Origin of the sequence: Streptomyces sp. NPDC004667, assembly GCF_040609475.1 — a bacterium.
In the GTDB taxonomy this organism is placed as follows: domain Bacteria; phylum Actinomycetota; class Actinomycetes; order Streptomycetales; family Streptomycetaceae; genus Streptomyces.
This window is the reverse complement of sequence record NZ_JBEXKC010000024.1, coordinates 1-56488: the sequence shown is the minus strand read 5'-3', so window position 1 is coordinate 56488 and position 56488 is coordinate 1. Positions and strand designations below refer to the sequence as shown.

Here is a 56488-nt window from a genome sequence, read left to right as displayed (position 1 = left end):
AACGGTCCGATCCACCTGCCGTGGATGGCGCGGGACACACACGAAGGGGCGCCCGGCAGCAGCCGGGCGCCCCTTCGTGCGGGTCACCGTTACGGCAGCGCCAGCATCCGCTCCAGCGCGAGCTTCGCGAAGCTCTCCGTCTCCTTGTCGACCTGGATCTGGTTGACCAGGTTGCCCTCGGCCAGGGACTCCAGGGTCCACACCAGGTGCGGGAGGTCGATGCGGTTCATCGTCGAGCAGAAGCAGACCGTCTTGTCCAGGAAGACGACCTCCTTGTCCTCCGCCGCGAAACGATTCGCCAGACGGCGGACCAGGTTCAGCTCGGTGCCGATGGCCCACTTGGAGCCGGCCGGGGCCGCCTCCAGCGCCTTGATGATGTACTCCGTCGAGCCGACGTAGTCCGCGGCCGCCACGACCTCGTGCTTGCACTCCGGGTGGACCAGCACGTTCACGCCGGGGATGCGGGCGCGCACGTCGTTGACGGAGTCGACCGAGAACCGGCCGTGCACCGAGCAGTGGCCGCGCCACAGGATCATCTTCGCGTTCCGCAGCTGCTCGGCCGTCAGGCCGCCGTTCGGCTTGTGCGGGTTGTAGAGCACGCAGTCGTCCAGGGACATGCCCATGTCGCGGACGGCGGTGTTGCGGCCCAGGTGCTGGTCGGGGAGGAACAGCACCTTCTCGCCCTGCTCGAAGGCCCACTCCAGGGCCTTCTTCGCGTTGGACGACGTACAGATCGTGCCGCCGTGCTTGCCGGTGAAGGCCTTGATGTCGGCGGAGGAGTTCATGTACGAGACGGGGACGGTCGAGGCGGCGACACCGGCCTCGGTCAGCACGTCCCAGCACTCGGCGACCTGCTCGGCGGTGGCCATGTCGGCCATCGAGCAGCCGGCCGCGAGGTCGGGCAGCACGACCTTCTGGTCGTCCGAGGTCAGGATGTCCGCGGACTCGGCCATGAAGTGCACGCCGCAGAAGACGATGTACTCGGCCTCCGGCTTGGCCGCCGCGTCCTTGGCCAGCTTGAAGGAGTCGCCGGTGACGTCGGCGAACTCGATGACCTCGTCGCGCTGGTAGTGGTGGCCGAGGATGAAGACCTTGTCCCCGAGCTTCTCCTTGGCCGCGCGGGCGCGGGCCACCAGGTCCGGGTCGGACGGCGAGGGGAGGTCGCCGGGGCATTCCACCCCGCGCTCGCTCTTGGGGTCGGCCTCGCGGCCGAGCAGCAGCAGGGCAAGGGGCGTCGGCTGGACGTCCAAAGGCTGGGCGGTGGTCACGACACGCACCCTTTCTGTTCTGCGACAAGGGACTTCTGGGGAACTGCGGGAGAGGCGTCTTGGCGACTTCTCGTCTATTTGACGCTATCTATCATAACCGCTTCACGTCACTTTGACGATGCCGATAGTGTCGATGTGACGCATTCGCCCGGCCGGGTGCGGCCCGCTTCACCGGTCCTCTTCACGGGGTCCACCGCTCCGCCCGGGTGTGCGAGCATGAATATCTGAAACAAGGCGCCGGCCCCGGAATGAATCCGCGGTCCCGCTGGTTGCCACCCACGGCAAGAGTCCGACGTTTCCCCAGCCGCCCCGGCGGGGAGCCGCCCACTTCGGGAGTGAATGCAGATGTCCGTACAGGACGACAAGACCACCGTGAGCGACGGCATCCTCCTGTCCGACGCCGCCGCCGAGAAGGTCAGGACCCTGCTGGAGCAGGAAGGCCGCGATGACCTGGCGCTCCGCGTCGCCGTCCAGCCCGGTGGCTGCTCCGGCCTGCGCTACCAGCTCTTCTTCGACGAGCGGTCCCTCGACGGCGACGTCGTCAAGGACTTCGACGGAGTCAAGGTCGTCACCGACCGGATGAGCTCCCCGTACCTGCACGGCGCCTCGATCGACTTCGTCGACACCATCGAGAAGCAGGGCTTCACGATCGACAACCCGAACGCCACCGGCTCCTGCGCCTGCGGCGACTCGTTCAGCTAAACCCGGCTGACCCCGTACGACGAGCACGACGCGTACGAAGAGGGCCTGGGCACCGGTCACAGCGACCGGTGCCCGGGCCCTCGGGCGTTCTGGCTACCGCCTCACTGGCGGGGGAGCGTCTTGCCCGTCGTCGCGTCGACCACCTTCCGGTCGCCGAGCGGCTCGCGGAGCGTGGCCGACACGGTCATCTCCTGCGCCAGCGTGATGCAGGCCTGCCCCGGCTGGTTCGGCTTCTCCGTGACCTTCACCAGCACCGACCCGGCCTCCTCCCGCGCCTCCAGGGCGTACGTGCTGCACACCCCGCCCCAGAAGTTCACCGTCAGCTTCCGGTCGGCCTGCGCGTACGAGAACGCGGGCGCGGTCCTGTCCTGCGGGGGCACCGGGGCGCCGCCGTCCTTGCCCGCCGGGGAGGCCACCGTGCGGCCCGGCGCGCCGTCCTTGCCGGCCACCTCGAACAGCCACGCCGGCACCAGGCCCCGTCCGCCGTCGACCGTCCCCGGGGTCAGCCCGAGCACGGCCCCCCGTACGGTCTCCGTCCGCGGGGGCTTCATCGGACGCGGCTCCGGGTTGCAGGGCAGGGTGTCCGTCGCGCCCGTCGGCGTGTCCGGGGTCAGCGGCACGGAGGTCGCGCAGCCGCTCGGGCCCGGACCCGTACCGTCGCCGCCCTTGCCGGCCGCGTTGAGCCGGGCCAGCGCCTCGTCGGCGCCGACCACCGGCTGCTCACCCGCGCGGACGGGGGCCTTGAGCTCGCCGCTGCCCGCCACCACCTCGGCGCCGGGGCCCACGCTCACGCGCGTGGACCAGCCGGTGGTGGGCAGCCCGCCCACCACCGGGTCGGCGCTCACCACCCGTACGGAACCCTGGAGCAGGCGGGCGTCCTGCCTGGCGTCGCCCTGACCCGCGGCCGCCAGCACCGGGGCCGCGGCCGCCCTGGCCGCCTCCTCGGACACCGGCCCCGCGCCCGCGTCCGCGTCCGACCCGGCGGCCGCGGCCCCCTCGGCGGGACCCTGGGGGAGGGTGGCCGGGCCGCAGGTGTCCTTGCCGCGCACGCAGTCGTCCCCGGCGCCGCCGCCCTTCGGGGCGCCGCCCTGGAAGCGGGAGAAGCTCCAGGTCCCGGGAGCCTTGCGGGTGACCGTGAGCCGGGGCCCCGAACCGTCGGCGGTCTCCCCGGCCTGCCACTGCTCGCCGTTCAGGCGCGGCGCGCCGGAGATCCCCAGGGCCCGGGCGAGCCGGGCCACCTCGTCGGAGGAGACCTCGCCGGACGCCGCGAAGGACGGTGCCCCGCCCGCCGGGGCCGGCGGCAGCTGCCCCTCGGCGCGGTAGGTGACCCCGCCGCCGGACGGATCCGGCTCCCCGGGCGCGATGCCGGGCCCGGACGGGGACCCAGCGGGGCGGGGCGCGGCGGCCGCGCTGTCACTCGTACGGGTTCCGCTGCCCGAGGCGTCTCCGTAGGCCGTGGACGCCCAGTACGCCGTACCACCGCCGGCCAGCAGGACGGCGGCCGCGATCGAGCCGACGGCCCAGGCCGGCCGCCGTCGTGTGGCGCGTGATGTGTCGGGTTGTTCGCTGGTCACCGCATCGCTCCTTCGCGTGTCCCGCCGTACGTGATGCGGGTGTGACGCGGCGGTCGCGAAACCGGTTCCCTCCCGGTGGCCGTCAGTCCCCGTAGGCGGCGGTGGAGGCGATCAGCCGGGCCGAGGCGGGCGGGACGCTGATGCCGTGGATCTGCGAGGGCGTGACGCGGACCGGGCGGGGCTCGTACGGGACGGGCCAGTGCGGCGCCATCCGGGCGCAGTCGCCCAGCAGCCGGGCGAAGCCGGGGCGGGCGCCGGCGGTGGGCTCTGCGTACCCGAAACCATCGGTATAGGTCATGGGGGCACGGTAGGCACGCCAATACGGGCGAAGGAAGTCCTACTACGGGGTAGTTTCGACGGGTCGGCGCACCGGCGTGGACCGGGTAGTTTTGAATGTCCCCTTGCCGTCCTCCGCAGGAGCGTCCACGCCGTGCGCATCGCAGTCACCGGCTCCATCGCCACCGACCACCTCATGACCTTCCCGGGCCGCTTCGCCGACCAGTTCGTCGCGGACCAGCTCCACACGGTCTCCCTCTCCTTCCTCGTCGACAACCTCGACGTACGGCGGGGCGGCGTCGGCCCGAACATCTGCTTCGGCATGGGGCAGCTGGGAAGCCGCCCGATCCTGGTCGGCGCGGCCGGCTCGGACTTCGACGAGTACCGCGCCTGGCTGGACCGCCACGGGGTCGACACCGAGTCGGTGCGGATCTCCGAGGTGCTGCACACCGCGCGCTTCGTCTGCACCACGGACTCCGACCACAACCAGATCGGCTCCTTCTACACGGGCGCGATGAGCGAGGCCCGCCAGATCGAGCTGAAGGCCGTCGCCGACCGGGTGGGCGGGCTGGACCTCGTCCTCATCGGCGCAGACGACCCCGAGGCGATGCTCCGCCACACGGAGGAGTGCCGGACGCGCGGGATCCCCTTCGCCGCCGACTTCTCGCAGCAGATCGCGCGGATGGACGGCGAGAACATCCGCACCCTGATGCAGGGTGCGACGTACCTCTTCTCGAACGAGTACGAGAAGGGGCTCATCGAGTCGAAGTCCGGCTGGACCGACGAGGAGATCCTCGCCGAGGTCGGCACCCGCGTGACCACGCTGGGCGCGCAGGGCGTGCGCATCGAGCGGGCCGGGCAGGAGCCGGTCGTCGTCGGCTGCCCGGAGGAGACCGCGAAGGTCGACCCCACCGGTGTCGGCGACGCGTTCCGCGCGGGGTTCCTGACGGGGCTCGGCTGGGGCGTCGGGCTGGAGCGGGCGGCGCAGCTGGGCTGCATGCTCGCGACGCTGGTCATCGAGACCCTGGGCACCCAGGAGTACACGCTGGCCCGGGCGCACTTCATGGAGCGCTTCACGAAGGCCTACGGCGAGGCGGCGGCCTCCGAGGTCCGCGCCCACCTTCCCGGCTGACCCGGATCCCGCGCGGGGCGGCGGCGGGGACCTCCCCGTCTCCGCCCGGCTGGGCCGGACGGGCGTCAGGCGGTGCGGCGGACCGTGTACGCCGTTCCCGCGGGGCGCGGCGACTCGCCCACGTAGACGTGGCCCCGCATCGCGCACCACGCCGGGATGTCCAGCCGGGCCACCTCGTCGTCCGACAGGACGGTGACGGTGCCGCCCACCGGAACCCGTCCGATGGCGCGGGCGAGCTCGATCACCGGCTGCGGGCAGCGCAGGCCGAGGGCGTCGAGCTCCAGGGAGTCCGCCACGGGGGCGACGGACGCCGGTTCGCCCGCGCCGAGCTTCTCGCGGATCCCGGCCACCGCCCCCGGCAGCACCTCCAGGAATCCGTTGACCTCGTCCGCCGAGGTCCCCGTCGGCAGGGACACCCGTACGTTCCCCTCCGACAGCACTCCCATCGCCCGCAGCACGTGACTGGGGGTCAGGGTGGAGCTGGTGCAGGAGGACCCGGAGGAGACCGAGTACCCGGCGCGGTCCAGCTCGTGGAGCAGGGTCTCGCCGTCCACGTACAGGCAGGAGAAGGTCACCAGGTGCGGGAGCCGGCGCTCGGCGTCGCCCACCACCTCCACGTCCGGCACCAGCCGGGCCACCCGGCGCCGGATCCGGTCGACCAGCACCCGCAGCCGTGCCGCCTCGGCCTCGGCCTCGGCCCGTACCGCCCGCAGGGAGGCGGCCGCCGCGACGATCGCGGGGAGGTTGGCGAAGCCGGGGGAGCGGCCCGACTCCCTTTCGTCGGCGGGGCCTTGAGGTGCGAAGCGGACCCCCTTGCGGACGGCGAGCAGCCCGACCCCGGGCGGCCCGCCCCACTTGTGGGCGCTCGCCGCGAGGAGCGACCAGGCGCCGTCCACCCGGCCCCACCCCAGGGACTGCGCCGCGTCCACGAGCAGCGGCACCCCGGCGGCCGCGCAGACCTCGGCGACCTCCGCCACCGGCTGGACCGTGCCCACCTCGTGGTTGGCCGACTGGAGGCAGGCCAGAGCGGTGCCGGAGCCGAGGGCGGCCGCGTACCCCTCGGGCGAGACGGCGCCGAGGCGGTCGACCGGAACCTCCGTCACCGTGCCCCCGGCCGCCGCGTGCGCGTCCGCCGCGTGCAGTACAGAACTGTGTTCGACCGCCGATACGACCAGCTGACCGCCGACGCGCCGGCGCCCCGCCAGGGCCCCCGCCACCCCCGTGTGAACCGCGTGCGTCCCCGATGGGGTGAACACGAGCTCGTCGGCCCGGCATCCCACGGCATCGGCCGCCGCCTCCCGCGCCGCGTCCAGCAGCAGCCGGGCGCGCCGCCCCTCCCGGTACAGTCGGGCCGGGTCCGCCCAGCCCTCGTCGAGGGCGGCCTGCAGCGCCTGTCGGGCCACGGGGTGCAGCGGGGCGGCGGAGGCGGTGTCGAAGTAGGGCATCCGGCCACGCTAACCGGAGGCCGCGGACGGCCGGGGTCAGGGGCCGTCAGATGTCGTCCGGAGCCCGCCATTCAGGGCCGGATGGCCCGTCCCCCGTACGGCGGATCCATCCCTTCGGGGGCAGTAGCGGCGCGTTGGGCACCCTCCCCGCGCGACCCCAAATAGCGTCCAGTAGGGTTTGGTCCGCATAAACATCCAAACCCCTGCCTGCGTCAGGGCCGGCGACCGACCCGAACACGGCCGCGGCCGGCCGCGCGGGCCGAGACTCTCGGGAAGGCGCTACGTGAGTCCCTACGGCTCCGACCGCTCGCCGCGGCGCCCGATGCGGCGGAAGCTGCTGCAGGCGCTGACTGCGGGCGTGGTCCTGGCGACCGCCACTGGTTGCTCGTACAACTGGCAAGACTTCCCCCGCCTCGGAATGCCCTATCCGGTCACGGAGGAGGCGCCTCGCATCCTGTCCCTGTGGCAGGGGTCGTGGGCTGCCGCTCTCATCACGGGCATCCTGGTGTGGGGCCTGATCATCTGGAGCATCATCTTCCACCGGCGCAGCCGGACGAAGATCGAGGTCCCTGCGCAGACCCGGTACAACATGCCCATCGAGGCGCTGTACACCGTGGTCCCGCTCATCATCGTCTCGGTGCTCTTCTACTTCACCGCGCGTGACGAGTCGAAGCTGCTCGCCCTCACCAAGCCGGCCCACACGATCAACGTGGTCGGCTTCCAGTGGAGCTGGGGCTTCAACTACGTCGAGAACGTCGACGGCGATGCGGCCACCCCGAAGGCGGGCGAGGTCCCCAAGGAGATCGCCTCCATTCCGGACCGCTTCACCAAGGACTTCCCCGCGGGCGCCGAAGGCGTCTACGAGAAGGGCGTCCCCGGCGACCGGAACCCGGAGACCAACAACCCGGGTCCGACCCTCTACCTCCCCAAGGGCGAGAAGGTCCGCTTCATCCTGTCGTCGAACGACGTCATCCACTCCTTCTGGGTGGTGCCCTTCCTGTTCAAGCAGGACGTCATCCCCGGCCACACCAACGTCTTCGAGGTGACTCCTTCGCAGGAGGGCATCTTCATGGGCAAGTGCGCCGAGCTCTGCGGTGTCGACCACTCCCGGATGCTCTTCAACGTGAAGGTCGTCTCGCCGGAGGAGTACCGGGCGCACCTGAAGCTGCTGGCGGAGAAGGGGCAGACCGGCTTCCTCCCGGCCGGCATCAAGCAGACTGACCCGGCCCGGAATGCGGAAGTGAACAAACTGTGAGCATCCTCAACGAATCCCAGGGTGCCGCCGCCGACTCGTATGAGAACGAGCTGCCGGTGCGGCGCAAGCAGCCGGGCAACGTGGTCGTGAAGTGGCTGACCACGACCGACCACAAGACCATCGGCACGATGTACCTGGTCACGTCGTTCGTGTTCTTCATCATCGGCGGGATCATGGCGCTCTTCATGCGCGCCGAGCTGGCCCGTCCGGGCACGCAGATCATGTCGAACGAACAGTTCAACCAGGCCTTCACCATGCATGGCACGATCATGCTGCTGATGTTCGCCACCCCGCTGTTCGCCGGCTTCGCGAACTGGATCATGCCGCTGCAGATCGGCGCGCCCGACGTGGCGTTCCCGCGGCTGAACATGTTCGCGTACTGGCTGTACCTCTTCGGCTCCTCCATCGCGGTGGCCGGCTTCGTCACCCCCTCGGGTGCGGCCGACTTCGGCTGGTTCGCCTACTCCCCGCTGTCGGACGCCGTCCGCTCGCCGGGCATCGGCTCCGACATGTGGATCATGGGTCTGGCCTTCTCGGGCTTCGGCACGATCCTCGGCTCGGTCAACTTCATCACCACGATCATCTGCATGCGCGCTCCCGGCATGACGATGTTCCGCATGCCGATCTTCACCTGGAACGTGCTGCTGACCGGTGTCCTGGTCCTGCTCGCCTTCCCGGTGCTGGCCGCCGCGCTGTTCGCGCTGGAGGCCGACCGCAAGTTCGGTGCGCACGTCTTCGACGCGGCCAACGGCGGCGCCTTGCTGTGGCAACACCTCTTCTGGTTCTTCGGACACCCAGAGGTGTACATCATCGCGCTACCGTTCTTCGGAATCATTTCCGAGGTCATCCCGGTCTTCTCCCGCAAGCCGATGTTCGGTTACATCGGTCTGATCGCGGCGACGATCTCGATCGCCGGCCTCTCGGTGACCGTGTGGGCCCACCACATGTACGTGACCGGCGGCGTGCTCCTGCCGTTCTTCTCGTTCATGACCTTCCTGATCGCGGTACCGACCGGTGTGAAGTTCTTCAACTGGATCGGCACCATGTGGAAGGGCTCGCTGTCCTTCGAGACCCCGATGCTCTGGGCCATCGGCTTCCTGATCACCTTCACCTTCGGTGGTCTGACCGGTGTCATCCTGGCCTCGCCCCCGATGGACTTCCACGTCTCCGACTCGTACTTCGTCGTCGCGCACTTCCACTACGTCATCTTCGGCACCGTGGTCTTCGCGATGTTCTCCGGCTTCCACTTCTGGTGGCCGAAGTTCACGGGCAAGATGCTGGACGAGCGCCTCGGCAAGATCACCTTCTGGACGCTGTTCGTCGGCTTCCACGGCACCTTCCTGGTGCAGCACTGGCTGGGTGTCGAGGGCATGCCGCGTCGTTACGCGGACTACCTCGCCGCCGACGGCTTCACGACGCTGAACACGATCTCCACGATCAGCTCGTTCCTGCTCGGCCTGTCGATGCTGCCCTTCATGTACAACGTCTGGAAGACGGCGAAGTACGGGAAGAAGATCGAGGTCGACGACCCGTGGGGCTACGGCCGTTCGCTGGAGTGGGCGACCTCCTGCCCGCCGCCGCGGCACAACTTCCTCACCCTGCCGCGGATCCGTTCCGAATCCCCGGCGTTCGACCTGCACCACCCGGAGATCGCGGCCCTCGACCACCTCGAGGACCACAGCGCCGGCACCAAGGCCGTCACCGGTGGCAAGGAGGCCGGCAAGTGAAGATCCAGGGCAAGATGTTCCTCTGGCTCGCCGCCTTCATCCTGATCATGACCGTCGTGTACGGCGTCTGGTCGAAGGAGCCGGTCGGCACCACCGCTCTCGCGCTGGCCTTCGGCCTGAGCGCCATGATCGGCTACTACCTGGCCTTCACGGCCAAGCGCGTGGACGAGATGGCCCAGGACAACCTGGAGGCCGAGGTCGCCGACGAGGCGGGCGAGCTGGGGTTCTTCTCCCCGCACAGCTGGCAGCCGCTCTCGCTGGCCGTCGGTGGCGCCTTCGCCTTCATGGGCGTCATCTTCGGCTGGTGGCTGATGTACTTCTCGGCGCCGCTGATCCTGATCGGTCTGTGGGGCTGGGTGTACGAGTACTACCGCGGTGAGAACGCGAACCAGTAGGTCGCGGCCGTACAGCAGGACCTGAGGGGCCCGGACACCTTTTCGGAGGAGTCCGGGCCCTTCGTTTGCCTCGTTTGCAGTCACCCCGCGCGCCGTATTTGTCATATCTTCATAGCGTTGGCCCCATGAACCACTCACCGCGTCTTTGGACGGTACTCAGCTGCTCGGTGCTGGTCGCGTCCCTCGGGGCCGGCGCCACCGCATGCGGGTCCGGCGAGAAGAACCCGCTGTCTGTCCGCCCGTACGACGCGGGCGAGCACGTCGCCTTCAACCAGGCCACCGGCGGACGCCCCGCCGACCCCGACAAGCCGCTGGAAGTCACCGTCAAGGGCACGACGGCGCGCATCACCGACGTGATGGCCGTGGACACCCACGGACGGCGTCTGGCGGGCGAACTCTCCGCCAAGGGCGACCGCTGGCACAGCACCGTCCCCATGGCCGCGGGCGTGCGCTACACGGTCACCGTGAGCACGGAGGACGAACGCGGCGCTCCAGGGCAGCGCACGCTGGCTTTCGACACCACCCCGGCCAAGAAGGTCCTCAAGGTCGAATTCGGCCCGGACGAGGGCAAGTACGGCGTCGGACAGCCCATCACGGCCGAACTCAACGAGCCGGTCAAGGACAAGGCCGCCCGCGCCATCATCGAACGGGCCCTGGTCGTCGACACGCCGGACAAGGTCGAGGGCGCCTGGTACTGGGTGGACGACAAGAACCTGCACTACCGCCCGAAGGAGTACTGGCCCGCCAACTCCACCGTCTCCGTGCAGAGCAACCTGGAGGGCGTCAAGATCTCCGACGAGCTCCACGGAGCCGCCTCCAAGCCGCTGAAGCTGGAGATCGGGGACCGGGTCGAGGTCACCACGGACGCCTCCTCGCACTACCTCACGTTCAAGCGCAACGGAGAAGTGATCAACACCATTCCGGTGACCACCGGAAAGCCCGGCTTCTCCACCCGCAACGGGGTCAAGGTGGTCCTGGGCAAGCAGTACTTCGTCCAGATGCGCGGCGACACCGTCGGCATCGGCGGCAGCGAGTACTACAACCTGCCCGTCTACTACGCCACCCGCGTGACGTGGAGCGGCGAGTACGTCCACGCCGCGCCGTGGTCGGTCGGCTCCCAGGGCTACGAGAACGTCAGCCACGGGTGCACCGGCATGAGCACCGGCAACGCCGCCTGGTTCTACGAGAACATCACCGAGGGCGACATCGTCCGTGTGATCAACAGCATCGGCGACGACATGGACACCTTCGGGAACGGCTACGGCGACTGGAACATGGACTGGAAGGACTGGCGCGAGGGCAGCGCCCTCCTGAAGGGCACCCAGGAAGGCCGCAACCCCATGGACCAGGCCCGCCTGCGGCCCCAGGTCTAGCGAGCCCGGCAACGCCCCCTCCGCAGCCCCCAGGGTCGGCTGAGCCGAAGGGGCCGCGTCGGCGAAGGCGGGCGAGCGCCCGGAGGGATTCGCGAGGAACGAGCGAATCCTGAGGACGCACGCCCGCCTGGAGCCGACATCGGCGGCCCCGGAGGCGAAGCCGACCCGAAAGAGGATCGCTCAGGCGGCGCTGGAGGCCAGGCGGGCCCGCAGGACGCGCGCGAGGGCCTCCGGGAACTCGACCGGGTCCACCGGAAGGGTGACGGCGGCGTCCGCGCGGCTCCAGGTGGCCAGCCAGGCGTCCTGGGGGCGCCCCATCAGCAGCAGCACCGGGGGACACCGGAAGATCTCGTCCTTGATCTGCCGGCACACGCCCATGCCCCCGGCGGGAACGGCCTCCCCGTCCAGCACGCAGGCGTCGATGCCGCCCGCGTCCAGCTCCTTGAGGACCGCCGGAAGCGTCGCGCACTCCAGGAACTCCACCGGCGGCAGGTCGGCCGCCGGCCTGCGCCCGGCCGCCAGCCGCACCTGCTCCCGGGTGCCCGCGTCGTCGCTGTAGACCAGAACCCGTGCAGTCGCCCGCATTTCGTTCCTCCACGTGTCACGTGAATCACGTTGATGTTGCGCGGGATGCTACTCCGTCCGACCGGTCGTCAACATCGGTTCCGGCAGCCTCGCGCAAGACGCCGGGAGGGGGATCTGATGGGCCGTTCGGGCCTTGCACACGCCCCTGACACTCCGAACGGCACCCCCCGGGGTGAGGGCGGGATAAGCGACCGACATAATGTCGGTCGTGGCGACAGCAACGACAGTAGATACCGGGCACGCGCACCCGACGGTCAACCGGCCGAACCTCGTCAGCGTCGGAACCATCATCTGGTTGAGTTCCGAGCTGATGTTCTTCGCGGCCCTCTTCGCGATGTACTTCACCCTGCGATCCGTGACAGGCGCCGAGTACTGGACAGAACAGGCTTCGGCCTTGAATCTGCCCTTCTCGGCGACGAACACAACGATCCTGGTGCTCTCCTCGCTCACCTGCCAGCTCGGCGTATTCGCCGCCGAGCGCGGTGACGTGAAGAAGCTCCGGACGTGGTTCATCATCACGTTCGTCATGGGTGCGATCTTCATTGGCGGCCAGGTGTTCGAGTACACCGAGCTGGTCAAGCACGAGGGCTTGTCTCTCTCGTCAGGCCCGTACGGCTCGGTCTTCTACCTGACCACCGGCTTCCACGGTCTGCACGTGACGGGCGGTCTCATCGCCTTCCTGCTGGTCCTCGGCCGGACGTACGCGGCCAAGAGGTTCACCCACGAACAGGCCACGTCGGCCATCGTCGTGTCCTACTACTGGCACTTCGTCGATGTCGTCTGGATCGGCCTCTTCGCCACGATCTACCTGATCAAGTAGCGAACACGTCGCCGGGCACCGCCCCGGCACTCCATCCAGAAACACCGACGCAGAAGATCCTGACACCGGGGTAATCCGTGAAAAAGCTCTCCGCACGACGACGCCATCCGCTGGCGGCGGTCGTCGTTCTACTCTTCGCGCTGGCGGTCACTGGGGGGCTGTACGCCGCCTTCGCGCCCGCTGGCAAGGCGCAGGCCGATGAAACCGCCCAGTCCCTCGCCATCGAGGAGGGCAAGAAGCTCTACGCCGTGGGTTGCGCAAGCTGCCACGGAACCGGCGGTCAGGGTTCCACTGACGGCCCCAGCCTGGTCGGCGTCGGCTCCGCGGCCGTCGACTTCCAGGTGAGCACGGGCCGCATGCCCGCCCAGCAGCCCGGCGCCCAGGTGCCGAGGAAGCCGGTCATCTACTCCCAGGCCCAGATCGACCAGCTCGCCGCGTACGTCGCGTCGCTCGGTGCCGGCCCGATCACGCCCACCGAGAAGCAGTACGACCCGGCCGGTGCCGACATCGCCAACGGTGGTGTGCTCTTCCGCAACAACTGCGCGCAGTGCCACAACTTCACCGGCGAGGGCGGCGCCCTGACGCTCGGCAAGTACGCCCCGAACCTGGACGGCGTCGAGCCGAAGCACATCTACGAGGCCATGCTCACCGGCCCGCAGAACATGCCCTCCTTCCCCGACAGCACCATGCCGGAGAAGCAGAAGAAGGACATCATCGCGTACCTCCAGAACGTCAACGGCGAGAAGTCGACCAGCCCCGGTGGCCTCAAGCTCGGCGGCCTCGGCCCCGTCTCCGAGGGTCTGTTCGGCTGGATCTTCGGTCTGGGTGCGCTGATCGCTGTCGCCGTCTGGGTCGCGGCCCACACCGCTAAGGCCAAGAAGTCATGAGTAGCCAAGACATTCCCGAAGAGAAGCACCTGCCGAGTGAGCAGGGCGACGCGCACCACGGTGGCGTAGCGGTCGCGGACGACCCGTTCGCAGACCCGGGCCTTCCGGTCCACAAGCCGCGCATCCAGGACATCGACGAGCGGGCCGCCAAGCGGTCCGAGCGTACGGTCGCGATGCTGTTCACGCTGTCGATGCTGGCCACGATCGGCTTCATCGTCTCGTACGTGACCCTCCCGGTCGACAAGATCGTCTTCATCTTCCCGATCGGGAAGGTGAGCGCGCTGAACTTCGCGCTCGGTCTGACCCTGGGCACGGCCCTCTTCTGCATCGGCGCGGGCGCGGTCCACTGGGCCCGCACCCTGATGTCCGACGTCGAGGTCGCCGACGACCGCCACGAGATCGCGGCGCCGGCGGAGGTCAAGGCGAAGGTCCTCCAGGACTTCGCCGACGGTGCGAACGAGTCGGGCATCGCCCGCCGCCCGCTGATCCGCAACACGATGCTCGGCGCGATGGCCATGGTGCCGCTCGCCGGCGTCATGCTGCTGCGCGACCTGGGCCCGCTGCCCGAGGTCAAGCTGCGCAAGACCGTGTGGGCCAAGGGCAAGCTGCTGATCAACGACAACACGAACGAGCCGCTGCGTCCCGAGGACGTGCTCGTCGGGTCGCTGACCTTCGCCCGGCCGGAAGGCCTGGAGGAGGAGCAGCACGACTTCCAGACGCAGATCGCCAAGGCCGCCCTGATGATCGTCCGCATCAAGCCGGAGGACATCAAGGACAAGCAGGAGCTGGAGTGGTCCCACGAGGGCATCGTGGCCTACTCCAAGATCTGCACCCACGTCGGCTGCCCGATCAGCCTGTACGAGCAGCAGACGCACCACGTGCTCTGCCCGTGCCACCAGTCCACCTTCGACCTTTCCGACGGCGCCCGAGTCATCTTCGGCCCGGCCGGTCACGCGCTTCCGCAGCTGCGGATCGGCGTGAATGACGAAGGCTTCCTCGAAGCGCACGGCGACTTCGAAGAGCCCGTCGGTCCTGCTTTCTGGGAGCGCGGATGAGCACTGCCACCGAATCCACCACGGCGCGCAAAGCGCCGGCCGGCGAGCGCGTAGCCGACTGGGCGGACGGCCGCCTGGGCATCTACAGCCTGGCCAAGTCCAACATGCGCAAGATCTTCCCGGACCACTGGTCCTTCATGCTGGGTGAGATCTGCCTCTACAGCTTCATCATCATCATCCTCACGGGTGTGTACCTGACGCTGTTCTTCCACCCGAGCATGAACGAGGTCGTGTACCACGGCTCGTACGTGCCGATGCAGGGTGTCCAGATGTCCGAGGCCTTCGCCTCGACCCTGGACATCAGCTTCGACGTCCGCGGCGGTCTGCTCATCCGGCAGATCCACCACTGGGCGGCGCTGATCTTCGTCGCGGCCATGCTCGTGCACATGATGCGCGTGTTCTTCACGGGTGCCTTCCGCAAGCCGCGCGAGGTCAACTGGGTCTTCGGCTTCCTGCTGCTGGTCCTCGGCATGTTCACCGGTTTCACCGGTTACTCCCTGCCGGACGACCTGCTCTCGGGTACCGGTGTCCGCTTCATGGAGGGCGCGATCCTGTCCGTGCCGGTCGTCGGCACGTACCTGTCGTTCTTCCTCTTCGGCGGCGAGTTCCCCGGCGGCGACTTCGTCGCCCGGTTCTACTCGATCCACATCCTGCTGCTGCCCGGCATCATGATGGGCCTGCTGGTGGCCCACCTGATCCTGGTCTTCTACCACAAGCACACCCAGTTCGCGGGTCCCGGCAAGACGAACAACAACGTCGTCGGCATGCCGCTGCTGCCGGTCTACATGGCCAAGGCCGGAGGCTTCTTCTTCCTGGTCTTCGGTGTGATCGCGGCCATCGCGGCGCTCGCGTCGATCAACCCGATCTGGGCGCTCGGCCCGTACCGCCCGGACCACGTGTCCACCGGTGCGCAGCCCGACTGGTACATGGGCTTCTCCGAGGGCCTCATCCGTGCCATGCCGGGCTGGGAGATCAACCTCTGGGGCCACACGCTGGTCCTGGGCGTGTTCGTCCCGCTGGTGATCTTCCCGCTGGTCCTCGCCACGATCGCGGTGTACCCGTTCATCGAGGCCTGGGTCACCAAGGACAACAACGAGCACCACATCCTGGACCGCCCGCGCAACGTCCCGACCCGTACGGCCTTCGGCGTCGCCTGGCTCACCTGGTACGTGATCCTGCTGATCGCCGGTGGCAACGACATGTTCGCGCAGTACTTCCACCTGTCGATCAACTCGATCACGTGGTTCGCGCGGATCGGCTTCTTCGTGGGCCCGGTCATCGCCTTCGTGATCACCAAGCGGATCTGCCTCGGCCTCCAGCGCCGGGACCACGACAAGGTGCTGCACGGTCGCGAGACCGGCATCATCAAGCGCCTGCCGCACGGTGAGTTCGTCGAGATCCACGAGCCGCTCCCGCAGGGCAAGCTGCACACCCTCACCTCGCACACGCAGTACGAGCCGATCGAGATCGGCCCGACGGTCGACGAGAACGGCGTCGAGCGCAAGGTGAAGGCCGGCGAGAAGCTCCGCGCGAAGCTCAGCAAGGGCTTCTACGGGGAGAACACCCAGATTCCGAAGCCCACGGCGGAGGAGTACAAGGAGATCCAGAGCGGCCACGGCCACCACTGATCTCCGGTATGACAGCTTGAGGGATCGGTTTCGGCCAATCCTGGTGTCGCCACGGTGAGAGCCCCGTCCAGTGTCTGGACGGGGCTCTTCGCCGTCTCCGGGGCTGGATAGGCTGAGATCCTTCCCCATTCGACGTGGAACTTTTCCGAGCAGCAGGAGCGGACCATGAACGTTGTGACCCCGGCAGGCGGCGACAGCGTGGCGGCCCGTGGCTGGCCGGGCCTCCTCGACGCCCTCCTGACCGGCCAGGACCTCGGTGCGGACGACACCGCCTGGGCGATGGACCGGATCATGCGGGGCGAGGCCACGGACGCGCAGATCGCCGGTTTCATGGTGGCCCTGCGGGCCAAGGGGGAGACCGTCGCGGAGATCAACGGCATGGTGCGTGCCATGTACGATCACGCCAATCTGATCGAGGTCCCGGGCCGGACGGTGGACATCGTCGGCACGGGCGGGGACGGCGCCAAGACCGTCAACATCTCCACGATGTCGGCCCTCGTGGTGGCCGGAACCGGCGCGAAGGTGGTCAAGCACGGCAACCGGGCGGCGTCCTCCGCGAGCGGCTCCTCGGACGTGCTGGAGAAGCTCGGCGTCAACCTGAACCTCGCCCCGGCCCGGGTGGTGGAGGTCGCCGAGGAGGCGGGCATCACCTTCTGCTTCGCGGTGAAGTTCCACCCCGCGCTGCGGCACGTGGCGGCGGCCCGCAAGGAGCTGGGCATCCGCACCACCTTCAACTTCCTCGGCCCGCTGACCAACCCGGCGAAGGTCCGCGCACAGGCCACGGGCGTGGCCGACGCCCGGGTCGCCCCCATCGTGGCCGGGGTGCTCGCGGAGCGAGGCTCCTCGGCACTGGTCTTCCGGGGCGACGACGGCATGGACGAACTCACCACGACGGCCACCTCCCGGGTGTGGTGGGTCCGCGACGGCGCGGTCACCGAGCATGCGTTCGACCCGCGTGACATCGGGATCCCCATCGTGGACGTCTCCGCCCTCCGCGGCGAGGACCCCTCCTACAACGCGGACGTCGCCCGCCGGCTGCTGGCCGGCGAGACGGGCCCCGTGCGCGAGGCCGTCCTGCTGAACTCGGCGGCGGCCCTGGTGGCGCTGGACCCGGGCAGCGGGTCCCTGGAGGAGCAGCTGTCGGCCGGCATCGCGCGGGCGGCCGAGTCCATCGACTCGGGCGCGGCCCGCGCGGCCCTGGAGCGCTGGGCGGCCGCCAGCAACGCGTAGCCGCCCCCTGCACGGCACCCCCGGCGGCCGGAGGCCGGCGCAGCCGGGCGAAGCCCGGGAGGCCGCCAGCGGCCGAGCGGTGCGAGCGCGGCGTTCGGAAGGAGACCCCGGTCCACGATGTGGACCGGGGTCTTGCGCATGGAGGATCTTGTGGCAGGATGCTGACCAGGTCACGAGTGACAGCGTTTAGGCCCCGGCTTGCTGTCCGGCAACCCTCCTTCCGTGGCGGGGTGCCCCGGGTGATGACCAGGTCGTAGGCAGTGAGGTCTACGGCAAGCGCGGATCCCTCGATACCAGGGGTCCTGGGTCTTCGAGGAGCTTTTTCCGTGAGCAAGCGAATGCGATAGGGCGACTCCGCCCCTTCTTCACCCCCTCGGATCAGGGTCGCTCGGGCGTACCCCCACGTCCTTCCGAGGTCCTTCCCGTACCCCTGTGTCCGGCCGGCGCCGTCGCGCCCCGCCGTACCCGCGTACGGGCACACCGAAGCCATTCAGCCCTGCCTGCCGGGAGACACCGCCATGTCCGCATTCCTGAACTCCGCCGCCACCGCCACCGATGTCGCCGTCGACCCCGCCTGTGCCCAGCCGCTGCCGGTGCTCGGCCGCGACGTCACCGTCCCGCTCGTCACCGGTGGCGAGGTCACCTACGCCGCCCTCGACTACGCGGCCAGCGCCCCCGCGCTCCAGCGGGTCTGGGACGACGTGGCCGCGTACGCCCCGTACTACGGCAGCGTCCACCGCGGGGCCGGGTACCTCTCGCAGCTCTCCACCGACCTGTTCGAGCAGAGCCGCGTCACCGTCGCGGAGTTCCTGGACTGCCGCCCCGGCGACCAGGTGGTCTTCACCCGGTCGACCACCGACTCCCTGAACCTGCTCGCCGCCGCCCTCCCGGCCGACTGCCAGGTCTTCGTCTTCGAGACCGAGCACCACGCCTCGCTGCTGCCGTGGACGAACGCCCGGGTCACCTACCTCAACGCCCCGCGCACCCCGGCCCAGGCCGTCGCCACCCTGGAGCGGGCACTGGCCGACCGCGAGCCCTACGGCCCGGCCCTGGTCTGCGTCACCGGCGCCTCCAACGTCACCGGTGAGCTGTGGCCCGTCAAGGAACTGGCCGCCGCCGCGCACGTCCACGGAGCGCGGATCGTCCTGGACGCCGCCCAGCTGGCACCGCACCACCCCGTGTCCGTCCGGGAGCTGGACGTGGACTGGGTCGCCTTCTCCGGCCACAAGCTCTACGCCCCCTTCGGCTCGGGCGTCCTCGCCGGCCGCGCCGACTGGCTCCAGGAGGCCGAGCCGTACCTGGCCGGCGGCGGCGCCTCCCGCAAGGTGGCCCGCCGCGAGGACGGCGGCGTCGACGTCGAATGGCACACCACCGCCGCCCGCCACGAGGCAGGCTCCCCGAACGTCATCGGCGTCTACTCCATCGCCTCGGCCTGCCGCGCCCTGAAGGAGGCCGGGTTCGAGAACCTGGTCGCCCGCGAGAACCACCTCATCGCCAAGGTCCGCGAGGGACTGGCGGACGTCCCCGCCGTGCGCGTGCTCTCCCTCTTCGGGGACGACGCCCCGCGCGTCGGCGTCATCTCCTTCGTGGTGGACGGCTGGAACAGCTCCCACTTCGCCGCCGCGCTGTCGGCGGAGTACGGGATCGGCGTGCGCGACGGCCTCTTCTGCGCCCACCCGCTGGTCCGCACCCTCCTCGGCAGCGAGCCGCAGGAGCCGGGCGAGTGCGGGGCCCCGGAGGCCGCACCGGGCGAGCGCTCGCTCAACGCGATCCGGGTCTCCTTCGGCGCGGGCACCCCCGACGAGCACGTCGAGCGGTTCGTCCGGGCCGTCGGCGAACTGGTCGCGGACGGCGCCAAGTGGCAGTACCGCACGGAAGAGGGCCGCTGCGTTCCGGCCGTCTGAGCCGGCACCGTCTGACAGGCTGTCGGGCATGACGTACTGGGACCCCGTACCAGCCCTGCGCGCCGCAGTCGGCGAGCCCTTGCCCCTGTGGGCCGGCGACCTCGTCCACCGGGACTGGTCCCTGCCGGCCCCCGACGGATGGGAGCAGCGGGATTGGCGTAGCGTCCCCGGACCGCTGTACGCGGCCAACACGGACACCTGCCTCACGGGGAGGCAGTGCGCGCCCGATCTCGTGATGTACGAGGACCGGTACGGCTCCGAGTTCCTTTACCGCCAGCCCCGTGACACGGCGGAGGCACACGCCTTCATCTGCGCCGCCGACTGCGAGCCGTTCCAGGGGTACGGGGGCGACGGCGACCTGCGCTGGACCCCGGAGCTGGTCCGGGACTGGTGGCGCGAGCGGGGCCGGGTCCGGGAGTGGGCCGCGGCCCAGGGGTGGGGGGCCGGCGCGGAGTCGGCGCGGGCACTCGGGGGCAACGACGCCGGGGCCCGCGCGTACGTGGCGCACATCGACGGGGACCTGGAGGGGTACCTGCGCGGCTACCTCTTCCGGCTCCAGGAGGGCCGGGCCGCCCGGCCGGGGGAGACCCTGCCGGGGCTCGGCGGAGCCTGAGGGGTCCGGTACCGGGGGCGGAACCCGGGCCCCGTGACCCCGCCGGCCGGCTGCTACGCGTCGAGGCCGATGGCGAAGGCCGCTTCCAGGTCGTGCTGGGAGTACGTGCGGAACGCCACGTGCGTGTCGGTGGCCTCGACGCCCGGGATCTTGCTGATGCGGCCGGGGATGATGTCGGCCAGGTTCTCGTGGCGGGCGACGCGGACCAGCGCGATCAGGTCGTACGTGCCGGTGACGGAGTAGACCTCGCTGACGCTGTCCAGCGCGGCGATGGACTCGGCGATCTCGGGGATGCGGTCCACGCTGGTCTTGATGAGCACGATCGCGGTGATCACGGTTGGCTTTCTCCCTCGCCGGCAGTCACTGGTCGCCTCACTCTAGTCGTACGGCGATAACGCGCCCATGCGTAGAGGAAGCCCACGGAGAAGCCCACCACGTGCGCCAGGTAGGCCACTCCCGGCCCGCTCTCCGCGCGTTGCGCGGCCAGCCACTGGAGGGCGAACCAGAACATCAGCACGATCCAGGCCGGGAAGCGCAGGGGCAGGAAGAGCAGGAACGGGAACAGGCTCGTCACCCGGGCCCTCGGGAAGAGGCAGAGGAAGGCCCCGAGGACCGCCGAGATCGCGCCGGACGCGCCGACCAGGGTCTGGTCCGAGGAGGCGTTGGCCGCCGCGTACGCCGCCAGCGCCAGGTACCCGGTGCAGACGTAGAAGACGAGGAAGGGTGCCCGGCCCATCCGTTCCTGCGTCATCGCGCCGAAGACGTGCAGGAAGAGCATGTTGCCGAGCAGGTGGAGCCAGCTGCCGTGGACGAACAGCGCGGTCAGCGGGGTGAGGAGGGGGCGCGCGGCCCCCGAGAAGAGTTCGTCGGGAACCACCCCCCAGTGCCGGAAGTACGCCGTCCCCGTGGTGAGCAGGTGGTCGCCGGTGCCGTAGGAGGGATTCAGGCCGGAGGCGGGGCCGAGCAGGAAGGCCAGGCAGCAGCCGGCGATCAGTGCGTACGTGACCACCGGGCCCCGGGCGGCCTCGCGTAACGTCAGCCACTTTACGATCATGCGACAGAGCATGACGCAGACGGACCCGCCCGGGGGCGGTGCCAGGCCGTAGGGTTACGTGCGCGGTCCGTGCACTGCCGCGGAAGGCTTTGATTGAATGAGTTACGAAGGAGAGAGCGACCTGATGACGGTTCCCCTGCCGACCGACACCACCCGGTGGCGCTGCACGCTGTGCGGCAACCTCACGCGGTTCGACGTCACCCGTTCGTCGAAGGTCGTGGAGTACGTCCACCTGGACCTCGCCGGGGAGCCCAAGGTCGAGGAGCGCGAGGTGGTCAGTGAGACCATCGACTCGGTCCGCTGTCGCTGGTGCAACGCGGTGGACCAGATCGAGCTCGTGGACAGGCCGGGCGCGGACTCCTGAGGGAGCCGGGCCCACAGTAGATCACGGTAGGGGTGACGGATTGTGGAGCCAGCAAGCGGCGCTGAGCCGGCCGAGGTGGCCGGCGACGCCGCCGAGGTGCTCGACCGCCCGCTGCCGGAGGGCGTGCGGCGCCGGGTCGTCGCGCTCGTCTCGGACGCCTTCGGCGGGCTGACGGTCGCGGACCTCCCGGCGCAGCTGCGGCAGTACGCCCGGTTCACCCCGACCCGCCGCGCCAAGTTCGCGGGCAACGCCATGGCGGCCGCCGTGGAGACGGACGGGGTCTTCCGCGGCCGGGTCGCGGAGAAGCTGCGCGAGGCGCAGCCGGAGCTGGCCGGGGCGCTGGACGGCGGGGCCCCGCCCGCCGCCGCGGATCCGCTGGACGTGGCGGCAGCCGCGTACGTGCTGCGTCCGGCCGGCTGGGTCAAGCTGGTGGCCGCCGCGGGCGAGGAGGCCCAGCGCGCCGACGCCGAGCGGGTCGACGACGAGACCCGCCGGGAGCTGGAGCGGCTGCGCGCGGAGCTGGCCCAGGCGAGGGAGCACCAGCGCGCCGGGGGCGACCAGGTGAGGGTCGAACTGGACTCCGCGCGCAAGGAAGCGGAATCGCTTCAGCGCAAGCTGCGCAGTGCCCTGAGCGATGTGAAGAGGGGCGAGGCGGCCCTGCGCAAGGTCACCGCCGAGGTCGACGGGATCCGCGGCGAGGCGGCCGCGCAGGTGGCCGCCGCCGAGAGCGAGTCCCGGCGTCTGAGGTCCCGGCTCGCGGAGGTGGAGTCCTCGCTGGAGACCTCGCGGCGGGCCACCCGCGAGGGGCGCAGCATCGAGGACATGCGGCTGCGGCTGCTGCTGGACACCGTGCTGGACGCGGCGGCGGGCCTGCGCCGCGAGCTGGCGCTGCCGCCGGTGAACACCCGCCCGGCCGACACCGTGGACGCGGTGGAGCCGGGCCGGATGACCCCGAAGGACATCGCGGCGCGGGCCCTGTCGGAGACCGATCCGGCGCTGCTGGACCAGCTGTTGGCGCTGCCCCAGGCGCATCTGGTGGTCGACGGCTACAACGTGACCAAGACCGGCTACCCGACGATGCCGCTGGAGAAGCAGCGGCTGCGGCTGCTGGGCGGGCTGTCGATGCTGGCCGCGCAGACGGGCGCCGAGATGACCTGCGTCTTCGACGGTGCGGAGCTGGCGGCCCCGGTGCTGCTCGCGCCGCCGCGCGGGGTGCGGGTGCTGTTCTCCAAGGCCGGGGTGACGGCCGACGAGCTGATCCGCCAGCTGGTGCGGGCCGAGCCGCCCGGCCGGCCGGTGGTCGTGGTCTCCACGGACCGCGAGGTGGCCGACGGCGTCGCGAAGGCGGGGGCCCGGCCGGTGACCTCGGCGCTGCTGCTGAAGCGGCTGTCGAGGGTTTCGTAGCCGATGTCCCTTTGGCTCCTTTCGTAACTGCTGGGTGCAATGCCGGGATTGGCGGTGCGTACGGGGGACGCACCGTCAAGTCGTCGGTACGCAGCGTGCGCCGACGGTAAAGAAGCCGGTCGGGAAGCGGAATTTTTCGTACGGGGATTTGAACTCATCACGGGCGGGTCACTAGGGTCAGTTCAAACCTTCGTGCGGTCGTTCACTCATTCGGAGTGCGGGCGGAGGTGCGCTGCCGAGTGCGACCCTCTTCGGCGGCTCCAGGCTGAAGGAGCTCGCGTTCGTGGCGTCCCACCGTCGACCCAAGCCGCCGACCCGCACCCGCGTGAGCGTCCTCACGGCACTGGCCACCGCGGCCGTCGCCCTCTCGTCCCAGTCGGCCATGGCCGCCCCGGACAAGCCGAACAAGGACGAGGTCAAGACCAAGGTCGACGCCCTCTACGAGGAGTCCGAGCAGGCGGGTGAGAACGCCAACGCCGCCAAGGACCGCCAGGACAAGCTGGAGAAGGAGATCGCCCAGCTCCAGGACCAGGTCGCACGCGGCCAGGACGAGCTCAACGGCCTGCGCAACGTCCTCGGTTCGATGGCGACCGCCCAGTACCGCGGCGGCGGCCTCGACCAGTCGGTGGAGCTGCTGCTGTCCGGCGACCCCGAGACCTACCTCGACAAGGCCTCCACGCTCCAGCAGTTGAGCGGCAAGCAGGTCGAGGCGATAACGAAGATCCAGGCCAAGCAGCGCATCCTCGCGCAGCAGCGCCAGGAGGCCGCGGGCAAGCTGGCCGACCTCGACGCCGTCCGCAAGGAGCTGGCCGAGAAGAAGAAGACCGCCCAGGAGAAGCTCGCCGCCGCCCAGGCCCAGCTCAACTCGCTCACCGCCGAGGAGCGCGGTCAGCTGAAGGACGAGGAGGCCAAGGCGGGCCAGGACGCCGCCAAGGCCGCCGGCGGGGGCGCCAAGCCCGGTGCGGTGAAGGGCTCCGGGCGCGCCGCGGCCGCCCTGGCCGCCGCGGTGACCCAGGAGGGCAAGGGGTACAACCTGGGCTCCACCGGCATGGCGTACTGGGACTGCTCCAGCCTGGCGCAGTGGGCCTACGGGCAGGCCGGCGTCCAGATCAGCCGCACCACCTTCACCCAGATCAACGACGGCACGCGCATCGGCATGAGCGAGCTCCAGCCCGGTGACCTGGTCTTCTTCTACGACGACCTGCACCACGTCGGCCTCTACGCGGGCAACGGCCAGGTCTTCCACGCCGCCAACCCCAGGAGCGGCGTCCGGTACGAGGCCATGAAGAACATGCCCTTCCAGTTCGGCGTCCGCGTCGGCTGATCCCGTCCCCCCCGGCTCCGGGGGGACGCGCCGCACACCGCCCATCCGGGCGAATTGCGCGGACCCGCCCTGACCTCACGCCCCATCGGTGACCTGCGTCTCCGGTGGGGCGTCGCCGTGCGTGCCCGCCGGAGGTCGTTGGTCGGGGTGTGGTGGCGCCGCTACTGTCTGCCAGCGCGGAATCCGGCACTCGGCCGTCCACGGAGGGCGGACCCGGCCCCGCGCAGCGCAAGGGAGCGGTTCCACGTGGCGTCCCATCGCCGGACCGGGCTCAGCGGCCTCGACCGGAGCACCAAGGTCACCGTCCTCACCGCGGCGGCGGCCACCGCCGTGGTGGCCCTGGCGGGCGCGACCGCGCAGGCGGCCCCCGGGCTCCCGCACGACCCCGCCACCGGTTCCCGCGCCCAGGTCGACCGGCTCTTCGAGGAGGCCGAGCAGGCCACCGAGAGGTTCAACTCGGCCGGTGAGAAGGCCGACGCCCTGCGCGCCGAGATCGGCCGGGCCCAGGACGCGGTGGCCCGCGGCCAGGAACGCATCAACACCATGCGCGGGGTCCTCGGCGCCTTCGCCGGAGCCCAGTACCGTTCCGGCGGCCTCGACCCCACCGTCGAGCTGATGCTGTCCGGTGACCCCGGGGACTACCTCGACAAGTCCGCCGTCCTCAACCGGCTGAGCGACCGCCAGGCCCGCCGGCTCGGCGAACTGCGCGAGGAACAGCGCCGGATCGGCCAGCAGCGCCAGGAGGCCTCCCGCAAGCTCGCCGAACTGGAGGTCCTGCGCACCGAGGTGGCCACCCAGAAGAAGGCCGTCACGGCCAAGCTCGCGGCCGCCCGGCAGCTGCTCAACGCGATGCCCTCGGGGGAGCGGGCCGACTACGAGCGGGCCTCGCGCTCGGGCGGCCGCGCCGACGCGCTGCCGGACATGTCCTTCGACGACGACGGCGGCGGCGGGCAGCCCTCGGGCCGGGCGATGACCGCCGTGATGGCGGCCCGCGCGGCGGTCGGCAAGCCCTACGTGTGGGGCTCCACCGGCCCCTCCGGCTTCGACTGCTCCGGGCTGATGGTGTGGTCGTACCGCCAGGCGGGCGTCGCGCTGCCCCGGACCTCGCAGGCGCAGCGGTACGCGGGCCGGCGGGTGCCGCTCTCGCAGGCCCGGCCCGGGGACCTGGTGACCTACCGCTCCGACGCCAGCCACGTCGCCATGTACGTAGGCAACGGCCAGGTGGTGCACGCCCCCTATCCGGGTGCGCGGGTGCGCTACGACCCCGTCGGGATGATGCCGGTGTCCTCGGTGACCCGGCCCTGAGGCGGACCGTGCGTACGATCGGCTGATGATTCCGGTCCGCCGATCCCCGCGCGTGCTGCCGCGCGTGCTGCCGCTCCTGCTGTGCCCGCTGCTGCTCTGCCTGCCGGTGGCCGGGTGCGCGCGGCCGGCCGCCCGCACCCCCGCGGCGGCCGGGACCACCGCCGAGGCCGGGATCCGGGAGGCCGTCGCCGCCTGGTCGAGCCGCCCGCCCGAGCGGCTCGCCGGGATTCCGCTGGAGGGCTGGTCCTACGAGGTCACCTCGGTCCGGCCGGACGGCCCGCGGGCCCTGGTGCGGGCCGAGCTGCGCTACCGGCTCGCCGGCTACGACGCCGCCCCCGACGGGTCGGCCCGCGAGGTGGAGCTGACGCGGGAGGGCGCCGCCTGGCGGGTCACCGCCGACCGGCCCGCCCCCGGAGCCCCTCCCCAGCTGTGGGACCAGGGCCCGGTGACGGTCGTCCGGGGCGAGCACTGCCTGGTGCTCGGGGTGGGCCAGGACCCCGGCACGCTGAACGGGATCGCCGGGGAGGCCGACCGGGCGGTGCCCGCCGTGAGCGCCGCCTGGCCGCGCGACTGGGCCCGGCGGGCCGTGGTGCTCGTCCCCGCCTCCCTGGACGCGATGGCCGCGCTGCTGGGCCGGCCCGCCGACGCGTACCGGGGCATGGGCGCCGTCACCACCGGCCGGGTGGGCGCCGCACCGGCCCCCGCCGACCGGGTCGTGATCAACCCCGCCGGGTACGCGGAGCTCAGCGCGGCCGGCCGGAGCGTGGTCCTGACCCACGAGGTCACCCACGTCGCGACCCGTGCCGCCACCTCCGCCTCGACCCCGCAGTGGCTCTCCGAGGGCTTCGCCGACTGGGTCGCCTACCGGGGCACCCCCGCAACCCCGGCCGAGGCCGCCCCCGCGCTGGGCCGGGCCGTACGGGCCGGTGAGCTGCCGCCCGCGCTCCCCTCCGACGCCGCGTTCGCCTTCGGCGGGGACGCGCAGGCCATGGCGCGGGCCTACGAGGGCGCCTGGCTGGCCTGCCGGCTCGTCGCCGACCGGTGGGGCGAGGCGGCGCTCGTACGGCTCTACGGGGACGCGGGCCGCGAACCCCTGCCCACCGCCCTGGACGGGGCACTGGGAACGGACCTGCCCGCACTGACGCGGGCCTGGCAGGAGGCCCTGCGCCACGAGCTCGGCTGACGTCGTCCGGTACGTTGGCCACGATGCACAAGACGCTGATCGTGACCAACGACTTCCCGCCGCGCCCGGGCGGCATCCAGGCCTTCCTGCACAACATGGCGCTGCGCCTCGACCCCGAGCGGGTCGTCGTCTACGCCTCCACCTGGAAGCACGGGGCCGAGGGCCGCGAGGCCACCGCCGCCTTCGACGCCGAGCAGCCCTTCACCGTGGTCCGCGACCGCACCACCATGCTGCTGCCGACCCCCCGGGTGACCCGCCGGGCGGTCTCCCTGCTGCGCGAACACGGCTGCGAGTCGGTGTGGTTCGGGGCGGCGGCCCCGCTGGGCCTGATGGGCCCGGCGCTGCGCCGGGCGGGCGCCCGGCGGCTGGTGGCCACCACCCACGGGCACGAGGCGGGCTGGGCGCAGCTCCCGGCCGCGCGGCAGCTGCTGCGGCGGATCGGCGAGGGCACGGACACCCTGACCTACCTGGGGGAGTACACGCGCTCGCGGATCGCCTCGGCGCTCACGCAGCGGGCCGCCGACCGGATGGTCCAGCTGCCGCCGGGCGTGGACGAGAAGACCTTCCATCCCGGGTCGGGCGGCGACGCGGTCCGGGCCCGCCTCGGCCTGAGCGACCGGCCGGTGGTCGTGTGCGTCTCGCGGCTGGTCCCGCGCAAGGGGCAGGACACGCTGATCGAGTCGATGCCGCGGATCCTGGCGGCCGTCCCGGACGTGGTGCTGCTGGTCGTGGGCGGGGGCCCGTACGAGGCGGACCTGCGCGCGCTGGCCGCGCGGACCGGGGTCGCGGACTCCGTGGTCTTCACCGGGGCCGTGCCCTGGGCGGAGCTGCCGGCCCACTACGGCGCCGGGGACGTCTTCGCGATGCCCTGCCGGACCCGGCGGGGCGGGCTGGACGTGGAGGGGCTCGGGATCGTGTACCTGGAGGCCTCGGCGACGGGCCTGCCGGTGGTCGCGGGCGACTCGGGCGGGGCGCCGGACGCGGTGCTCGACGGGGAGACCGGCTGGGTGGTGCGGGGCGGTGACCCCGAGGAGGCGGCCGAGCGGATCGTCGCCCTCCTCCAGGACGCGGAGCTGCGGCGCCGGATGGGCGAGCGCGGGCGGGCCTGGGTCGAGGAGAAGTGGCGCTGGGACCTGCTCGCCGACCGCCTGCGCGAGCTGCTGTAGCCGCCGCGCGGGCCGACGGGGGTGCCCGTCGCGGTCACGCCATGTCCGACTGTCACTCACATGCGTGGCAGCACGGGTTATGGCCGGTTCGGCCGGTTCCGCTCATCATGCGCCCATGACACCCAAGCTGACGCGCCGTCAATTCGGCCTCGCGGCACTCCAGACGGCCGCCGCCCTCGGATTCACCCGCATCGGGCTCTCCTCCGCGGCCGCCGTCGAACCCGCCGCCGCACAGTACGCCCCCGCCATCGTCGTCGGCTCCGGCTACGGATCCGCCGTCGCCGCGCTGCGCCTCGGGCAGGCCGGGGTGCGCACCGTCGTCCTCGAAATGGGGCGGCTGTGGGACACCCCCGGACCCGACGGCAAGGTCTTCCCCTCCACCTCCGCGCCCGACCAGCGCTCCATGTGGTTCCGCACCCGCACCGAGGCCCCGCTCGCGCAGTTCCTCTGGCTCGACGTCGTCAACCGGGACATCAGCCCGTACCCCGGCGTCCTGGACCGCGTGAACTACGGCGACATGTCGGTCTACGTCGGCCGCGGCGTCGGCGGCGGCTCCCTGGTCAACGGCGGGATGTCGCCCACCCCGAAGCGCTCGTACTTCACCGAGGTGCTGCCCGGCGTCGACGCCGACGAGATGTACGGGACCTACTACCCCCGCGCCCGGGCCATGCTCGGCGTCAACGACATCGACCCCGCCTGGTTCGAGTCCACGGAGTGGTACCGCTTCGCCCGCGTCTCCCGCAAGCACGCCCAGAACACCGGCCTGAAGACCACCTTCGTGCCCAACGTCTACGACTTCGAGTACATGAAGCGCGAGGCCGCCGGCACCGCCACGAGGTCGGCCCTCGCAGGCGAGGTCATCTACGGCAACAACCACGGCAAGAAGAGCGTCGACAAGACCTACCTGGCCGCCGCCCTCGGCACCGGCAACGTCACCATCGAGACGATGCAGCGGGTGGTCGGCGTACGGACCGACCCGGCCGGCGGCTACGTCCTCACCGTGCTGACCAGCGACGTCACCGGAAAGATCACCCAGCTCCGGGAACTGGGCTGCAAGCAGCTCTTCCTCGGCGCCGGAAGCCTCGGCACCACCGAGATCCTGCTGCGCGCCCGCGAGAAGGGCACCCTGCCCGGCCTCAGCGAGAAGGTCGGCCTCGGCTGGGGCCACAACGGCAACGTCATGACCGCCCGGGCCAACCACCTCTGGGACACGGTCGGCGCGAACCAGGCCACCATGCCCGCGATGGGCATCGACGACTGGGACAACGCGGCCAACCCCGTCTTCGCGGAGATCGCCCCGCTCCCGATGGGCATCGAGCACTGGATCTCGATGTACCTGGCCATCACCAAGAACCCGGAGCGCGGCCACTTCACCTACGACGCCGCGACCGACTCGGCGCGGCTCCAGTGGACCCGGGACCAGAACACCCCGTCCGTCGCCGCCGCCCGCAACCTCTTCGACCGCATCAACCGCAGGAACTTCACGATCTACCGCTACGACCTCTTCGGCGGCAACCGGCCCTTCGCCGACGACTTCACCTACCACCCGCTGGGCGGCTGCGTCCTCGGCGAGGCCACGGACGCCTACGGCCGGGCCAAGGGCTACCGGGGCCTGTACGTGGTCGACGGCTCGCTGGTGCCCGGCTCGCTGGGCGTGAACCCGTTCGTGACGATCACCGCGCTCGCCGAACGGAACGTGGAGCGGATCCTCGCCGAGGACCCGCGCTGACCGCGCTCCGGCCGGCAGCGGCTGCGAAGGGAGGGCCCAGCCCTTGGCCTAGCCCCGGTACAGGGCCTCGATCTCGTCCGCGAAGTCCTTCGCCACCACGTTCCGCTTGAGCTTCAGCGAGGGCGTGATGTGGCCCGACTCCTCCGTGAACTGGGAGGGCAGAATGCGGAATTTCCGCACCGATTCCGCCTTGGAGACCGCCGCGTTGCCGTCGTCGACGGCCTTCTGGACGGCGGCGATCAGCTCCGCGTCCTCGCGCAGCTCCGCCGCCGTCACCCCGGCCGGCTTGCCGTTCTCCGCGGCCCAGCGGCCCAGGAACTCCTCGTCGATGGTGACCAGCGCGGCCACGAACGGCCGCCCGTCGCCGACCACCATGCACTCCGCTACCAGCGCGTGCGCGCGGATCCGGTCCTCGATCACCGCGGGCGCGACGTTCTTGCCGCCGGCGGTGACGATGAGCTCCTTCTTGCGGCCGGTGATCGCGAGGTAACCGTCCTCGTCGAGGGTGCCGACGTCGCCGGTGTGGAACCAGCCGTCGGTCAGCGCCTCGGCGGTGGCCGTCTCGTTCTTCCAGTACTCCTTGAAGACGTGCTCGCCGTGCAGCAGCACCTCGCCGTCGTCCGCGATGCGCACCACGGAGCCGGGCAGCGGCTGGCCGACCGTACCGATCTTCGTCTTGTCCCACGGGTTGAAGGCCGTGGCCGCGCAGGACTCGGTCAGGCCGTAGCCCTCCAGCACCGTGAAGCCGATGCCGCGGAAGAAGTGACCGAGGCGCTCGCCGAGCGGGGCGCCGCCGGAGATCGCGTACTCGCCCCGTCCGCCGAGGACGGTGTGGAGCTTGCTGTAGACCAGCTTCGAGAAGATCTTGTGCTTGAGCCTGAGCCCGAAGGACGGGCCGCCGGGCGCGTCCAGCGCGCGGCTGTACGCGATCGCCGTCTCGGCGGCCGCGTCGAAGATCTTGCCCTTGCCGTCGGCCTGGGCCTTGGCGCGCGCCGAGTTGTAGACCTTCTCGAAGACGCGCGGCACACCGAGGATCAGGGTGGGCCGGAAGGACTGGAGCTCGTCGGTGAGGTTCTTGATGTCCGGTACGCAGCCCAGCCGGATCGGCGCCAGCACGGCCGCCACCTCCACCAGGCGCCCGAAGACGTGCGCGGCCGGCAGGAAGAGCAGCACGGAGCACTCGCCGGTGCGGAAGAGCGGGCTCAGGCGCTCCACCACGTTGCCGCACTCGGCGAAGAAGTTGCGGTGGGTCAGCACGCAGCCCTTGGGGCGGCCGGTGGTGCCCGAGGTGTAGACGATCGTGGCCGGGTCGTCGGCGTTCGCGAGGGCGCTGCGCGCGTCCACCTCGGCGTCGGTGACCCCGGCGCCGGCGGTCTTCAGCGTGGTCAGGGCGTCCTGGTCGATCTCCCAGACCTCGCGCAGCTCCGGCAGCCGGTCGCGCAGGGCGGCCACGTTCGCGCTGTGCGCCGGGCTCTCCGTGATGACGGCGACGGCACCGGAGTCGCCGAGGATCCACTGGATCTGCTCGGCGGAGCTGGTCTCGTACACCGGGACGGTGACGGCGCCCGCGCTCCAGATCGCGAAGTCGAACAGCACCCACTCGTAACGGGTGCGGGAGATGAGGGCGACCCGGTCGCCGGGCTCGACGCCCGCGGCGATCAGGCCCTTGGCGGTGGCCCGCACCTCGGCCAGGAACTCCGTCGCGGTGACGTCCTGCCACCGGCCGTCGACCTTGCGGCTCATGACGGCGGTGTCGGGATGCTGGGCGGCGTTGCGGCGGATGAGATCCGTCAGGTTCCCGTCCGAAGGGACCTCGTACAGGGCCGGAAGGCTGAACTCGCGCAAGACTGCTGCTCCTCTGGGCGCCATCGCCACCGTGTGGACCGACCGGACGTTACCCACCGGTAGTGGGTTCCGGATAGAGGGAACCGGCCAGATGTTCCGTGCGTCACATTCTGTACATCGCCATACATTGCCCAGACGACGCCGGGCCCGGAACCGCCCTGCCGACAGTAGTCGACGCGGTTCCAGACTCGGAAGTAACCGCAGGTCCGGCCACCTGCGAGGCCCCCTCTACCGGGCCGCGCCCGCCGCCCCTAGGGTGGCGTCATGGGTGGCACGAAGAGTCGTACGCGGGTCCACGTCGTCAGCGACGTCCACGGCAACACCGAGGCCCTGGCCCGGGCCGGCGAGGGCGCCGACGCGCTCATCTGCCTCGGTGACCTGGTGCTGTTCCTCGACTACGCCGACCACTCGCGCGGCATCTTCCCCGACCTGTTCGGCGTCGAGAACGCCCACCGGATCGTCGCCCTGCGCACCGCCAGGCGGTTCGCGGAGGCGAGGGAATTCGGCCGGAGCCTGTGGGACGGGCTGGACAGGGAGCGGCTGATCGAGGAAGCGGTGCGCCGCCAGTACGCGCGGATGTTCGCCGCCTTCCCCAGTCCCACGTACGCCACCTACGGCAATGTCGACATGCCGGGTCTGTGGCCCGAGTACGCCGGACCCGGTACCACCGTGCTCGACGGGCAGCGCGTGGAGATCGGCGGCCGCGTCTTCGGCTTCGTCGGCGGCGGCCTGCCCACGCCGATGCGCACGCCCTACGAGATCGACGAGGACGAGTACGCCGCCAAGGTGGAGGCCCTCGGCGAGGTGGACGTGCTGTGCTCGCACATCCCGCCGGAGGTTCCCGAGCTCTGCTACGACACCGTCGCGCGCCGCTTCGAGCGGGGCAGCGAGGCCCTGTTGGCGGCCATCCGGCGGACCCGGCCGCGGTACGCGCTGTTCGGGCACGTCCACCAGCCACTGGCCCGACGGGCCCGGATCGGCGGCACCGAGTGCGTCAATGTCGGCCACTTCGCGGCCACCGGGCGGCCGTGGGCCCTGGAGTGGTGAGAGGTGCTGGAGTGGCGGGACCCGCACGCGCGGTAGCCTTCACGCGGCGGCCGGGGGCCGCCCGCACACTTGTCGAACACTCCCCGGAGGAGCGACCGCGATGGCGGAACACACCAGCTCTAGCATCACGATCGAGGCCGCACCGGCCGACGTCATGGCCGTGATCGCCGACTTCGCCCGCTACCCCGAGTGGACCGGCGAGGTGAAGGAGGCCGAGGTGCTGGCCACCGACGCCGAGGGCCGCGCCGCGAAGGTCCGGCTGCTGCTGGACGCGGGCGCGATCAAGGACGACCACACCCTCGCCTACAGCTGGAAGGGCCAGGACGAGGTCAGCTGGACCCTGGACAAGTCCCAGATGCTGCGGCAGCTGGACGGCTCCTACCGGCTGGCGCCGCTGGAGGGCGGGCGCACCGAGGTCACCTACCAGCTGACCGTCGACGTCAAGATCCCGATGCTCGGCATGATCAAGCGCAAGGCCGAGAAGGTCATCATCGACCGGGCGCTGGCCGGCCTGAAGAAGCGCGTCGAGGCCACCTCCTCCTGACGGACCCCGCCCCGGACGCGTCGCGCACGGCGCGTCCGGACCCGGACGCGTCAAGAACGAGGAAGGCCCCGCACCACATGCCCCAGACCCTGTTGATCACCGGGCCCGGTGGCGCCGGGCGGACCACCGTCGCCGCCGCCACCGCGCTCGCCGCGGTGCGCGGCGGGCGGCGGGTGTCGCTGCTGTCCGCCGAGGACCCCCTGCGCGGGGCCCCCGCCCCCGAGGGGCTCCACCTCGCCCGGATCGACTCCGGCGAGGAGTTCCGCACCGAGCTGGCCGCCCTCCAGGACCGCGGCGCCGCCTTCATCGGCATGCTCGGCGGCCGCCCGCTCGGCGCCGAGGAGATCACCGAACTGCCCGGCGCCGAGCAGTTCTCCCTGCTCCGCGCCCTGCGCCGGGCGGCCTCCGCCCCCGGCGCCGACCTCGTCGTAGTGGACATGCCCCCGCTGCACCAGGCGCTGACCACCCTCGCCCTCCCCGCCCAGCTGCGCCGCTACCTCGCCCGGCTGCTCCCCGCCGAACGGCAGGCGGCCCGCGCGCTGCGCCCCGTACTGGCCCAGCTCGCCGGGGTGCCGCAGCCCGCGCAGTGGCTCTACGAGGCCGCCGCCCGCTGGGACGAGGAGCTGGCCGCCGTCCAGGCCGTCGTGGAGGCCCCCACCACCGCCGTCCGGCTCGTCGCCGAACCCGGACCCGCCGCCGACGCCGCCCTGCGCACCGGGGTGCTCGGCCTCGCCCTGCACGAGCTGCGCGTCCAGGACCTCGTCGCCAACCGGCTCGTGCCGCGGGACTCCGCCGATCCCTGGGTGGCCGGGATCGCGGCGGCGCAGCGGTCCTTCCTGGACGGCTGGGAGCCGGTGGTGCCCGTCGTCGCGGCGGCGCACCTGGGCCGGGACCCGTGGGGCCCCGACGACCTGGCCCCCCTCGCCTCCGCCGACGGCATGGCCCCGGCCCCCGGGGCCGGCGACGGGACGGGCTGGAGCGTCGAGGACCGGCTCGCCGAGGACGGGATCCTCGTCTGGGCGGTTCCGCTGCCCCGCGCCCGCAAGGGCGAGCTGGACCTGGTCCGGCGCGGGGACGAGCTGCTGCTCGCGGTGGGCCCGTACCGCAGGATCGTTCCGCTGCCCTCGGCCCTGCGCCGCTGCACCGTCTCCGGCGCCGCCCTCGACGACGGCGTCCTGCGCGTCCGCTTCACCCCCGACCCGCGGTTGTGGCCCCGCGCGCGCTGAGGCCCGTACCACCGTTCGGGTACCGTCGGAAGTAGCCAGTACCGCACGTTCCGCCGCCGCAGGAGAGTCCGCCATGAGCGAGGCCACCGACCGCCCCACCGACGACGCCTGGGCGCAGGCCTGTGCCGAGGACCTCGCCGCCGAGCAGGAGCGCCGTCGCGCGGAGCGCGAGGGCGCGGGAGCCGGGCGGGGCGGCACCGGGACGGCCGCCGAGGAGCTGTTCAAGCTGTTCGAGGCCGTCGCCGACAAGGTCTCCTCCCTGGACAACCCCCTCCTCGGCACCGCCGCCCAGGGCGCCGTGCGCCAGTTCGTCAACCAGGCGAAGACCGCCGCCAAGCCCGTCGTCGAGCGCAACCCCGAGGTCTTCGGGCACCTCGCCGCGGCCGGATCCGAGCTGCTCGCCGCCTATCGCTCGGCGGTCGAGGGCCACGAGCGCCGCTGGACCCACGACCGGCCGCCCGCCCCGCGAGGGCCCGCCGGAGGCGACGGCGGGGGCCACGGCGGAGGCGGCGGCCGGGGCGACGACGAGGGCCCCGATTCGGGCCCGGCCGAGCGGATCGATCTCGACTGATCCTCCGCCGGCCCCGTGTACGGTTGGCCGTGGCGGGGTTTGACCGGAAACCGAGGGACTAATGGGACTCACCATCGGCGTCGACATCGGCGGCACGAAGATCGCGGCCGGCGTGGTCGACGAAGAGGGCACCATCCTTGAGACGTACAAGGTGCCCACCCCGCCGACCGCGGACGGAGTGACGGAGGCGATCTGCGCCGCCGTGTCCGAGGTCAGCAGCAACCACACGATCGACGCCGTCGGCATCGGCGCCGCCGGATACGTGGACGACAAGCGCGCCACCGTGCTCTTCGCTCCGAACATCAACTGGCGCCACGAGCCGCTGAAGGACAAGGTCGAGCAGCGCATCGGCCTGCCGGTCGTCGTCGAGAACGACGCGAACTGCGCGGCCTGGGGCGAGTACCGCTTCGGCGCCGGCCAGGGCCACGAGGACGTCATCTGCATCACGCTCGGCACCGGTCTGGGCGGCGGCATCATCATCGGCAACAAGCTGCGCCGCGGACGCTTCGGCGTCGCCGCCGAGTTCGGGCACATCCGGGTCGTCCCCGACGGCCTGCTGTGCGGCTGCGGCAGCCAGGGCTGCTGGGAGCAGTACGCCTCCGGACGCGCCCTCGTCCGCTACGCCAGGCAGCGCGCCAACGCCACCCCCGAGAACGCGGCGATCCTGCTCGCCCTGGGCGACGGCACCGCCGAGGGCATCGAGGGCAAGCACATCAGCCAGGCGGCCCGGCAGGGCGACCTGGTGGCCGTCGACGCCTTCCGCGAGCTCGCCCGCTGGGCCGGCGCGGGCCTCGCCGACCTGGCCTCCCTCTTCGACCCGTCGGCGTTCATCGTCGGCGGCGGGGTCTCCGACGAGGGCGACCTCGTCCTCGACCCGATCCGCAAGTCCTTCAAGCGCTGGCTGGTCGGCGGCGCCTGGCGCCCGCACGCGCAGGTACTGGCCGCGCAGCTCGGCGGCGAGGCCGGGCTCGTCGGCGCCGCGGACCTGGCCCGCCAGGGCTGATCCTTTCGCATGACCGCCCGTCGCGCCCTTGGGGGAGCGGCGGGCGACTGCGTAAGTTGCCGGGCATGTTGCCGAAGTCTGTTACGGAGCCCGACGGTTCTGCCGTGATCCGGGCACTCAGCTACAACATCCGCTCCCTGCGCGACGACGAGGAGGCGCTGGCCCGGGTCATCCGGGCCTGCGCGCCCGACCTGGTCTTCGTCCAGGAAGCCCCGCGGTTCTTCCGGTGGCGCAAGCACGCCGCCCGGCTGGCCGCCAAGACCGACCTCGTGGTGCTGAGCGGCGGAGCGACGGCCGCCGGTCCGCTGCTGATGTGCTCGCTACGGGCCTTCGTGGAGCGGACCGAGGACGTCCTGCTGCCGCTGACCCCCGGACTGCACCGGCGGGGCTTCGCGACGGCCGTGGTCCGCTTCGGGGCGGCGCGGGTCGGGGTCGTCAGCGCGCACCTGTCCCTGGACCGCGTCGAACGGTCCGCGCAGGCGGGGATGCTGGCCGAGCGGGCCGCCGCACTGGGGGCACCGCACGCGATCGTGGCCGCCGACGTGAACGAGGCCCCCGGGGGACCGGCCTTCGGGCGCCTCACGCAGACCCTGCGCGACTGCTGGACGGTGGCCCCGTGGGGCGGCGGCGACACCTTCCCGGCGGCGGCACCGGACCGGCGCATCGACGCCGTCTTCGCCTCGGCGGGGGTGGAGGTACTGGCGTGCGGTGTCCCGGCGGGGCTGGCCGGGGTCACCTCCCGCGACCTCCACACGGCCACGGACCACCTCCCGGTCCTGGCCACCCTCCGCCTCCCGGCGACCCGGTAACCCACACTCCCGGGGCTCCGCCCCAGACCCCGCGCCTCAAACGCCGGCGAGGCTGGAATTCCGCCGGCGTTCGAGGCGGGAACGGTGGAAGGGTGGGTAGGGGCAGGCCCCGCGCAGCGGCAACCGGCCCCGCCGTGGGCGGAAGGTCACACCACCGCGCCGCGCCCCGGATCGTCGTCCTCGTCGTCGTCCTGGGACATCCGGGCCACCAGGGTGGCGAAGCCGCCCAGGAAGCCGCCGATGCCCAGGGTGGTCAGCCACCAGGTCATGTCCCACTGCAACAGCACCGCGAGCAGCAGCAGCACCGGCCCGCCCACCACCGCGAGCCACGCGAACTTCGCCGTCGTGTCCGCGGGCGGCAGCTCCGGCTCCGGGGGGACGAAGTGTCCCTCGTCGTCCTTCGGCTCCGCCGGCGTGTGGTCCCGGGGCCCCGGTGCGGCGACGGCGCCGCCGAGGGCGCCCGTCCCCACGCCCGGAGCGAAGCTCACCGAGCTGCCGAGCGCCGGAGGCTCCGGCTCCGGCTCGGGGTCCGCCTTCGGATCCGGCTTCGCCTTCGGATCCGGCTTCGCCACCGGAGGCACCGCCTTGACGTCCTCCTCCGGCAGCATCAGGTTCTCGATCGGCCGGAACGGCCTCGACCCCGGCGGGTCCGGCGGCTCCTGCCCGTACCCGGCGACGATCGCGGCCCACGCCGCTTCCTCGTCCAGCGGGGGGACACCCCCGGAGGACTCCTCGTGCTCAGCCACCGCTGGCCGCCCCCTCCCTGCCGACGCTCTCCGCGAGCCGCCCGACGAACGCATAGCTGTCCGCGAAGATCTGCTCCGCGTCGAAGTCCAACGTCGCGACGTGGTAGCTCTGTTCCAGCAGGGTCTCGGTGACGTCCGTCGAGGAGATCCGCGACAGGATCCGCGCCGAGTCCACCGGCGGCACGACGTGGTCCTGCGGGCTGTGCAGCAGCAGCACCGGCTGCGTCACCTGCGGCAGGTCGGCGTCCACCAGCCGGAAGAGCTTGCGCAGCGAGTCGGCGGCCCGGGTCGGGACCCGGTCGTAGCCGACCTCCTCCGAGCCCGGCTTCGCGATGTCGCTCGCGATGCCCGGCGTCGACCGGATGACGTGCTTGACCACCGGAAGGGCGACGGCGAGCGGGTCGTGGACCTTGTTCGCCGGGTTGACGAGGACGATCCCGCTGATCGCGTCCCCGTGCTTGGCGGCCAGCCGCAGGGTCAGCGCGCCGCCCATGGACAGCCCGAAGACGAAGACCTGCTCGCACCGGTCCAGCAGCTCCCGCAGCGCGCGGTCGACCTCGGCGTACCAGTCCTGCCAGCCGGTGAGCTGCATGTCCTGCCAGCGCGTGCCGTGTCCCGGCAGCAGCGGCAGGGAGACCGTCAGCCCGCGCGCGGCCAGGTGTTCGGCCCAGGGGCGCAGGGACTGGGGGGAGCCGGTGAAACCGTGGCAGAGGAGGACGCCGACCTCTCCGCCCTCGTGGCGGAACGGCTCGGCTCCAGGGAGGACGGGCACCAGGGTCTCCTTGGTCATGAGGGGTTGGCGGGTGCGTTGCTCTGTGTGACTTCACCGTACGCGACCGGGGTGGTACCGACCAGGGTCGTCGGGCCGCTCCCGGCGGAGCCAGGGGTTAAGGTCTGTTCGACAGACACAGGAAGGCTTTCGAGTTGATCTACGGCGCAATGAAGTTCTCCATCGGCGGGTCCCTGAAGCTCGCGTTCAGGCCGTGGGTGGAGGGCCTCGAGAACATTCCCGCGGAGGGGCCGGCGATCCTCGCGAGCAACCACCTGTCCTTCTCCGACTCCTTCTTCCTGCCCGCGGTGCTGGACCGGAAGGTGACCTTCATCGCGAAGGCGGAGTACTTCACCTCCCCGGGGGTCAAGGGCAAGCTGACGGCGGCCTTCTTCAAGGGCGTCGGCCAGCTCCCGGTGGACCGCTCCGGCGCGCGCGGTGCGGGCGAGGCCGCCATCAAGAGCGGCATCGAGGTCATCGAACGCGGGGAGCTGTTCGGTATCTACCCCGAGGGGACCCGTTCACCCGACGGCCGCCTCTACCGGGGCAAGCCCGGCGGCCTGGCCCGGGTGGCGCTCGCCACCGGCGCCCCCGTGATCCCGGTCGCGATGATCGACACAGAGAAGATCCAGCCGCCCGGCAAGGTCGTCCCGAAGCTGATGCGTCCGGGCATCCGGATCGGCAAGCCGCTGGACTTCAGCCGCTACCAGGGGATGGACGGGGACCGCTTCATCCTGCGCTCGGTGACCGACGAGGTCATGTACGAGATCATGAAGCTCTCCGGCCAGGAGTACGTGGACATCTACGCCACCGCCGCGAAGCGCCAGATCGCCGACGCCGAGAAGGCCGCCAAGGCCGAGAAGGCGGACAAGGGCGATAGGGCCGACAAGGCTGACAAGGGCGACAAGGCCGGGCAGTAGGACGTGCGGGCGGCGGTGCCGCCCGCACGGGGGTGGGGGAGATGGCGAAGCGCGAGCGCGTCGTGCGCATGTCGGTCGAGCAGCCGCTGTGGCAGGCCCTGACGGCCTACCGGCTGCTCACCATGGTCTACGCGGTGCTGCTGTTCGCCTCCGCCTACCGGAAGTTCGACCGGCCCTGGACGGCGGCCGGCTACCTCGCCGTCCTCGCCGTCTGGACCGTGGCCACCCGGCGCAAGGCGTCCGGAGCCGCGTCCTGCACCCGCCGGTTCCTCGTCGCCGACCTCACCGTCGCCCTGGTGGGCGTCCTGCTGACGCCGCTCGTCGACGCCCACGACCGGATCGCCGCGGGCGGCCCGACCCTCCCCAGCATCTGGACGGCCGGTTCGGTCCTCGCCTTCGCCCTCAAGGGCGGCTGGCGCTGGGCCGGGGTCGCCTCGACCTTCGTGGCCGTCGCCAACATCGTCATCCACGGCGGCGACCCCACCCGGGACACCCTGCACAACGTCCTGCTGGTCTGGGTGGCCTCCATAGCCCTCGGCTACGTCATCGAGGTCGCCCGCGCCAGCGAGGCGACCCTCGCCCGGGCCCTGGAGATCGAGGCCGCCACCCGCGAGCGCGAGCGCCTCGCCCGCGACATCCACGACGGGGTCCTCCAGGTCCTCGCCATGGTCCAGCGGCGCGGCACCGAGCTGGGCGGCGAGGCCGCCGACCTCGGCCGGATGGCGGGCGAGCAGGAGGTGGCGCTGCGCACCCTGGTCTCCAGCGGGCTGGTGCACCCCTCGCGGGTCTCGCGCGACGGGTCGCTGGGCGCGCTGGTGGACACGTACGAGGTGGAGGAGCCCGGCTCCGGGGCGGGCGAGCTGGACCTGCGCACCCTGCTCGCCCCGCACGCCGGCTCCCGGGTCAGCTTCGCCGAGCCGGGCGCCCCGGTGCCGCTGCCGGTGCCCGCCGCGCGGGAGCTGGCCGCGGCGGTCGGGGCGGCCCTGGACAACGTCCGCAAGCACGCCGGGGAGGGCGCCCGCGCCTGGATCCTGGTCGAGGACTGGGGGGACGAGGTGATCGTGACCGTACGGGACGACGGTCCGGGCATCCCGGCCGGCCGGCTCGACCAGGCGGCCGGGGAGGGACGGATGGGCGTGGCCCTGTCCATCCGCGGACGGCTGCGCGACCTCGGCGGCAGCGCCGAGCTGGTGTCCGTCCCCGGACAGGGCACCGAAGTGGAACTGAAAGTACCGAGGGGGACAACCCAGTGACCGAGCCGAACGACCTCCACGAGATCAAGGTGATGGTCGTCGACGACCATCCGATGTGGCGGGACGCCGTCGCCCGCGACCTGGCCGCCGCCGGGTTCGACGTCGTGGCCACCGCCGGGGACGGACCGGAGGCCGTGCGCCGCGCCCGTGCCGCCGGCCCGGGCGTGCTGGTCCTCGACCTCAACCTGCCGGGCATGCCGGGCGTACAGGTCTGCAAGGAGCTCGTAGGCGCCGATCCCGCGCTGCGCGTGCTCGTCCTGTCGGCCAGCGGGGAGCACGCGGACGTGCTGGAGGCGGTCAAGTCCGGGGCCACCGGCTACCTGCTGAAGTCCGCCGGGGCGCAGGAGCTGATCGACGCGGTGCGGCGCACCGCGGCCGGCGACCCGGTGTTCACCCCCGGCCTGGCCGGACTGGTCCTCGGCGAGTACCGGCGCCTGGCCACCGTCCCGGCGCCCGCCGCCGCCGACGAGCCCAAGGCCCCGCAGCTGACCGACCGGGAGACCGAAGTGCTGCGACTGGTGGCCAAGGGGCTCTCGTACAAGCAGATCGCGGAGCGGCTGGTGATCTCCCACCGCACGGTGCAGAACCACGTGCAGAACACCCTGGGCAAGCTCCAGCTGCACAACCGGGTGGAGCTCGTCCGGTACGCGATCGAGCGCGGGCTCGACGACGCCGACGCATAACGGGTGACACCGGTCGTACTTACTTCCCCGTACGAGTGAACGCGCGTACGCAACGCCTCGTATGTTCACCGGAATTGGCTCCTCCAGGGCCCTTGCTGTGACCTGCGTCACCACTAGCGTGACCGTCATGGCGAAGGGAGATTCCATGAAGGTCGGAGTGCTCACGGGCGGCGGCGACTGCCCCGGGCTCAACGCGGTGATCAGGGCGGTCGTCCGCAAGGGCACGCAGGAGTACGGATACGGGTTCGTCGGCTTCAAGGACGGCTGGCGGGGACCGGTCGAGGGGGACACCGTCCCGCTCGGCATCCCCGCCGTCCGCGGGATCCTGCCCCGCGGCGGCACCATCCTCGGCTCCTCGCGCACCAACCCGTTCAAGACGGAGAACGGCGTACGGGCCATCAAGGAGAACCTCGCCAAGTTCGAGGTCGACGCACTCGTCGCGATCGGCGGCGAGGACACCCTGGGCGTGGCCGCCCGGCTGCACGCGGAGCACGGCATCCCCTGCGTGGGCGTGCCCAAGACCATCGACAACGACCTCTCGGCCACCGACTACACCTTCGGCTTCGACACGGCCGTCGGCATCGCGACCGAGGCCATCGACCGGCTGCACACCACCGCCGAGTCCCACATGCGGGTGCTCGTCGTCGAGGTGATGGGCCGGCACGCCGGCTGGATCGCCCTGCACTCGGGCCTGGCGGGCGGCGCCAACGTCATCCTCATCCCCGAGCAGCGCTTCGACGTGGACCAGGTCTGCGCCTGGGTGACCTCCCGCTTCAAGGCGAGCTACGCGCCGATCGTGGTGGTCGCGGAGGGCGCGATGCCCACCGACGGGGAGATGGTCCTCAAGGACGCCACCACGGACTCCTTCGGGCACGTCCGGCTCTCGGGCGTCGGCGAATGGCTGGCCAAGGAGATCGAGGCGCGGACCGGCAAGGAGGCCCGTACGACGGTCCTCGGACACATCCAGCGCGGCGGCACCCCGAGCGCCTTCGACCGCTGGCTGGCCACCCGCTTCGGGCTGCACGCGATCGACGCGGTGCGCGACGGGGACTTCGGCACGATGGTCGCGCTGAAGGGGACGGACATCGTCCGCGTGCCGATCGCGGAGGCCACCGCGAAGCTCAAGACGGTCGACCCCGCGCTGTACGAGGAGGTCGGGGTCTTCTTCGGCTGAGGGCTGCCGAGCCTTCGGGCGCCGTCGGACCACGGGTCGTATCGTGACGAACGGCCCATGGTCCGACTGGTTCGACGTACGGGAGCACGCGTGGAGATCCTGGCCTTCGGAGTGACCGCCGACGAGAAGCCGCTCCTGGAACGGGCCTTCGCCGGGCAGCACGAGGTCCGCTGTCTCGACGTCCTGCTGAGCGAGGACACCGTGCCCATCGCCGTCGGCTACGAGATCGTCTCCTCCAGCGTGAACGCGGACCTCGGCCACCGGGTCCTGAACGCGCTGTCCGCCGGCGGGACGAAGATGATCGCCCAGCGGTCGACCGGCTTCAACAACATCGACCTGGACGTGGCCCGCCGGCTCGGCATGACCGTCGGCCGCGTCTCGTACTACTCCCCCCACTCCGTGGCCGAGTTCGCCTGGACCCTGGCGATGGCCGTCAACCGCAAGGTCGTGCGGGCGGCCATCCGCACCCGCGACTTCGACTTCCGGCTGAACGGGCTGATGGGCCGCGACTTCCACGGCCGCACGGCGGGGATCCTCGGCACCGGCAAGATCGGCGAGGCCTTCGCCCGGATCGCCCACGGCTTCGGGATGACACTCCTCGGCTGGGACGTCGCCCGCAACCCGGCCTGCCTGGAGCTGGGCATGACGTACGTGGACAAGGAGGAGCTCCTCGCCCGGTCCGACCTGATCAGCCTGCACGTGCCCCTGCTGGAGTCCACGCACCACCTGATCGACGCGGCCGCCCTGAAGGCCATGCGGGACGACGCGATCCTCGTGAACTCCAGCCGGGGAGGCCTGATCGACGCCGCCGCCCTGGTCGACGAGCTCAGGGCGGGCCGCTTCGCCGGGGTCGGCCTCGACGTGTACGAGGCGGAGGCCGGGGTGTTCTTCCTCGACAAGTCCCTCGAAGCCGTCGAGGACGACACCCTGGCCCGGCTGGTCACCTTCCCGCACGTCGTGGTGACCGGCCACCAGGCCTACTACACGGCCGACGCGGTCGGGCAGATCATCGACACCACCGTCCGCAACGTCGCCGACTACCTGGCCGGCCGCCGCTCCGAGAACACGCTGGTGCCGTCCCCCTGACCGGGCCGGCGGGGCCGGTCAGGCCGGGGTCATGACCCCCGTCAGCAGTTCGCGGACCAGGTCCGCGCCCCGCAGGGTGAGCACCGACTCCGGGTGGAACTGCACGCCCGCGACCCCGCTCGCGGCCGACCGCAGGGCGTGCACCTCGCCGGTCTGCGGATCCCGGGCGACCTCGACCCCCTCCCCGGCCAGGCGCACGGCCAGCTCGTCGGAGCAGTGCGCCGTGTAGGTGTTGTAGAAGCCCACCACCTCCTCGGCCCCGAAGAGGCCGATCCGCGTCTGCGCCCCCTGCGCGGGCTCCGCCTTGCGGACCAGCGGCAGCCCGAGTTCGGCGGCCAGCAGCTCGTGGCCCAGGCAGACGCCCAGGATCCCGCCCCGGTGCGAGGCCAGCAGCTCCCCGGCCAGGGCGCGCAGCATCCGCATCTTCGGGTCGCCGGACTCCGCCGGGTTGCCCGGACCCGGGCCGAGGACGATCGGCCCCTCCCAGGCCAGGGCCGCGGTCCGCAGGCCGGGGTCGTCGTAGCGGCGTACGGTCACCTCCAGCCCGGTGACCCGCAGCACGTGGGCCAGCATCGCGGTGAAGGTGTCCTCCCCGTCGACCACCAGCGCGTGGCCGGTCAGCGACGCGGGCTGCTCCTGCATCCGCAGCCAGAACGGCGCGAGATCGGCCCGCCGGGCCGCCAGCGCGGCCTGCACCCGGGGGTCGTCGGCCAGCCGGACCCCCTCGAAGGCAGGGCGGGGCGCCGCCTCCCGCACACCGAGGGCCGCCAGCACCCCGGCGGCCTTGGCATGGGTCTCCGCCACCTCGCCGCGCGGGTCGGAGTGGCGCACCAGGGTCGCGCCGACCGGCACCCGCAGGGTCCCGTCCGCGGCGATGTCGGCGGTGCGGATCAGGATGGGGGAGTCCAGGGTCTGGCCGCCGGAGGCGTCCAGGCCGAGGAGGGCCAGCGCGCCCGCGTAGTAGCCGCGGCCGCCGCTCTCGTAGCGCTCGATCACGCGGCAGGCGTTCTGCACGGGCGAGCCCGTCACGGTCGCCGCGAACATGGTCTCCCGCAGCACCTCCCGGACGTCCAGCGAGGAGCGTCCGCGCAGCTCGTACTCGGTGTGCGCGAGGTGGGACATCTCCTTCAGCCGCGGCCCGACGACGGCCCCGCCCATGTCGCCGACCGTGCACATCATCTTGAGCTCCTCGTCGACCACCATCGACAGCTCCTCGGTCTCCTTGCGGTCCCCGAGGAAGGCCAGGAGCGACTCGGCGGTCGGCCCCCCGGCGGGATAGCGGTAGGTGCCGCTGATCGGGTTCATCACCACCGTGCGGCCGGACATCCGCACGTGGACCTCCGGGCTCGCCCCGACGAGGGTCCGCTCCCCGGTGTGCACGACGTACGTCCAGTACGCGCCCCGCTCGCCCTCCAGCAGCCGCCGGAACAGGGCGAGCGCGTCGGCCCGGCCGAAACCGTCGATCCGGCCCCCGTAGGTCCGCCGGATCACGAAGTTCGCGCCCTCGCCGCGCCCGATCTCGTCGCGGATCACGCGCTCGACGGTGGCCGCGTAGTCCTCGTCGGTGACGTCGAAGCCCCCGTCCTCGACCCGTACGTCATGGCCGGGCAGCGCCGCCAGCGCCGCCGCGAGGGGGATCTCGTGGACCTCCTCGGCGGTCAGCACGCTCAGCGGGGTGCCGTCGTCGCGCACGTCGAAACCGCGCTCGCGGATCTGCCGGAAGGGCACGAGGGCGAGGGTGGGCAGCTCCCGTACCGGCAGGTCGGCCAGCCGGGCGGCCTCGTGCACCGGCCCGATCAGCACCTCGACGGTGTCGTGGTCACGGCCCGGGGTGCGCCGGCGGAGCAGCGCGAACGGCGGGCAGGACTCGTCGAGGAGCCGACTCGGGTCGAAGGGGCCATCCTGGGAGCGGGGGACCCGGAGCGGTGAGTCCTGGGACTGGGACTGGGACTGGGACATGGTGTGGGCGTCCTTCCGGTGGATCCGCGCACCTGCGGATCCGGCTGGCTTGTCGGCGGGAGGGACGACCCGGTCGCGGAAACGCGAAAGGCCGCCCCTCGGGGCGGCCTTCGCGTCGCTCGTGTCAGTGGGTACGCACGAGGGGTGGGCCGCCGGGAGCGGGCCACCACCAGTTCTGGTCGGAGTGTGCGTACATGCGAGGCACCCTAGCCCAAGCGGACGGGATCCCGCTGCATCCGTTCTATACCGACATGTGAAGCACGGATTCCGTTCAATTTCGCCGTCCGCGCCTTCGAACGACACCGTCTCACCAGGTGGGCGCCGGGCCGGACGGGACGTGTGACGCCGTAATGTGTACGAGGTGACCGTGAACGCTGAAACCCAAGCCCCCGCCCATCAGGCGACCTGGCGAGACCTTCCCGCGGCGCAGCAGCCTTCGTACCCCGATGCCGAGGCACTGCGCGCTGTCGTCGCGGACCTCGAGTCGTATCCTCCCCTCGTGTTCGCGGGTGAGTGCGATCAGCTGCGCGCCCGTCTGGGAGCCGTCGCCAAGGGCGAGGCGTTCCTGCTCCAGGGCGGCGACTGCGCCGAGGCCTTCGACGCCGTGTCCGCCGACCACATCCGCGCCAAGCTGAAGACGCTGCTCCAGATGAGCGCCGTCCTGACGTACGCGGCCTCCGTGCCCGTCGTCAAGGTCGGCCGCATCGCCGGCCAGTACTCCAAGCCGCGCTCCAAGGACACCGAGACCCGCGACGGCGTCACCCTGCCGACCTACCGCGGCGACTCCGTCAACGGCTTCGCCTTCACCGAAGAGGCCCGGATCCCGGACCCCGAGCGGCTGAAGCGCATGTACCACGCCTCGGCCTCGACGCTGAACCTGGTGCGCGCCTTCACCACCGGTGGTTACGCCGACCTGCGCCAGGTGCACGCCTGGAACCAGGACTTCGTGAAGTCCTCCCCGTCCGGGCAGCGCTACGAGCAGCTCGCGCGGGAGATCGACAACGCGCTGAACTTCATGAAGGCCTGCGGCACCGACCCGGCCGAGTTCAAGGCGGTGGAGTTCTACGCCTCCCACGAGGCGCTGCTCCTCGACTACGAGGGCGCGCTGACCCGTACGGACTCGCGCACCGGCAAGCTGTACGACACCTCGGGCCACATGGTCTGGGTCGGCGAGCGCACCCGCCAGCTGGACCACGCGCACATCGAGTTCTGCTCGCAGATCGCCAACCCGCTCGGCATCAAGCTCGGCCCCACCACCACGGTGGACGAGGCGCTCACCTACATCGACCGCCTGGACCCCGAGCGCGAGCCCGGCCGGCTGACCTTCGTCGTCCGCATGGGCGCCGACAAGGTCCGCGAGAAGCTTCCGGAGCTGGTCGAGAAGGTCACCGCGTCCGGTGCGACCGTCGCCTGGGTCACCGACCCGATGCACGGCAACACCTTCGAGGCGGCCTCCGGCCACAAGACCCGCCGCTTCGACGACGTGCTCGACGAGGTCAAGGGCTTCTTCGAGGTCCACAAGGCCCTGGGCACCCACCCGGGCGGCATCCACGTCGAGCTCACCGGTGACGACGTCACCGAGTGCGTGGGCGGCGGCGACGAGATCTTCGTCGACGACCTGCACCAGCGCTACGAGACGGCCTGCGACCCGCGCCTCAACCGCAGCCAGTCCCTGGACCTGGCGTTCCTGGTCGCCGAGATGTACCGCGATCAGTAAGTAGCTTCCTACGACGATGGGGCACGGATCGATGTGATCCGTGCCCCATCGTCGTATCCGGGTCTTTTGGGGGACCCTCGGTTTGGGTACGGTTAGGTAAGCCTCACCGAATGGGGATGGCCCGCAGAACCGTTCCGCACCAGGGAGGTGAACCGCGTGTACGTCTGCTCTTGCTTCGGGATCACCGACAAGCAGGTCAAGGAACACGCGGCTGCCGGGGCCTGCACCCCCCGCCAGATCGCCTCGGCCACCAAGGCCGGCACCGACTGCGGCTCCTGCGTGCGCACCATCCAGGGCCTCCTCGGCCGCGGGGCCTGCCCGCGTCGGGAGCTGGTGGAGAAGGGTGACGGGGCGGCGGTCCTGGCGGCCGACTCCCGGCTCGTTCCCGCGATCACGGCCGCTGCCGCCGCCGGGACCGCGCCCGAGCCCGCACTCGTACCCTCGCCCGCTCTCGCCGAAGCGGCCTAGCTCTCCGGCTGCTCGATCAGCTGGGCGATGTAGAGCGGCTCGCCGATGCTCTCGATGAGCTCCAGCTGGGTGTCGAGGTAGTCGATGTGGTGCTCCTCGTCCTCCAGGATCTCCTCGAAGAGCCGGGCGGACGTGACGTCGCCCTTCCCGCGCATGACCTCGATGCCCCGCTTGAGGCGGTCGATGGCCTCGACCTCGACCTGCCGGTCGGCCTGGAACATCTCCGTGAGCGTCTGGCCGACGCGCACGTGGAAGAGGCGCTGGTAGTTCGGCAGACCGTCGAGCATCAGGATGCGCTCGGTGATCTTGTCCGCGTGCTTCATCTCGTCGATGGACTCGGCGCGCGTGTAGTGGGCGAGCTTCGTCCAGCCCTTGTTGTCCTGGATGCGGTAGTGCAGCCAGTACTGGTTGATGGCCGTGAGCTCGCCGGTCAGCTGCTCGTTGAGAAACTCAAGGACCTCGGGGTCGCCCTGCATCGCAGAGGCTCCTTCCAAGCAATGTCAGCTAGGTGACTGGGCAGGTGCGCGCATCTTTGCACCGCCACCCGGGAGCGTCCAGTAAGTGCCTCCTTAGTGGGAGTTGCTGCGACTTGCCCGTATAGGGCAGGACCTGGTCGTGACCACCCCGCCGCGTCTGTCACCATGGAGACATGGGTCAGCCGGAAAGCCGGGAATCTCCGGGAGCAGAGCAGTTCGAGCTCCCCCCGGGGCAGCGGTTGCAGAGGGGCTGGCCGGTCACCCACTACGGTCCCGTGCCCAAGTTCAAGCCGGAGCGCTGGGAGTTCCGCGTCTTCGGCGCCACGGCCGACGGTGAGAAGCACTGCTGGAACCACGAGGAGTTCGCGGCCCTGCCGTTCGATTCGGTGGTCGCCGACCTGCACTGCGTCACCAAGTTCAGCATGCCGGGCGCCGAATGGGGCGGTGTCATGGCGCGCACCGTGCTGGCGCTGGCCCCGCCGGCGCCGCAGGTCACGCACGTGATGGTGTGGGCCGAGTACGGCTTCAGCTCCAACCTGAGACTGGCCGATTTCGCCTCCGACCGGACCGTCTTCGCCACCCATATGGGCGGCGAACTGCTGACGGCCGAGCACGGTTTCCCGCTGCGGCTCGTGGTCCCGCACCTCTATGCCTGGAAGGGCCCCAAGTGGGTCCGCGGCGTCGAGTACATGACCGCGGACCGCCGGGGCTTCTGGGAGGAGCGGGGCTACCACAACATCGGCGACCCCTGGCGCGAGCAGCGCTTCTCGTACCAGGAGGAACCGGGCGACGGCCCCGAGCTCTAGTGGTACTGGTGGACGACCGCGTGGCCCTTGCCGCGGCCGATCATCCACTTGTTGACCGGGGTGGTCACGACGAAGGCCAGCGCGAGGGAGAGCGCGAGCGCGGCCCAGAACAGGGCGTCCGAGAGCTGCGCGTCCATGGCGCCGGGCCACAGGGCGATGACCCCGTTGTCGATCAGCTCCATGACGGCGATCGAAAGGGTGTCCGCGGCCAGAGCCACCCGGACGGCCGAACGGAAGTCCACTCCGGCGGCGAGGACGCCGCGCAGGGTGAGCGCGTAGCCGAAGAAGAACGCGAGGACGATCGCGAGGATCATCGTCGGGACGTTCCCCCAGCCCAGGGCGGTTCCGATGATCATGCCGAGCACCTCGCCGATGGCGCACCCGGTGAGGCAGTGCAGGGTGGCGCGGGCGGCCATGGGCCACCCGACGGCCCCGTGGCCGTGGTGGTCGTGCCCCTGGTGCTTCTGATGCCCCTGGTGCCCCTGGTGCCCGTGTTCGCCTTCGTGGTGGGCGTGTGCCTGATCCATGACGACCCCCTGGTGGAAACAGCCCGGTGGCGGTTCTGCCGATGGACAGAACCGTATACCCCCCTGGGGTATTCCCTCAAGGGATCTTCCACTCAGTGGACGCCGCGCAGCTCCTTCAGCAGGGCCACGTCGGCGGCGTGCCCCTCCTTGCCGCCGGGCGTCTCGATGATCAGCGGCACCCCCTCCGTCTCGGGGTGCGAACACAGCTCCGCGAAGGCCTCCCGGCCGATGTGGCCCTGGCCGATGTTGGCGTGCCGGTCCTTGTGGGCGCCGACGCCCTCCTTGGAGTCGTTGGCGTGGATCAGTTTCAGCCGGCCCGGCCCCACCGTGTCCACCAGCAGGTCCAGCGTCTGCTTGGTGCCGCCCGGCTCGGCCAGGTCGTGGCCCGCCGCGAAGATGTGGCAGGTGTCCAGGCAGATGCCGAGCCGGGGGTGGTGGTCGAGCGCCTCGAAGTAGGGCCCGAAGTCCCAGGTCCGGGAGCACAGCGAGGAACCCTGACCGGCGGTGGACTCCAGCAGCAGGAACGGGTCGTCCTCGTGCGTCAGCTCGTCCAGCAGCGGCAGCATGTACTCCCTGACCTGCGCGTACGCGGCCTCGCGCGGGCGGCCCCCGGTCGCCGACCCGGTGTGCACGACCACTCCGAGCGCGCCGATCTCCCGGCCCCGGCGCAGCGAGTGGCGCAGCGACTCCACCGACTTCTCCACCGTGGCCCCGTTGTGCGAGCCGAAGTTGATCAGGTACGGGGCGTGGACGTACACCGGGAGGGACTCCTCGGCGCACTGCGTCCGGAACAGCTCGTCCTGCGCCGGGTTGCCGGTCGGCGTGGCCCAGCCGCGCGGATTGGCGACGAAGACCTGGAGGGCCTCGGCGCCCATCTCACGGGCGTAGGTGAGGCCGACCGAGGCGAGGCCGCCGGCGACGGGGACGTGCCCGCCCACGGGGTTGCGCGTCACGGTCCGTCACAGTCCCTTGGTCTTGAGGGTGATGGTGCTGCCCTCGGGGGCGCCCTGGCCGCCGGGCACCGACTGGGTGTCCACGGTGTTGCTGAAGGAGAGGAACGGGCGGTCCACCTTCACCTTGAAGCCCAGGGCCTCCAGGGTCTTGCGGGCCGGGTCCACGTCCTGGTTGGTCACGTCCGGCACCAGGACCTGCCGGGGGCCCTTGGACACGGTCAGCGTGACGGTGTCACCGCCCGCCGCCGAGGCGCCCGCGGCGACCGACTGGCTCACGACCGTGCCGGCCGGGGAAGGGGAGTTGACCTGCTCGGGCGCCGCCTGCGCCGTCAGCCCGACGGCCTCCAGCGCGGCCCGTGCCTGGTCGAGGGGCTTGCCGGTGACGGCCGGGACCGCGATGGGGCGGCCCTTGCTGACGACGAGCGCGATCGCGGTGTCGGGCGCCCGCTTGTTGCCGCCCAGCGGGTTGGTCTCGATCACCGAGCCCTGGGCGACGTCCTGGCTGAAGGCCTGGGTGACGATGCCGGGCGCCAGGCCCGTCTTCGTCAGCTCGGCCTTGGCGTCCTCCAGCGGCCGTCCCTTCAGGTCGGGGACGCTGACCAGCTCGGGGCCGCGGGACACGGTCAGGACGACCGCCCCGTTGCCGCGGATCTGCTTGCCGCCCTCGGGGGTGCTGTTCATGACCGTCCCGCGGTCGAAGGCGTCGCTGAACTTCCGGTCCACCCGCTTCACCCCGAGCCCGGCCGCCGACAGCTGGGAGCGGGCTTCCCCCTCCGTCTTGCCGAGGAGGTTGGGGACCTTGGTGAACTGGCCGGAGTTGATGTACCAGACCCCGGCGCCCAGCCCGAGCGCCAGCAGGACCCCGGCGACGACCAGGAGCATCCCGCGGCGCGGGCGGCCCGGCGCGGGAGCCGTGGGGGCCGCGGGCGGCTGCGGGCGCTCCAGCCGGGAGGTGTGGTGCACCGGCTGCGGGGCCTCCACGGGGCGGGGGATCACGCTGGTGCGGTCCTCGGTGGCCGCCCGCTCCCCGTCCAGGGCCTGCGGAGGTACGGAGTCCAGCTCGGCGTCGCTGAGCCGCTCCCGCGCCTCCCGGGCCAGCCCGAGCAGGGCCGCGGCGTCGGTGGGACGCAGCTCGGGGGCGCGGGCGGTGGCGTCCGCGACCAGGGAGTCGAGGGCGGCGGGCAGTCCGGGGACGGCGGCCGACGGGGGCGGGACGTCCTCGTGGAGGTGCTGGTAGAGCACCTGGGCGGGGGTGCCGCCGGTGTGCGGCTTGGAGCCGGTGAGCATCTCGTACAGGACGACGCCGCAGGCGTAGACGTCCACCCGGGTGTCGGTGACGCCGTTCTCGATCTGCTCGGGCGCCAGGTAGGAGACGGTGCCGAGGATCGAGCCGGTGGTGTTCGTCGCGGCGTCCACGGAGCGGACCAGACCGAAGTCGGCGACCTTGACGCGGCCGTCGTCGCCGATCAGGACGTTCTCGGGCTTCATGTCCCGGTGGACGAAACCGGCCCGGTGCGCGGTGCCGAGGGCGGCGAGCACCGGCTCGAAGATGTCGAGGGCGGCCCGCGGCTGGAGCGCGCCGCGCTCGCGCAGCACGTCGCGCAGGGTGCAGCCGGACACGTACTCCATGGCGAGGTACGTGTACGGGCCGTCCGTGCCCTGGTCGAACACGGCGACCACGTTGGGGTGGGCGAGGCGGGCCACGGACTTCGCCTCACGGATGAAGCGGTCGACGAAGGCGCCGTCGGCGGCGAGCGCCGGATGCATCACCTTCAGCGCGAGCACACGGTCCAGGCGGGTGTCGACGGCCCGGTAGACCGTGGCCATGCCGCCGGCCGCGATGCGGGCGTCGATGCGGTAGCGGCCGTCGAGCACGCGCCCGACGAGAGGGTCTTCCAGGGTCGTATCCACCCGGCGATTCTACGAGGCGACGCGTTTGAGCCGTCCGGCGTGTCCACGCTTGCAGCGCAGCCGTGACATGGGGGGCGGGCAGCGGGCCTCGCACCGCAGGTGGGCGGGCGGGCACGCGCACGGGGTCGGGTGGGGACCCCGCTCCCCACCCGACCCCCGACCCGCAGACCAGGGGGCGGGTGGGCAGCCCCCCGACCCCCTCAGAACGCCGGGCGTTCCGGGTCGAGGGTGGCGCGGCCCTCCGTGGGGGAGGAGGCTTCGGCGAAGCGGCGTTGGGGGATGCGGCCGGCGCGGAAGGCGAGGCGGCCCGCCGTGACGGCGTCCCGCATGGCGGCCGCCATCAGGACGGGCGCCTGCGCGCGGGTGACCGCCGAGGCCAGCATCACCGCCGCGCAGCCGAGCTCCATCGCGAGGGCGGCGTCGGAGGCGGTGCCGGCCCCGGCGTCCAGGATCACCGGCACCCCGGCCCGCTCCGTGATCAGCTCGAAGTTGTGCGGGTTGCGGATGCCGAGCCCCGAACCGATGGGGGAGCCCAGCGGCATGATCGCCGCGCAGCCCACGTCCTCCAGCTTCCGTGCGAGGACCGGGTCGTCGTTGGTGTACGGCAGGACGGTGAAGCCCTCGTCGACCAGGACCTCGGCGGCGTCCAGCAGCTCGACGCCGTCGGGCAGGAGGGTGCGCTCGTCGGCGACGACCTCCAGCTTGATCCAGTCGGTGCCGAGGGCCTCCCGCGCCAGCCGGGCGGTGAGCACGGCCTCGCCCGCGGTGAAGCAGCCCGCCGTGTTCGGCAGGACCGCGATGCCGAGCCGGTCGAGGACGGACAGGACCGAGCCCTGCACCGTCGGGTCCAGGCGGCGCATGGCCACCGTGGTCAGCTCGGTGCCGGAGGCGACCAGGGAGCGTTCGAGGACGTCCAGGCTCGGGGCCCCGCCCGTGCCCATGATCAGGCGGGAGGAGAAGGTCCGTCCGCCGAGGGTGAAGAGGTCGTCGGCCATGGTGCTCAGCCCCCCTGCACGGCGGTGAGGACCTCGACGCGGTCGCCGTCGCCCACCGGGGTGTGCGGCCACTGGCCGCGCGGGACGACGGTCTCGTTGAGGGCGGCGGCGACGCCCTTGGGCGCCCGGGTCAGGGTGGCCACCACCGCGTCGAGGGTGGTGCCGGCCGCGATCTCGCGCGGCTCGCCGTTGACGGAGATGGTCATGCGTAGGTCTCCTGACGCGTGGTGGAGAAGCGGCGGGGGCTGAAGGGGCGGGCGACCTCCGGCACGGTGCCGGTGGCCAGGAGCTCCGCCATCACGTCGCCGGTGAGCGGGGTCAGCAGCACCCCGTTGCGGTAGTGCCCGGTGGCCAGGTGCAGTCCGGGCAGGTCGGTCGGGCCCAGCAGCGGCGCGTTGTCGGGGGAGCCGGGGCGCAGTCCGGCCCGGGTCTCGACCAGGGGGAGCTCGGTGATCCCGGGGACCAGCTCGTGGGCGTCGCGCAGCAGCTCGTAGACCCCGCCCGCGGTGACGGTGGTGTCCCAGCCGAGTTCCTCGCTGGTGGCTCCGACGACCAGCTCGCCGTTCTCGCGGGGCACCAGGTAGACGTGGCTGCCGCGCACGACGGCCCGTACGGTCCGCGACAGGAACGGCGCGTACGCCGGCGGCACCGACAGCCGCAGCACCTGGCCCTTCACCGGCCGCACCGGCACCGCCACCTCCGGCGGCACCCCCTCCAGCCGCCCGCTCAGGGAGCCCGCCGCGAGCACGACCTGGTCGGCGCGCAGCTCCGTGCCGTCCTCCAGTACGGCGCCCAGCGCGCGGTCGGCCCCGGTCAGCAGCCGGGTGGCGGCCGTCCGGTGGACGCCCACCCCGGCGCGCTCGCAGGCGGCCAGCAGGGCGGCCGCGAGCCGCCGCGGGTCCACCTGGTGGTCCCCGTCGACGCGCAGCCCCCCGCGTACCCCCGGGGCCAGCATCGGCTCCAGGCGGCGGCACTCGCGGCCGGTGAGCCACTGCGACTCCAGGCCGCAACGGCGCTGCAGGGCGTGGAGCTCCCGCAGGTGGAGGCGGTCGTCGGCGTCGAGGGCGACGGCGAGGGTGCCGCAGGCCCGGTAGCCGATGTCCAGGCCGCCGCTGGCTTCGGCCAGCTCGGCGGCGAACTGCGGGTAGCGGGCGGCGGAGGCAACGTTGAGCCCGAGCAGGGTCTCCTCGCCGTAGTGCAGTTCGGTGACGGCGGCGAGCATGCCCGCCGCGACCCGGGCGGCGCCCCCGCCGGGGTCCGGGTCGGCCAGTACGGTGCGCAGCCCGCGCCGGGCCGCCCGCCAGGCGGTGACCAGGCCGATGATCCCGCCCCCGATGACGAGGACGTCGGATCCGGTGGATCCCGCGGTTCCCGCGGATCCCTTCCGAGATGAGTGCATGGGCGTCCAGCCCCTCCCTTCGCCGGCATGACCCGGATCAGGTTCGTACGGTCGGAGGCCGGCCAGCCTCCCTCTCAGCCCGGTGCGCCCGGACTCCCGCGATAGGTACGGTGGCCAGACTAACCCCGGCGGGGGTGGCGGGTAAGGCTGCCTCCCCGGCGCCCGCCCGTACTTCCCCGCCCCCTGTTCCTGACGGACCGTCAGTTCACTAGGCTGGGGCGGGTGAGCGAGCAGACGCAACAGACGAAGCCCGGTGTCGTGATCGTCGGCGCCGGAATGGCCGGCGTGCAGACCGCCGTGGCCCTGCGCGAACAGGGCTTCACCGGCCCCGTGACCCTCCTGGGCGCCGAACCCCACCAGCCCTACGACCGGCCCCCGCTGTCCAAGGCGGTGCTGCTCGGCAAGGCCGAGGAGGCCGCCTTCGACGTGGCCTTCGACGTGGACTTCGAGGAACTCCGCATCGACCTGCGCCTGGGCACCGAGGTCACCGGCGTACGGCCCGCGGCGCACGAGCTCGACACCCCGGCCGGACCCGTCCCCTACGAGGTCCTGGTCCTGGCCACCGGAGCCGAACCGCTGACCCTGCCCGGCTCCTCCGGCGTCCCGGGCGTGCACCTGCTGCGCACCCTCGACGACGCCGCCCGGCTGCGCCCCGTCCTGGCGGCGGCCCACGACCTCGTGGTGGTCGGGGCCGGCTGGATCGGCGCCGAGTTCGCCACCGCGGCCCGCGGGGCCGGCTGCGCCGTCACGGTGGTCGAGGCCGCGGACCGGGTCCTGGCCGGGGCCCTGCCCGCCGAGGTGGCCGCCCCGATGGCCCGGTGGTACGCCGAGGCCGGGGCCACCCTGATCACCGGGGCCGCCGTGGCCGGGATCGAGGAGGGGCTGGTCCGGCTCGCCGACGGCCGGGAGCTGGCGGCGGGGGCGGTGGTCGTCGGCATCGGAGCCCGGCCCGCCACGGGCTGGCTGGACGGCACCGGGATCGAGCGCGGCCCCGACGGCTCGATCACCGCCGACGCGTACCTGCGCACCTCGGTGCCCGGGGTGTACGCGGTGGGCGACTGCTCCTCCTTCCCCTCCGCCCGCTACGGGGCCCGGCTGCTGGTCCACCACTGGGACAACGCCCTCCAGGGCCCCCGGGCGGTCGCGGCGAACATCGTCGCGGGGGAGCCCGTCCAGGCCTACGACCCCGTCCCGTACTTCTGGTCCGAGCAGTTCGGCCGCTTCGTGCAGTACGCGGGCCACCACGGCGGCGCCGACACCCTGCTCTGGCGGGGCTCCCCGGACGACGCCACCTGGTCGGTGTGCTGGCTGAGGGAGGGCGCGCTGGTCGCCGTCCTGGCCGTGGGCCGCCCCCGCGACCTGGCGCAGGGCCGCAGGCTGATCGAATCGGCCGTCCCCGCAGACCCGGACAGGGTCGCGGACCCGGACGTCCCGCTGAAGTCCGCCACCGCCTGACGCGGCCCCCCCGCGGCCCCCCGCAGGGCCCCCGCGGAGCCCGGACGGTCTCCCCGGTACGCGTTCCCGGACGCCTCCGCCGCGCCTCCACCGCCGCTCCACCCGGCCCCGACCCGCCGCGACGCCCTCGGCGCGGACGCCGCGCCGGCCCCCGCGCGGACCGCGCGCCCGGCCCGCCCCGTCCCCGGACGGGGTGGCTCGGGTACCGGCTGTCGGTCCGAGATGGCAGGCTTGTCCCCGTGACCGAGATTGACGCAAAGATCGATGCCCTTGTCCCCGCCTGGCTGTACCTCCCCGACATCGCGGAGATGCTCGACATCGAAGTGACCCGGGTCCGCCAGCTGGTCAAGGAAGGTCAGCTGCTCGCCGTGCGCCGCGGCGAGAACCGCTCCCTCCAGGTGCCCGCCCCCTTCATCGACGGCGACAAGATCGTCAAGGGCCTGGTCGGCCTGCTGACCGTGCTGCGCGACGACGGCTTCTCCGACGAGGAGATCCTGGAGTGGATGTTCACCGCGGACCCCACCCTGCCGGGCACCCCCGCTCAGGCGCTGAGCGAGAATCGCGGCACGGAGGTGAAGCGACGCGCCCAGGCGCTCGCCCTCTGACCGGCTGATCCACAGGTGTGGGGGGCCGCGGCCGGGGCCCCCCCCCCCCCCCCCCCCCGGGGCCCCCCCCCCCCCCCCGCGGGGCCCCCCCCCCCCCCCCCCGGGGCCCCCCCCCCCCCCCCCGCCCGGGCGAGGCGGAGAGC

54 protein-coding genes and 2 riboswitches are annotated in these 56488 nt (G+C 71.9%); of the genes, 36 read left to right on the top strand and 18 right to left on the bottom strand.

All coding sequences use genetic code 11. From position 1 onward, the window contains the following. Positions 1–89: 89 nt before the first annotated feature. Complete coding sequence (gene nadA / locus ABZW32_RS16190) at positions 90–1277, bottom strand: quinolinate synthase NadA (protein WP_356216037.1); 1188 nt, start codon at positions 1275–1277, stop codon at positions 90–92. A gap of 336 nt (positions 1278–1613) precedes the next feature. Here nadA and erpA point away from each other — a divergent pair, with 336 nt between their 5' ends. After that, positions 1614–1970 carry an iron-sulfur cluster insertion protein ErpA gene (erpA, locus tag ABZW32_RS16185; RefSeq protein WP_030010511.1) on the top strand — a complete coding sequence of 119 codons (357 nt, stop codon included), beginning with the start codon at positions 1614–1616 and terminating at the stop codon, positions 1968–1970. A gap of 101 nt (positions 1971–2071) precedes the next feature. On the opposite strand, the gene ABZW32_RS16180 is transcribed toward erpA, so the two are convergent. Then, complete coding sequence (locus tag ABZW32_RS16180) at positions 2072–3544, bottom strand: hypothetical protein (RefSeq protein ID WP_356216034.1); 1473 nt, start codon at positions 3542–3544, stop codon at positions 2072–2074. A gap of 82 nt (positions 3545–3626) precedes the next feature. Further along, entirely contained in the window at positions 3627–3842 is a 216-nt protein-coding gene (locus ABZW32_RS16175; RefSeq protein WP_356216032.1) for a hypothetical protein, read from the bottom strand. Between the two features lie 132 nt (positions 3843–3974). Between ABZW32_RS16175 and ABZW32_RS16170 the strand changes: the two genes are divergently transcribed. Further along, on the top strand, positions 3975–4952 hold the full coding sequence (locus tag ABZW32_RS16170) for a carbohydrate kinase family protein (RefSeq protein WP_356216030.1): 978 nt from the start codon (positions 3975–3977) through the stop codon (positions 4950–4952). Between the two features lie 65 nt (positions 4953–5017). Here the strand turns inward: ABZW32_RS16170 and ABZW32_RS16165 are convergent, their stop codons facing one another. Continuing rightward, the gene (locus ABZW32_RS16165; RefSeq protein ID WP_356216027.1) at positions 5018–6397 is read right to left on the bottom strand and encodes an aminotransferase class V-fold PLP-dependent enzyme; all 1380 of its coding nucleotides are present in this window, start codon (positions 6395–6397) and stop codon (positions 5018–5020) included. Between the two features lie 283 nt (positions 6398–6680). Here ABZW32_RS16165 and coxB point away from each other — a divergent pair, with 283 nt between their 5' ends. The 4 genes from coxB to ABZW32_RS16145 all read left to right on the top strand — a co-directional run bounded on the left by coxB (position 6681) and on the right by ABZW32_RS16145 (position 11147). Beyond that, positions 6681–7652: a cytochrome c oxidase subunit II gene (coxB, locus tag ABZW32_RS16160; protein ID WP_356216024.1), complete on the top strand. Its 972-nt coding sequence runs from the start codon at positions 6681–6683 to the stop codon at positions 7650–7652. Then, positions 7649–9379: a cytochrome c oxidase subunit I gene (gene ctaD, locus ABZW32_RS16155; protein ID WP_356216021.1), complete on the top strand. Its 1731-nt coding sequence runs from the start codon at positions 7649–7651 to the stop codon at positions 9377–9379. Before coxB ends, ctaD begins: the two co-directional genes overlap by 4 nt. Continuing rightward, the gene (locus ABZW32_RS16150) at positions 9376–9774 is read left to right on the top strand and encodes a cytochrome c oxidase subunit 4 (RefSeq protein ID WP_030233183.1); all 399 of its coding nucleotides are present in this window, start codon (positions 9376–9378) and stop codon (positions 9772–9774) included. Before ctaD ends, ABZW32_RS16150 begins: the two co-directional genes overlap by 4 nt. Before the next feature lie 125 nt (positions 9775–9899). Continuing rightward, positions 9900–11147 carry an Ig-like domain-containing protein gene (locus tag ABZW32_RS16145; protein WP_356216018.1) on the top strand — a complete coding sequence of 416 codons (1248 nt, stop codon included), beginning with the start codon at positions 9900–9902 and terminating at the stop codon, positions 11145–11147. A 180-nt stretch (positions 11148–11327) separates the two neighbouring features. On the opposite strand, the gene ABZW32_RS16140 is transcribed toward ABZW32_RS16145, so the two are convergent. After that, positions 11328–11732 (bottom strand): hypothetical protein, encoded by a 405-nt coding sequence (locus tag ABZW32_RS16140; RefSeq protein ID WP_285522752.1) that lies wholly within the window; start codon positions 11730–11732, stop codon positions 11328–11330. 199 nt (positions 11733–11931) lie between these two features. Between ABZW32_RS16140 and ABZW32_RS16135 the strand changes: the two genes are divergently transcribed. The 7 genes from ABZW32_RS16135 (at position 11932) to ABZW32_RS16105 (ending at position 19869) form a co-directional block, all read left to right on the top strand. Next, positions 11932–12552 carry a heme-copper oxidase subunit III gene (locus ABZW32_RS16135; protein WP_030233195.1) on the top strand — a complete coding sequence of 207 codons (621 nt, stop codon included), beginning with the start codon at positions 11932–11934 and terminating at the stop codon, positions 12550–12552. A 77-nt stretch (positions 12553–12629) separates the two neighbouring features. Then, positions 12630–13439 carry a c-type cytochrome gene (locus ABZW32_RS16130; protein WP_356216014.1) on the top strand — a complete coding sequence of 270 codons (810 nt, stop codon included), beginning with the start codon at positions 12630–12632 and terminating at the stop codon, positions 13437–13439. After that, a complete protein-coding gene (locus ABZW32_RS16125) occupies positions 13436–14494 on the top strand; it encodes a Rieske 2Fe-2S domain-containing protein (protein WP_356216011.1) in 1059 nt (352 codons plus the stop codon). The genes ABZW32_RS16130 and ABZW32_RS16125 overlap by 4 nt, the downstream gene beginning before the upstream one ends. Next, positions 14491–16122 (top strand): cytochrome bc complex cytochrome b subunit, encoded by a 1632-nt coding sequence (locus ABZW32_RS16120; RefSeq protein ID WP_356216008.1) that lies wholly within the window; start codon positions 14491–14493, stop codon positions 16120–16122. Before ABZW32_RS16125 ends, ABZW32_RS16120 begins: the two co-directional genes overlap by 4 nt. Before the next feature lie 165 nt (positions 16123–16287). Next, positions 16288–17352: an anthranilate phosphoribosyltransferase gene (gene trpD / locus ABZW32_RS16115; RefSeq protein ID WP_356216005.1), complete on the top strand. Its 1065-nt coding sequence runs from the start codon at positions 16288–16290 to the stop codon at positions 17350–17352. A 168-nt stretch (positions 17353–17520) separates the two neighbouring features. Continuing rightward, positions 17521–17637: riboswitch (SAM riboswitch) on the top strand. A 233-nt stretch (positions 17638–17870) separates the two neighbouring features. Continuing rightward, positions 17871–19256, top strand: coding sequence for an aminotransferase class V-fold PLP-dependent enzyme (locus ABZW32_RS16110; protein WP_356216002.1), 1386 nt, complete (start codon positions 17871–17873; stop codon positions 19254–19256). A gap of 28 nt (positions 19257–19284) precedes the next feature. Next, positions 19285–19869 (top strand): ferredoxin, encoded by a 585-nt coding sequence (locus ABZW32_RS16105; RefSeq protein WP_356215999.1) that lies wholly within the window; start codon positions 19285–19287, stop codon positions 19867–19869. A 53-nt stretch (positions 19870–19922) separates the two neighbouring features. Here the strand turns inward: ABZW32_RS16105 and ABZW32_RS16100 are convergent, their stop codons facing one another. Both ABZW32_RS16100 and ABZW32_RS16095 read right to left on the bottom strand, forming a co-directional pair. Further along, positions 19923–20204, bottom strand: coding sequence for an Lrp/AsnC ligand binding domain-containing protein (locus ABZW32_RS16100; protein WP_008738815.1), 282 nt, complete (start codon positions 20202–20204; stop codon positions 19923–19925). Next, positions 20201–20935: a rhomboid family intramembrane serine protease gene (locus ABZW32_RS16095; protein ID WP_356215996.1), complete on the bottom strand. Its 735-nt coding sequence runs from the start codon at positions 20933–20935 to the stop codon at positions 20201–20203. Before ABZW32_RS16095 ends, ABZW32_RS16100 begins: the two co-directional genes overlap by 4 nt. 112 nt (positions 20936–21047) lie before the next feature. Here ABZW32_RS16095 and ABZW32_RS16090 point away from each other — a divergent pair, with 112 nt between their 5' ends. The 7 genes from ABZW32_RS16090 to ABZW32_RS16060 all read left to right on the top strand — a co-directional run bounded on the left by ABZW32_RS16090 (position 21048) and on the right by ABZW32_RS16060 (position 29398). Then, positions 21048–21287, top strand: a complete 240-nt coding sequence (locus tag ABZW32_RS16090; protein ID WP_280918517.1) for a hypothetical protein — start codon at positions 21048–21050, stop codon at positions 21285–21287. A gap of 39 nt (positions 21288–21326) precedes the next feature. Further along, the gene (locus tag ABZW32_RS16085; RefSeq protein WP_356216135.1) at positions 21327–22691 is read left to right on the top strand and encodes an NYN domain-containing protein; all 1365 of its coding nucleotides are present in this window, start codon (positions 21327–21329) and stop codon (positions 22689–22691) included. A gap of 283 nt (positions 22692–22974) precedes the next feature. Then, the gene (locus ABZW32_RS16080) at positions 22975–24015 is read left to right on the top strand and encodes an NlpC/P60 family protein (protein ID WP_356215993.1); all 1041 of its coding nucleotides are present in this window, start codon (positions 22975–22977) and stop codon (positions 24013–24015) included. A 246-nt stretch (positions 24016–24261) separates the two neighbouring features. Continuing rightward, positions 24262–25320, top strand: a complete 1059-nt coding sequence (locus ABZW32_RS16075) for an NlpC/P60 family protein (RefSeq protein ID WP_356215990.1) — start codon at positions 24262–24264, stop codon at positions 25318–25320. A gap of 25 nt (positions 25321–25345) precedes the next feature. Beyond that, positions 25346–26503, top strand: a complete 1158-nt coding sequence (locus ABZW32_RS16070) for a hypothetical protein (RefSeq protein WP_356215987.1) — start codon at positions 25346–25348, stop codon at positions 26501–26503. Between the two features lie 23 nt (positions 26504–26526). After that, positions 26527–27669, top strand: coding sequence for a glycosyltransferase family 4 protein (locus tag ABZW32_RS16065; protein WP_356215984.1), 1143 nt, complete (start codon positions 26527–26529; stop codon positions 27667–27669). Between the two features lie 115 nt (positions 27670–27784). Further along, the gene (locus tag ABZW32_RS16060; protein ID WP_356215981.1) at positions 27785–29398 is read left to right on the top strand and encodes a GMC oxidoreductase; all 1614 of its coding nucleotides are present in this window, start codon (positions 27785–27787) and stop codon (positions 29396–29398) included. A gap of 48 nt (positions 29399–29446) precedes the next feature. On the opposite strand, the gene ABZW32_RS16055 is transcribed toward ABZW32_RS16060, so the two are convergent. Then, entirely contained in the window at positions 29447–31243 is a 1797-nt protein-coding gene (locus ABZW32_RS16055) for an AMP-dependent synthetase/ligase (protein ID WP_356215979.1), read from the bottom strand. A gap of 264 nt (positions 31244–31507) precedes the next feature. Here ABZW32_RS16055 and ABZW32_RS16050 point away from each other — a divergent pair, with 264 nt between their 5' ends. The 6 genes from ABZW32_RS16050 (at position 31508) to ABZW32_RS16025 (ending at position 36443) form a co-directional block, all read left to right on the top strand. Next, entirely contained in the window at positions 31508–32290 is a 783-nt protein-coding gene (locus ABZW32_RS16050; protein ID WP_356215976.1) for a metallophosphoesterase, read from the top strand. Positions 32291–32390: 100 nt separating this feature from the next. After that, positions 32391–32834, top strand: a complete 444-nt coding sequence (locus tag ABZW32_RS16045; RefSeq protein ID WP_356215974.1) for an SRPBCC family protein — start codon at positions 32391–32393, stop codon at positions 32832–32834. A 77-nt stretch (positions 32835–32911) separates the two neighbouring features. Further along, entirely contained in the window at positions 32912–34060 is a 1149-nt protein-coding gene (locus tag ABZW32_RS16040) for an ArsA-related P-loop ATPase (protein WP_356215971.1), read from the top strand. Positions 34061–34133: 73 nt separating this feature from the next. Beyond that, positions 34134–34631 (top strand): DUF5304 family protein, encoded by a 498-nt coding sequence (locus ABZW32_RS16035; protein ID WP_356215969.1) that lies wholly within the window; start codon positions 34134–34136, stop codon positions 34629–34631. A gap of 61 nt (positions 34632–34692) precedes the next feature. After that, a complete protein-coding gene (locus tag ABZW32_RS16030) occupies positions 34693–35634 on the top strand; it encodes an ROK family glucokinase (protein WP_356215966.1) in 942 nt (313 codons plus the stop codon). A gap of 65 nt (positions 35635–35699) precedes the next feature. After that, complete coding sequence (locus ABZW32_RS16025) at positions 35700–36443, top strand: endonuclease/exonuclease/phosphatase family protein (RefSeq protein WP_356215963.1); 744 nt, start codon at positions 35700–35702, stop codon at positions 36441–36443. A 146-nt stretch (positions 36444–36589) separates the two neighbouring features. Here ABZW32_RS16025 and ABZW32_RS16020 read toward each other — a convergent pair whose 3' ends face one another. Next, positions 36590–37189 carry a hypothetical protein gene (locus ABZW32_RS16020; RefSeq protein ID WP_356215960.1) on the bottom strand — a complete coding sequence of 200 codons (600 nt, stop codon included), beginning with the start codon at positions 37187–37189 and terminating at the stop codon, positions 36590–36592. After that, positions 37182–37961: an alpha/beta fold hydrolase gene (locus tag ABZW32_RS16015; RefSeq protein ID WP_356215957.1), complete on the bottom strand. Its 780-nt coding sequence runs from the start codon at positions 37959–37961 to the stop codon at positions 37182–37184. Before ABZW32_RS16015 ends, ABZW32_RS16020 begins: the two co-directional genes overlap by 8 nt. A gap of 167 nt (positions 37962–38128) precedes the next feature. On the opposite strand from ABZW32_RS16015, the gene ABZW32_RS16010 reads away from it, so the two are divergent. The 5 genes from ABZW32_RS16010 to ABZW32_RS15990 all read left to right on the top strand — a co-directional run bounded on the left by ABZW32_RS16010 (position 38129) and on the right by ABZW32_RS15990 (position 43074). Further along, positions 38129–38878 (top strand): lysophospholipid acyltransferase family protein, encoded by a 750-nt coding sequence (locus ABZW32_RS16010; RefSeq protein ID WP_356216132.1) that lies wholly within the window; start codon positions 38129–38131, stop codon positions 38876–38878. A 41-nt stretch (positions 38879–38919) separates the two neighbouring features. Then, positions 38920–40131 carry a DUF5931 domain-containing protein gene (locus ABZW32_RS16005; protein ID WP_356215954.1) on the top strand — a complete coding sequence of 404 codons (1212 nt, stop codon included), beginning with the start codon at positions 38920–38922 and terminating at the stop codon, positions 40129–40131. Between the two features lie 32 nt (positions 40132–40163). Then, positions 40164–40814 carry a response regulator transcription factor gene (locus tag ABZW32_RS16000; RefSeq protein WP_356216129.1) on the top strand — a complete coding sequence of 217 codons (651 nt, stop codon included), beginning with the start codon at positions 40164–40166 and terminating at the stop codon, positions 40812–40814. A gap of 145 nt (positions 40815–40959) precedes the next feature. Then, positions 40960–41988: a 6-phosphofructokinase gene (locus ABZW32_RS15995; RefSeq protein WP_356216126.1), complete on the top strand. Its 1029-nt coding sequence runs from the start codon at positions 40960–40962 to the stop codon at positions 41986–41988. A 90-nt stretch (positions 41989–42078) separates the two neighbouring features. After that, positions 42079–43074: a 2-hydroxyacid dehydrogenase gene (locus tag ABZW32_RS15990; protein WP_356215951.1), complete on the top strand. Its 996-nt coding sequence runs from the start codon at positions 42079–42081 to the stop codon at positions 43072–43074. Positions 43075–43092: 18 nt separating this feature from the next. On the opposite strand, the gene ABZW32_RS15985 is transcribed toward ABZW32_RS15990, so the two are convergent. Next, positions 43093–45033, bottom strand: a complete 1941-nt coding sequence (locus tag ABZW32_RS15985; RefSeq protein ID WP_356215948.1) for an anthranilate synthase family protein — start codon at positions 45031–45033, stop codon at positions 43093–43095. Positions 45034–45394: 361 nt separating this feature from the next. Here ABZW32_RS15985 and ABZW32_RS15980 point away from each other — a divergent pair, with 361 nt between their 5' ends. Then, positions 45395–46750 (top strand): class II 3-deoxy-7-phosphoheptulonate synthase, encoded by a 1356-nt coding sequence (locus tag ABZW32_RS15980; RefSeq protein ID WP_356215946.1) that lies wholly within the window; start codon positions 45395–45397, stop codon positions 46748–46750. 156 nt (positions 46751–46906) lie between these two features. After that, positions 46907–47218, top strand: coding sequence for a (2Fe-2S)-binding protein (locus ABZW32_RS15975; protein ID WP_356215943.1), 312 nt, complete (start codon positions 46907–46909; stop codon positions 47216–47218). Here ABZW32_RS15975 and bfr read toward each other — a convergent pair. Beyond that, a complete protein-coding gene (bfr, locus tag ABZW32_RS15970) occupies positions 47215–47694 on the bottom strand; it encodes a bacterioferritin (RefSeq protein WP_266838605.1) in 480 nt (159 codons plus the stop codon). The two genes, ABZW32_RS15975 and bfr, sit on opposite strands and share 4 nt — an antisense overlap. Before the next feature lie 173 nt (positions 47695–47867). Here bfr and ABZW32_RS15965 point away from each other — a divergent pair, with 173 nt between their 5' ends. Continuing rightward, a complete protein-coding gene (locus tag ABZW32_RS15965; RefSeq protein ID WP_356215939.1) occupies positions 47868–48500 on the top strand; it encodes a sulfite oxidase-like oxidoreductase in 633 nt (210 codons plus the stop codon). Here ABZW32_RS15965 and ABZW32_RS15960 read toward each other — a convergent pair. The 6 genes from ABZW32_RS15960 to thiO all read right to left on the bottom strand — a co-directional run bounded on the left by ABZW32_RS15960 (position 48497) and on the right by thiO (position 54285). After that, positions 48497–49027: a DUF4396 domain-containing protein gene (locus tag ABZW32_RS15960; RefSeq protein WP_356215937.1), complete on the bottom strand. Its 531-nt coding sequence runs from the start codon at positions 49025–49027 to the stop codon at positions 48497–48499. The genes ABZW32_RS15965 and ABZW32_RS15960 overlap by 4 nt on opposite strands. Positions 49028–49119: 92 nt before the next feature. Next, positions 49120–49980: a deoxyribonuclease IV gene (locus ABZW32_RS15955; protein ID WP_356215934.1), complete on the bottom strand. Its 861-nt coding sequence runs from the start codon at positions 49978–49980 to the stop codon at positions 49120–49122. 6 nt (positions 49981–49986) lie between these two features. Then, positions 49987–51891 carry a Stk1 family PASTA domain-containing Ser/Thr kinase gene (pknB, locus tag ABZW32_RS15950; RefSeq protein ID WP_356215932.1) on the bottom strand — a complete coding sequence of 635 codons (1905 nt, stop codon included), beginning with the start codon at positions 51889–51891 and terminating at the stop codon, positions 49987–49989. A gap of 200 nt (positions 51892–52091) precedes the next feature. Further along, positions 52092–52886, bottom strand: coding sequence for a thiazole synthase (locus ABZW32_RS15945; protein WP_280918483.1), 795 nt, complete (start codon positions 52884–52886; stop codon positions 52092–52094). 5 nt (positions 52887–52891) lie between these two features. Then, positions 52892–53092, bottom strand: a complete 201-nt coding sequence (gene thiS / locus ABZW32_RS15940; RefSeq protein ID WP_266838599.1) for a sulfur carrier protein ThiS — start codon at positions 53090–53092, stop codon at positions 52892–52894. Next, positions 53089–54285 carry a glycine oxidase ThiO gene (gene thiO / locus ABZW32_RS15935; protein WP_356215929.1) on the bottom strand — a complete coding sequence of 399 codons (1197 nt, stop codon included), beginning with the start codon at positions 54283–54285 and terminating at the stop codon, positions 53089–53091. The genes thiS and thiO overlap by 4 nt, the downstream gene beginning before the upstream one ends. Then, a riboswitch (TPP riboswitch) is annotated at positions 54283–54395 on the bottom strand. It overlaps the preceding gene by 3 nt. 112 nt (positions 54396–54507) lie before the next feature. Here thiO and ABZW32_RS15930 point away from each other — a divergent pair. Continuing rightward, positions 54508–55740, top strand: coding sequence for an FAD-dependent oxidoreductase (locus ABZW32_RS15930; protein WP_356215926.1), 1233 nt, complete (start codon positions 54508–54510; stop codon positions 55738–55740). A 239-nt stretch (positions 55741–55979) separates the two neighbouring features. Continuing rightward, on the top strand, positions 55980–56345 hold the full coding sequence (locus ABZW32_RS15925) for an Rv2175c family DNA-binding protein (RefSeq protein ID WP_030227969.1): 366 nt from the start codon (positions 55980–55982) through the stop codon (positions 56343–56345). Positions 56346–56488 lie beyond the last annotated feature (143 nt).

Coding starts and splice junctions, on each gene's coding strand:
- erpA (WP_030010511.1), top strand. CDS start 1,614: ATGTCCGTACAGGACGACAAGACCACCGTGAGCGACGGCATCCTCCTG.
- ABZW32_RS16175 (WP_356216032.1), bottom strand. CDS start 3,842: ATGACCTATACCGATGGTTTCGGGTACGCAGAGCCCACCGCCGGCGCC.
- ABZW32_RS16165 (WP_356216027.1), bottom strand. CDS start 6,397: ATGCCCTACTTCGACACCGCCTCCGCCGCCCCGCTGCACCCCGTGGCC.
- ABZW32_RS16145 (WP_356216018.1), top strand. CDS start 9,900: ATGAACCACTCACCGCGTCTTTGGACGGTACTCAGCTGCTCGGTGCTG.
- ABZW32_RS16140 (WP_285522752.1), bottom strand. CDS start 11,732: ATGCGGGCGACTGCACGGGTTCTGGTCTACAGCGACGACGCGGGCACC.
- ABZW32_RS16135 (WP_030233195.1), top strand. CDS start 11,932: ATGTCGGTCGTGGCGACAGCAACGACAGTAGATACCGGGCACGCGCAC.
- ABZW32_RS16125 (WP_356216011.1), top strand. CDS start 13,436: ATGAGTAGCCAAGACATTCCCGAAGAGAAGCACCTGCCGAGTGAGCAG.
- ABZW32_RS16120 (WP_356216008.1), top strand. CDS start 14,491: ATGAGCACTGCCACCGAATCCACCACGGCGCGCAAAGCGCCGGCCGGC.
- trpD (WP_356216005.1), top strand. CDS start 16,288: ATGAACGTTGTGACCCCGGCAGGCGGCGACAGCGTGGCGGCCCGTGGC.
- ABZW32_RS16110 (WP_356216002.1), top strand. CDS start 17,871: ATGTCCGCATTCCTGAACTCCGCCGCCACCGCCACCGATGTCGCCGTC.
- ABZW32_RS16105 (WP_356215999.1), top strand. CDS start 19,285: ATGACGTACTGGGACCCCGTACCAGCCCTGCGCGCCGCAGTCGGCGAG.
- ABZW32_RS16095 (WP_356215996.1), bottom strand. CDS start 20,935: ATGCTCTGTCGCATGATCGTAAAGTGGCTGACGTTACGCGAGGCCGCC.
- ABZW32_RS16090 (WP_280918517.1), top strand. CDS start 21,048: ATGACGGTTCCCCTGCCGACCGACACCACCCGGTGGCGCTGCACGCTG.
- ABZW32_RS16070 (WP_356215987.1), top strand. CDS start 25,346: ATGATTCCGGTCCGCCGATCCCCGCGCGTGCTGCCGCGCGTGCTGCCG.
- ABZW32_RS16065 (WP_356215984.1), top strand. CDS start 26,527: ATGCACAAGACGCTGATCGTGACCAACGACTTCCCGCCGCGCCCGGGC.
- ABZW32_RS16060 (WP_356215981.1), top strand. CDS start 27,785: ATGACACCCAAGCTGACGCGCCGTCAATTCGGCCTCGCGGCACTCCAG.
- ABZW32_RS16050 (WP_356215976.1), top strand. CDS start 31,508: ATGGGTGGCACGAAGAGTCGTACGCGGGTCCACGTCGTCAGCGACGTC.
- ABZW32_RS16045 (WP_356215974.1), top strand. CDS start 32,391: ATGGCGGAACACACCAGCTCTAGCATCACGATCGAGGCCGCACCGGCC.
- ABZW32_RS16040 (WP_356215971.1), top strand. CDS start 32,912: ATGCCCCAGACCCTGTTGATCACCGGGCCCGGTGGCGCCGGGCGGACC.
- ABZW32_RS16035 (WP_356215969.1), top strand. CDS start 34,134: ATGAGCGAGGCCACCGACCGCCCCACCGACGACGCCTGGGCGCAGGCC.
- ABZW32_RS16030 (WP_356215966.1), top strand. CDS start 34,693: ATGGGACTCACCATCGGCGTCGACATCGGCGGCACGAAGATCGCGGCC.
- ABZW32_RS16025 (WP_356215963.1), top strand. CDS start 35,700: ATGTTGCCGAAGTCTGTTACGGAGCCCGACGGTTCTGCCGTGATCCGG.
- ABZW32_RS16010 (WP_356216132.1), top strand. CDS start 38,129: ATGAAGTTCTCCATCGGCGGGTCCCTGAAGCTCGCGTTCAGGCCGTGG.
- ABZW32_RS16005 (WP_356215954.1), top strand. CDS start 38,920: ATGGCGAAGCGCGAGCGCGTCGTGCGCATGTCGGTCGAGCAGCCGCTG.
- ABZW32_RS16000 (WP_356216129.1), top strand. CDS start 40,164: ATGGTCGTCGACGACCATCCGATGTGGCGGGACGCCGTCGCCCGCGAC.
- ABZW32_RS15995 (WP_356216126.1), top strand. CDS start 40,960: ATGAAGGTCGGAGTGCTCACGGGCGGCGGCGACTGCCCCGGGCTCAAC.
- ABZW32_RS15985 (WP_356215948.1), bottom strand. CDS start 45,033: ATGTCCCAGTCCCAGTCCCAGTCCCAGGACTCACCGCTCCGGGTCCCC.
- bfr (WP_266838605.1), bottom strand. CDS start 47,694: ATGCAGGGCGACCCCGAGGTCCTTGAGTTTCTCAACGAGCAGCTGACC.
- ABZW32_RS15965 (WP_356215939.1), top strand. CDS start 47,868: ATGGGTCAGCCGGAAAGCCGGGAATCTCCGGGAGCAGAGCAGTTCGAG.
- ABZW32_RS15960 (WP_356215937.1), bottom strand. CDS start 49,027: ATGGATCAGGCACACGCCCACCACGAAGGCGAACACGGGCACCAGGGG.
- ABZW32_RS15945 (WP_280918483.1), bottom strand. CDS start 52,886: ATGGCCGACGACCTCTTCACCCTCGGCGGACGGACCTTCTCCTCCCGC.
- thiS (WP_266838599.1), bottom strand. CDS start 53,092: ATGACCATCTCCGTCAACGGCGAGCCGCGCGAGATCGCGGCCGGCACC.
- thiO (WP_356215929.1), bottom strand. CDS start 54,285: ATGCACTCATCTCGGAAGGGATCCGCGGGAACCGCGGGATCCACCGGA.